This is a genomic window from Marinobacter sp. CH_CUG1437-1, assembly GCF_037029655.1.
GTDB classification, from domain to species: domain Bacteria; phylum Pseudomonadota; class Gammaproteobacteria; order Pseudomonadales; family Oleiphilaceae; genus Marinobacter; species Marinobacter salsuginis.
In genome coordinates this window covers 1-57671 of sequence record NZ_JAYMEW010000008.1, presented here as the reverse complement: position 1 = coordinate 57671, position 57671 = coordinate 1, and the positions used below count along the sequence as shown (strand labels likewise).

Annotated in this window: 48 protein-coding genes, 1 tRNA gene and 1 pseudogene (1 of these 50 running past the window's edge); 20 read left to right on the top strand and 30 right to left on the bottom strand. The window is 57.8% G+C overall.

The genetic code is table 11. The features are described from left to right. Nucleotides 1-267: the 5' end (the start) of a TRAP transporter substrate-binding protein DctP gene (gene dctP / locus WA411_RS17285; RefSeq protein ID WP_209400938.1), read on the bottom strand. Its footprint begins 783 nt before the window's first position; the window shows 267 of its 1050 coding nt (coding positions 1-267); its start codon is at nt 265-267; its stop codon lies off the left edge, out of view. 343 nt (nt 268-610) lie between these two features. On the opposite strand from dctP, the gene WA411_RS17280 reads away from it, so the two are divergent. The 6 genes from WA411_RS17280 (at nt 611) to astE (ending at nt 5840) form a co-directional block, all read left to right on the top strand. Then, nucleotides 611-1369, top strand: coding sequence for an FCD domain-containing protein (locus tag WA411_RS17280; RefSeq protein ID WP_069181877.1), 759 nt, complete (start codon nt 611-613; stop codon nt 1367-1369). A gap of 155 nt (nt 1370-1524) precedes the next feature. Then, the gene (locus WA411_RS17275; RefSeq protein WP_064230039.1) at nt 1525-2295 is read left to right on the top strand and encodes an ABC transporter ATP-binding protein; all 771 of its coding nucleotides are present in this window, start codon (nt 1525-1527) and stop codon (nt 2293-2295) included. 100 nt (nt 2296-2395) lie between these two features. Continuing rightward, nucleotides 2396-3148, top strand: coding sequence for a transporter substrate-binding domain-containing protein (locus WA411_RS17270; protein WP_069181878.1), 753 nt, complete (start codon nt 2396-2398; stop codon nt 3146-3148). A 51-nt stretch (nt 3149-3199) separates the two neighbouring features. Further along, nucleotides 3200-3904, top strand: coding sequence for an ABC transporter permease (locus WA411_RS17265; RefSeq protein ID WP_291908349.1), 705 nt, complete (start codon nt 3200-3202; stop codon nt 3902-3904). Nucleotides 3905-3907: 3 nt separating this feature from the next. Then, the gene (locus tag WA411_RS17260) at nt 3908-4630 is read left to right on the top strand and encodes an ABC transporter permease (protein WP_069181880.1); all 723 of its coding nucleotides are present in this window, start codon (nt 3908-3910) and stop codon (nt 4628-4630) included. A 157-nt stretch (nt 4631-4787) separates the two neighbouring features. Next, complete coding sequence (astE, locus tag WA411_RS17255; protein WP_291908346.1) at nt 4788-5840, top strand: succinylglutamate desuccinylase; 1053 nt, start codon at nt 4788-4790, stop codon at nt 5838-5840. Here astE and WA411_RS17250 read toward each other — a convergent pair. Together WA411_RS17250 and WA411_RS17245 are read right to left on the bottom strand one after the other, a co-directional pair. Continuing rightward, on the bottom strand, nt 5806-8832 hold the full coding sequence (locus WA411_RS17250) for an efflux RND transporter permease subunit (protein ID WP_291908344.1): 3027 nt from the start codon (nt 8830-8832) through the stop codon (nt 5806-5808). The two genes, astE and WA411_RS17250, sit on opposite strands and share 35 nt — an antisense overlap. After that, nucleotides 8832-9911, bottom strand: a complete 1080-nt coding sequence (locus WA411_RS17245; protein WP_069181883.1) for an efflux RND transporter periplasmic adaptor subunit — start codon at nt 9909-9911, stop codon at nt 8832-8834. The genes WA411_RS17250 and WA411_RS17245 overlap by 1 nt, the downstream gene beginning before the upstream one ends. 166 nt (nt 9912-10077) lie before the next feature. On the opposite strand from WA411_RS17245, the gene WA411_RS17240 reads away from it, so the two are divergent. Then, nucleotides 10078-10713, top strand: coding sequence for a TetR/AcrR family transcriptional regulator (locus WA411_RS17240; protein ID WP_291908342.1), 636 nt, complete (start codon nt 10078-10080; stop codon nt 10711-10713). A 21-nt stretch (nt 10714-10734) separates the two neighbouring features. Here the strand turns inward: WA411_RS17240 and astB are convergent, their stop codons facing one another. The 6 genes from astB to WA411_RS17210 all read right to left on the bottom strand — a co-directional run bounded on the left by astB (nt 10735) and on the right by WA411_RS17210 (nt 18509). Further along, nucleotides 10735-12075 carry an N-succinylarginine dihydrolase gene (astB, locus tag WA411_RS17235; RefSeq protein ID WP_291908340.1) on the bottom strand — a complete coding sequence of 447 codons (1341 nt, stop codon included), beginning with the start codon at nt 12073-12075 and terminating at the stop codon, nt 10735-10737. Nucleotides 12076-12089: 14 nt separating this feature from the next. After that, nucleotides 12090-13565, bottom strand: a complete 1476-nt coding sequence (gene astD / locus WA411_RS17230; RefSeq protein WP_291908339.1) for a succinylglutamate-semialdehyde dehydrogenase — start codon at nt 13563-13565, stop codon at nt 12090-12092. Then, nucleotides 13553-14653, bottom strand: a complete 1101-nt coding sequence (gene astA, locus WA411_RS17225; protein WP_291908337.1) for an arginine N-succinyltransferase — start codon at nt 14651-14653, stop codon at nt 13553-13555. The genes astD and astA overlap by 13 nt, the downstream gene beginning before the upstream one ends. Before the next feature lie 52 nt (nt 14654-14705). Beyond that, nucleotides 14706-15725: an arginine N-succinyltransferase gene (locus WA411_RS17220; RefSeq protein ID WP_291908335.1), complete on the bottom strand. Its 1020-nt coding sequence runs from the start codon at nt 15723-15725 to the stop codon at nt 14706-14708. A gap of 9 nt (nt 15726-15734) precedes the next feature. Continuing rightward, on the bottom strand, nt 15735-16949 hold the full coding sequence (locus WA411_RS17215) for an aspartate aminotransferase family protein (protein ID WP_008169240.1): 1215 nt from the start codon (nt 16947-16949) through the stop codon (nt 15735-15737). A 99-nt stretch (nt 16950-17048) separates the two neighbouring features. After that, nucleotides 17049-18509, bottom strand: coding sequence for an exonuclease domain-containing protein (locus WA411_RS17210; RefSeq protein WP_291908332.1), 1461 nt, complete (start codon nt 18507-18509; stop codon nt 17049-17051). Nucleotides 18510-18671: 162 nt separating this feature from the next. Here WA411_RS17210 and WA411_RS17205 point away from each other — a divergent pair, with 162 nt between their 5' ends. Next, a complete protein-coding gene (locus WA411_RS17205; RefSeq protein WP_209400116.1) occupies nt 18672-19808 on the top strand; it encodes a DcaP family trimeric outer membrane transporter in 1137 nt (378 codons plus the stop codon). A 428-nt stretch (nt 19809-20236) separates the two neighbouring features. Here WA411_RS17205 and aceF read toward each other — a convergent pair whose 3' ends face one another. Beyond that, complete coding sequence (gene aceF, locus WA411_RS17200) at nt 20237-21898, bottom strand: dihydrolipoyllysine-residue acetyltransferase (protein ID WP_291908329.1); 1662 nt, start codon at nt 21896-21898, stop codon at nt 20237-20239. Between the two features lie 10 nt (nt 21899-21908). Beyond that, nucleotides 21909-24572 carry a pyruvate dehydrogenase (acetyl-transferring), homodimeric type gene (aceE, locus tag WA411_RS17195; RefSeq protein ID WP_291908327.1) on the bottom strand — a complete coding sequence of 888 codons (2664 nt, stop codon included), beginning with the start codon at nt 24570-24572 and terminating at the stop codon, nt 21909-21911. Nucleotides 24573-25239: 667 nt separating this feature from the next. Between aceE and WA411_RS17190 the strand changes: the two genes are divergently transcribed. Further along, nucleotides 25240-26604, top strand: a complete 1365-nt coding sequence (locus tag WA411_RS17190) for a KamA family radical SAM protein (RefSeq protein WP_008169234.1) — start codon at nt 25240-25242, stop codon at nt 26602-26604. A 48-nt stretch (nt 26605-26652) separates the two neighbouring features. Here WA411_RS17190 and WA411_RS17185 read toward each other — a convergent pair whose 3' ends face one another. The 3 genes from WA411_RS17185 to trxA all read right to left on the bottom strand — a co-directional run bounded on the left by WA411_RS17185 (nt 26653) and on the right by trxA (nt 28211). Further along, nucleotides 26653-26886 (bottom strand): hypothetical protein, encoded by a 234-nt coding sequence (locus WA411_RS17185; protein ID WP_291908324.1) that lies wholly within the window; start codon nt 26884-26886, stop codon nt 26653-26655. 63 nt (nt 26887-26949) lie between these two features. Further along, a complete protein-coding gene (locus tag WA411_RS17180; protein WP_222465370.1) occupies nt 26950-27276 on the bottom strand; it encodes a hypothetical protein in 327 nt (108 codons plus the stop codon). Between the two features lie 71 nt (nt 27277-27347). After that, nucleotides 27348-28211, bottom strand: a complete 864-nt coding sequence (gene trxA / locus WA411_RS17175) for a thioredoxin (RefSeq protein ID WP_291908322.1) — start codon at nt 28209-28211, stop codon at nt 27348-27350. A 207-nt stretch (nt 28212-28418) separates the two neighbouring features. Here trxA and lon point away from each other — a divergent pair, with 207 nt between their 5' ends. Beyond that, the gene (gene lon / locus WA411_RS17170; RefSeq protein ID WP_291908320.1) at nt 28419-30869 is read left to right on the top strand and encodes an endopeptidase La; all 2451 of its coding nucleotides are present in this window, start codon (nt 28419-28421) and stop codon (nt 30867-30869) included. Between the two features lie 28 nt (nt 30870-30897). Here the strand turns inward: lon and WA411_RS17165 are convergent, their stop codons facing one another. Then, complete coding sequence (locus WA411_RS17165) at nt 30898-31392, bottom strand: MarR family winged helix-turn-helix transcriptional regulator (protein WP_069181897.1); 495 nt, start codon at nt 31390-31392, stop codon at nt 30898-30900. A 165-nt stretch (nt 31393-31557) separates the two neighbouring features. Between WA411_RS17165 and WA411_RS17160 the strand changes: the two genes are divergently transcribed. The 9 genes from WA411_RS17160 to WA411_RS17120 all read left to right on the top strand — a co-directional run bounded on the left by WA411_RS17160 (nt 31558) and on the right by WA411_RS17120 (nt 41065). Next, nucleotides 31558-32466: a tetratricopeptide repeat protein gene (locus WA411_RS17160; RefSeq protein WP_136631386.1), complete on the top strand. Its 909-nt coding sequence runs from the start codon at nt 31558-31560 to the stop codon at nt 32464-32466. Nucleotides 32467-32618: 152 nt separating this feature from the next. Continuing rightward, nucleotides 32619-33731 (top strand): branched-chain amino acid ABC transporter substrate-binding protein, encoded by a 1113-nt coding sequence (locus WA411_RS17155; RefSeq protein ID WP_064230016.1) that lies wholly within the window; start codon nt 32619-32621, stop codon nt 33729-33731. A gap of 161 nt (nt 33732-33892) precedes the next feature. Further along, a complete protein-coding gene (livH, locus tag WA411_RS17150) occupies nt 33893-34816 on the top strand; it encodes a high-affinity branched-chain amino acid ABC transporter permease LivH (protein WP_069181899.1) in 924 nt (307 codons plus the stop codon). After that, nucleotides 34816-36087 carry a high-affinity branched-chain amino acid ABC transporter permease LivM gene (locus tag WA411_RS17145; protein WP_209400106.1) on the top strand — a complete coding sequence of 424 codons (1272 nt, stop codon included), beginning with the start codon at nt 34816-34818 and terminating at the stop codon, nt 36085-36087. The genes livH and WA411_RS17145 overlap by 1 nt, the downstream gene beginning before the upstream one ends. Before the next feature lie 6 nt (nt 36088-36093). Beyond that, the gene (gene livG, locus WA411_RS17140; RefSeq protein WP_069181901.1) at nt 36094-36849 is read left to right on the top strand and encodes a high-affinity branched-chain amino acid ABC transporter ATP-binding protein LivG; all 756 of its coding nucleotides are present in this window, start codon (nt 36094-36096) and stop codon (nt 36847-36849) included. Between the two features lie 9 nt (nt 36850-36858). Then, nucleotides 36859-37560: an ABC transporter ATP-binding protein gene (locus WA411_RS17135; protein ID WP_136631388.1), complete on the top strand. Its 702-nt coding sequence runs from the start codon at nt 36859-36861 to the stop codon at nt 37558-37560. Nucleotides 37561-37798: 238 nt separating this feature from the next. Next, complete coding sequence (locus WA411_RS17130; RefSeq protein WP_069181903.1) at nt 37799-38263, top strand: DUF3015 domain-containing protein; 465 nt, start codon at nt 37799-37801, stop codon at nt 38261-38263. Between the two features lie 88 nt (nt 38264-38351). After that, nucleotides 38352-40217, top strand: a complete 1866-nt coding sequence (locus WA411_RS17125) for an Lnb N-terminal periplasmic domain-containing protein (RefSeq protein WP_291908311.1) — start codon at nt 38352-38354, stop codon at nt 40215-40217. Continuing rightward, nucleotides 40187-41065 (top strand): alpha/beta hydrolase, encoded by an 879-nt coding sequence (locus tag WA411_RS17120; RefSeq protein WP_291908309.1) that lies wholly within the window; start codon nt 40187-40189, stop codon nt 41063-41065. The genes WA411_RS17125 and WA411_RS17120 overlap by 31 nt, the downstream gene beginning before the upstream one ends. 192 nt (nt 41066-41257) lie before the next feature. Here the strand turns inward: WA411_RS17120 and pnp are convergent, their stop codons facing one another. The 13 genes from pnp to ftsH all read right to left on the bottom strand — a co-directional run bounded on the left by pnp (nt 41258) and on the right by ftsH (nt 55907). Then, on the bottom strand, nt 41258-43372 hold the full coding sequence (gene pnp / locus WA411_RS17115; protein WP_418766815.1) for a polyribonucleotide nucleotidyltransferase: 2115 nt from the start codon (nt 43370-43372) through the stop codon (nt 41258-41260). Nucleotides 43373-43730: 358 nt separating this feature from the next. Next, nucleotides 43731-44000, bottom strand: a complete 270-nt coding sequence (rpsO, locus tag WA411_RS17110) for a 30S ribosomal protein S15 (RefSeq protein ID WP_008171539.1) — start codon at nt 43998-44000, stop codon at nt 43731-43733. A gap of 78 nt (nt 44001-44078) precedes the next feature. Beyond that, complete coding sequence (truB, locus tag WA411_RS17105; RefSeq protein ID WP_209400100.1) at nt 44079-45020, bottom strand: tRNA pseudouridine(55) synthase TruB; 942 nt, start codon at nt 45018-45020, stop codon at nt 44079-44081. After that, entirely contained in the window at nt 45017-45442 is a 426-nt protein-coding gene (gene rbfA / locus WA411_RS17100) for a 30S ribosome-binding factor RbfA (RefSeq protein WP_069181908.1), read from the bottom strand. The genes truB and rbfA overlap by 4 nt, the downstream gene beginning before the upstream one ends. 25 nt (nt 45443-45467) lie before the next feature. Beyond that, the gene (gene infB, locus WA411_RS17095) at nt 45468-48017 is read right to left on the bottom strand and encodes a translation initiation factor IF-2 (RefSeq protein ID WP_291908303.1); all 2550 of its coding nucleotides are present in this window, start codon (nt 48015-48017) and stop codon (nt 45468-45470) included. An 18-nt stretch (nt 48018-48035) separates the two neighbouring features. After that, nucleotides 48036-49529 (bottom strand): transcription termination factor NusA, encoded by a 1494-nt coding sequence (gene nusA / locus WA411_RS17090; RefSeq protein ID WP_069181910.1) that lies wholly within the window; start codon nt 49527-49529, stop codon nt 48036-48038. A 55-nt stretch (nt 49530-49584) separates the two neighbouring features. After that, nucleotides 49585-50046: a ribosome maturation factor RimP gene (rimP, locus tag WA411_RS17085; RefSeq protein WP_064230003.1), complete on the bottom strand. Its 462-nt coding sequence runs from the start codon at nt 50044-50046 to the stop codon at nt 49585-49587. 320 nt (nt 50047-50366) lie between these two features. Beyond that, a tRNA-Leu gene (locus WA411_RS17080) sits at nt 50367-50451 on the bottom strand. Between the two features lie 7 nt (nt 50452-50458). Continuing rightward, nucleotides 50459-50839, bottom strand: coding sequence for a preprotein translocase subunit SecG (gene secG, locus WA411_RS17075; RefSeq protein WP_008171532.1), 381 nt, complete (start codon nt 50837-50839; stop codon nt 50459-50461). 24 nt (nt 50840-50863) lie between these two features. After that, nucleotides 50864-51622: a triose-phosphate isomerase gene (gene tpiA, locus WA411_RS17070; RefSeq protein ID WP_291908297.1), complete on the bottom strand. Its 759-nt coding sequence runs from the start codon at nt 51620-51622 to the stop codon at nt 50864-50866. Between the two features lie 75 nt (nt 51623-51697). Then, nucleotides 51698-53041 carry a phosphoglucosamine mutase gene (gene glmM / locus WA411_RS17065; RefSeq protein WP_291908295.1) on the bottom strand — a complete coding sequence of 448 codons (1344 nt, stop codon included), beginning with the start codon at nt 53039-53041 and terminating at the stop codon, nt 51698-51700. Further along, nucleotides 53041-53871: a dihydropteroate synthase gene (folP, locus tag WA411_RS17060; RefSeq protein ID WP_209400091.1), complete on the bottom strand. Its 831-nt coding sequence runs from the start codon at nt 53869-53871 to the stop codon at nt 53041-53043. The genes glmM and folP overlap by 1 nt, the downstream gene beginning before the upstream one ends. Before the next feature lie 92 nt (nt 53872-53963). Further along, on the bottom strand, nt 53964-55907 hold the full coding sequence (ftsH, locus tag WA411_RS17055) for an ATP-dependent zinc metalloprotease FtsH (RefSeq protein WP_194839041.1): 1944 nt from the start codon (nt 55905-55907) through the stop codon (nt 53964-53966). Between the two features lie 389 nt (nt 55908-56296). On the opposite strand from ftsH, the gene yhbY reads away from it, so the two are divergent. Further along, nucleotides 56297-56608, top strand: a complete 312-nt coding sequence (yhbY, locus tag WA411_RS17050) for a ribosome assembly RNA-binding protein YhbY (RefSeq protein WP_069181917.1) — start codon at nt 56297-56299, stop codon at nt 56606-56608. 77 nt (nt 56609-56685) lie between these two features. On the opposite strand, the gene greA is transcribed toward yhbY, so the two are convergent. Both greA and carB read right to left on the bottom strand, forming a co-directional pair. Then, the gene (gene greA / locus WA411_RS17045) at nt 56686-57165 is read right to left on the bottom strand and encodes a transcription elongation factor GreA (RefSeq protein ID WP_082905172.1); all 480 of its coding nucleotides are present in this window, start codon (nt 57163-57165) and stop codon (nt 56686-56688) included. A gap of 4 nt (nt 57166-57169) precedes the next feature. Continuing rightward, nucleotides 57170-57671, bottom strand: a pseudogene (gene carB / locus WA411_RS17040) (carbamoyl-phosphate synthase large subunit); the annotation flags it as partial.

The following is a 57671-nucleotide window of genomic DNA, read 5'->3' as shown; positions in this document are numbered from 1 at the left end:
CCAGTACAACGTGAACGGGTTCATGCCCTGAAGAACACCGTTACGCACGGCGTCAAAGAGTGCGTTGTTGTCGGCGGCGACAGCCTTGGCCGGGAAGCACTGGAACTTCAGCTCTCCGCCAGACTTGGCTTCGATACTCTTACACCATTCCTCGAACAGCGTGTACCCCACGGTACCTGCGTCCCAGGTTGACTGGATTTTCCAGGTGGTTGCAGCCTGAGCCTGGCCTGCGCCCATCAGCATTGCGCCCGCCAAAGCAGCGCCCATGGCGGCGGTTTTGAGGAAACTTCTGCGAGGTGGGGTCTCGCCGGTGTCACATTTGGTTCGGATGTTATTCTTCGAATTCATCGAAACGTCTCCGTTGGCTTTGTTGTTATCAACGTTGAAGCAACGCCGGCTCGAGCCGACATTAGAAGAATATTCGTAGGCAATCCGTGTTTAGTCCAGTTCGGGCAGCACTGGTCTGACCAGTTTTTGAGGCATTAAAAATGGACGAAATACGCTGAATCAGCCATATTTAACGGGCTCGGACGCATAGTAGTCAGTAAAGGAAAAATGATTAATCAGAAGCAATCACTGGTCAGACCAGAGAGCGCGCACAGGCACTCACATGGCAATCTCCCAGGAAATCTCATACCGGCTTGAGCGCCTCATACTCGATGGTGGGCTGGCTCCCGAGCAGAAGATACCGTCCGAACGACAATTGGCAACGCGTCTGGGTGTGTCCCGCGCGGTCATTCGGGAGGCCTTGCACGAGCTTCAGGGTCGCGGTGTGATCGAAACCCGCCACGGCAAGGGCTCGTTTGTTGCGAGCATGGTTCCCGGAGCAGACGAGCTGGGGGAACAAAGCCCGCTGATGCATCTTTTCGAGGGGCACCCTCGAACACTGTTCGATCTCCTGGAAGTACGGGAGCAGTTGGAAGGTCAGGCCGCTTACCTCGCCGCACAACGGGCGACCCGGCTTGATCGCCATCGCATCACCAAGGCCTTCCGCGCCCTGGAAGACACAGACCCCCTCAGCAATGCCCGGCTCGACCACGGGTTTCACCTGGCGATTGTTGAGGCCTCCCACAATCCGGTTCTGGTGCATGTACTCAATAGCCTGAAAAACATGATGTTGTTGACCGTCCAGGCCTCGGTTGCCAACCTGAATCCAAGAGAAGAAATGCGCAAGAAAATCGTCCGCCAGCACCGGCAGCTCTATGAAGCCGTCATTGCCGGAAAGGCTGCCAATGCACAGAAGGTGGCAATGGCTCATGTACGCTTTGTCAGCGAGGCAATGAGAGACATGGAGAAGGATGGCGGCACCCTCATCCGGCTGCCAGTCAACCAGGAAGCGGCTAATGAATATTCCCGGGCCGGCACCTGAGCATGGCAAAAAGCTTGCATTGAACAATCATTCGACCACAATGTCATGCAGCCAACGGCGGTGAATTTCGGTAAAACGCTCTTATTAAGGGATTGATTTCCGGATCCACAGTCCGTAAAACATGCGCCTTTGAATTACAGCCCCAGGAGTCACCCATGGCGGACCAAGCGCCTTTGATCTGCAGGGACATTCACAAAACCTTTGACCAGCTTGAAGTGCTCAAAGGTATTTCACTGGAGACCCGCAAAGGCGATGTGGTTTCCCTGATCGGCAGCTCCGGCTCCGGCAAGAGTACCTTCCTGCGTTGCATCAACCTGCTGGAAACACCCACCTCCGGCGACATTATCGTGCACGGCGACCCAATAAGGTTCACAACCAACCGTAAGGGCGAACGTATCCCGGCGGATAACAAACAGGTTGAACTGATCCGTGCCAAGCTCTCCATGGTGTTTCAGAGCTTCAATCTCTGGTCCCACATGACCGTGCTGGAGAACATTATTGAAGCGCCGATTCACGTGCTCAAGGTTCCCAAGAAAGAAGCCATCGAGCGCGCCGAAGCCTACCTGAACAAGGTGGGTATCTACGAACGCAAGGACTACTACCCGGCCCAGATGTCCGGTGGTCAGCAGCAACGCGCAGCCATTGCCCGCGCCCTGGCCATGGAACCGGAAGTCATGCTGTTTGACGAACCCACCTCGGCTCTGGACCCGGAGCTGGTCGGTGAGGTACTGAAGGTTATGCAAAGCCTGGCCGAGGAAGGCCGAACCATGATCGTGGTCACCCACGAGATGGCATTCGCAAGGGATGTGTCGAGTCAGGTCCTGTTTTTGCATCAGGGCGTGATCGAGGAACAGGGTACCCCCGAGAAAGTGTTTGATCACCCGGATTCGGAACGCATGAAACAGTTCCTGACTCCCAACTTCTGACACTCGGTGCTATCTTGAACCGGTGAAGAAATAAAATGTTGGAACCAAAAACTTCCATCAAAAATAAAGCCCAAAAGGCAAACCACTGGAGAAGTGACACATGAAGAAAATGATTTTTGCAGCAAGCTGCGCCCTCGCCCTGATTGCTGGTAGCGCACAAGCCCAGGAGCGGGATCTCCGCATCGCATTCGACGTGCCCTACGCACCGTTTGAATACAAAGATGAGAACGGAAACCTGACCGGCTTTGAAGTAGAGCTGGCTGAAGCCATGTGCGAGGAAATGAATGCCAACTGCGAATTCGTAATTCAGGCGTGGGACGGAATGATTCCGGGCCTGCTGGCACGTAAATTCGATCTGATCATGTCTTCCATGTCCATTACGCCGGAGCGCGCAGAGCGGGTTCTGTTCTCCGAGCCGTACTACAACACCCCGGGCGGCTGGTTCGGACCTGAGAGCTTCAACACTGACGTCACTGACATGAGCGCGATGGAAGGCAAGACCGTTGGTGTTCAGCGTGGCACCACCATGGACACCTACGTCACAGAAAACATGGGCGGCGTTGTTACCATCAAACGCTACACCACGGCTGATGACATGGTTCTGGACCTGGAAGGTCAGCGTCTGGATGTCGTGTTCGTAGACTACCCGGTGGGTGAAGAAACTGTGCTCTCCAAAGACGGCTTCAAGGAAGTCGGTGAGCCGGTCAAGCTGGGTCAAGGCGTGGGTGTTGCCATGCGCCAGCGCGACACCGATCTTGCAGACGAAGTAAACGCTGCCCTTCGCACCCTGAAGGAAGATGGCACCTACGACACCATCATGCAGAAGTACTTCGCTTACGACATCAAGATGTAAATCTGCCGAGGGGTGGCCCATCAGGGCCGCCCCTGCTTACCGGACACTCCCATGCTCGATCTGAAAGGCTATGGCCCGGCCCTGTTGGAAGGGGCAGTAGTCACCATTGAACTGGCCTTCCTGTCTCTTGCTCTCTCGGTTGCCCTGGGACTCATTGGCGCGTCTGCCAAATTGTCGAAAAGCCGGGTAGCCAAAGGTATCGCAACCACCTATACCACCCTGATTCGTGGCGTGCCAGACCTTGTGATGATGCTGCTGTTCTATTATGGCGGCCAGGTTGCAGTGAATATGCTCTCGGATTACCTCTGGGCAGCTTACGAAATCGACTTTTTCTTTCAGTTCGACCCGTTCATCTCCGGCGTTGTAACGATCGGGCTGATCTTTGGCGCCTACATGACCGAAACCTTCCGGGGTGCCTTCCTGGCGGTTGAAAAGGGCCAGATTGAAGCGGCACGGGCCTACGGCTTTACCCGGCTTCATACCTTTCGCAGAATCATGCTGCCGCAAATGCTGCGCCATGCCCTGCCCGGCCTGGGTAACAACTGGCAGGTTCTGCTGAAGACGACCGCCCTGGTTTCAATTATCGGACTCACTGATATGGTTCGTGTGGCCGAGGAAGCTGCCAAGGCGGAGCGCATGCCGTTCCACTTCTTTATTCCAGTAGCGGCAGTGTATCTGGCCCTGACGGCGGGATCAGAATTGTTCATCAAGTGGCTCGACAAGCGGGCCAATGTCGGCGTGGTTCAGGGGAGTTAACAGATGCCTGACTTCATTGCCGAGTGGCTGAACCAGAACGAAATCTTTACCGCCATGACCCTGATGGAGTACTGGGATGGCATGGTCACGACCGTGCATCTGGTGTTCCTGTCCCTGGTCATCGGTTTGTTGGTGGCGGTTCCGCTGGCCATCCTGAGGACGGTTCGCAATCCGTTCGTGTCCGGTCCGGTCTGGCTTTACACCTATCTGTTCCGTGGTACGCCCCTGCTGATTCAGCTTTACATCATCTATTACGGCATTGCGCAGATTCCCGGCATCCAGGAGACCTTCTGGTGGGAGATTTTCCGGGAGCCGTTCTACCCGGCCCTTCTGGCGTTCACGCTGAACACGGCGGCTTATACCACGGAGATTATCCGGGGCGCGATTGTGTCTACGCCCAATGGCGAGATTGAAGCGGCCAAGGCCTATGGCATGAACTGGTTTATGCGGATGCGGCGGATTGTGTTGCCCAGTGCGGCGCGGCGAGCGGTGCAGGCCTATTCCAACGAGGTGATCTTTATGCTGCATGCCAGTGCAATTGCCAGTGTGGTGACCATCGTGGATCTGACCGGGGCAGCGCGGAACATTTACTCGCGGTTCTATGCGCCGTTTGATGCGTTTATCTTTGTCGCGCTTTGCTATATGGCGCTGACTTTTATCCTGGTGTTCGCTTTCCGCAAACTCGAAAATCACCTGCTGAAGCATCAGCGGCCGGTTAGTGGCTGAGGCCCTGGCTTCCAGTTTGGTGCCGGGCGGTTGGCGGGTGTCTTCCCGGGAGACGCTACGAGCACATCCATGTGCGCTTGACTGAGGCCATCCATGGCCTCAGACACTCCCGGGAAAACACCCGCCAACCGCCCTCAGACTTTTCCGTGGAGTCCCCATGACCGCTTGCTCGGATCTATTTGGCAATTCCCCTGATTGGCTCTCTCATACCCTGGAAAATGCCAACGCTGACCTCCCTGAGTTGAAAACCCTCCTCTCCGATGGCACCCGGATCAGCCGCAAGGCTGTTGGTGTGCTGGACATTGTCCCGCCAGCGAACCGCAGCAATCCGAATGCCGAAGCCATCATTGTTTCAGCGGGTGTTCATGGCAACGAAACGGCGCCGATTGAGGTTCTGAACGGGCTGGTTTCGGAGCTGATCGAGGGCGAGTGGGAGCTTGCCTGTCCGGTATTGCTGATTCTCGGGAATCCGCCGGCAATGGTGGCCGGGAAGCGATTTATGGAGGTGAACCTGAACCGGCTGTTCGATGGCGCTCATGGGCGAAGCGAGTATCAGGGGCTGGCCGAGGCTGCGCGGGCGCAGGAGCTTGAGGAGGCCTGCCGGCAGTTTGCTATGGCGAATCCGCAGGCGCTTTATCACTACGATCTGCACACGGCCATTCGGCCTTCGCACTGTGAGCGGTTTGCGCTGTATCCGTTTGTTGAGGGGCGGACGGTTCCGTCAGCGCAGTGCGATTTTCTGCTGGAGGCGGAGGTGGAGACGCTGTTGCTGCAGCATAAGGCGGGCACTACGTTTTCGTCGTTTTCGTCGTCGCTGCTGAAAGCCGAGAGTTTTACCGTGGAGCTGGGTAAGGTGCGGCCGTTCGGGCAGAATGATCTGGGTCGTTTCTCCGGCATACGGGATGCATTGCGGCGGCGATTCCAGGGGCAACCCTCACCTGCCCCACAGCCACCCTTTGATCACCTGACGGTGTTCGAGGTGGTTCATGAGATTCTGAATACCGGCAAGAACTTCCGGTTCCATATTCCGGACGATGTGGCCAACTTTACCGAGTACCAGCCTGGCACGGTTATCTGGGAGGATGATGAGACCAGCTATCGGGTTGGGCACGCGCCAGAGGCTATTATTTTCCCCAACCCGGATGTTCCTGTGGGACACCGGGTGGGGTTGATGGTCAGGCCGGGGCGTTTTCAGGTTCCGGCACGCTGACCTTGATCAGTTGGGTGCAGACTGCAGGGATGACCAGCAGTGTAAGCACCGTTGAGGCCAGCAGGCCGGAGATGATGGCCCAGGCCATGGGTGGCCAGAGCGTGGAGCTTGAGAACGCCAAAGGCAGCAGGCCGGCCACGGTGGTTGCGGTGGTCAGCAGGATTGGTCGGGTACGCTGCTCTACGGCGTTACGCATCGCATCGCGGATGTCTCTTCCTTTCTCCAGTTCCCGATCCATCACGTCCAACAGAACGATAGCGTTGTTCACCACGATCCCCACCAGGGCGATCACGCCCAGCAGAGACTGGAAACCGAAGGGTGAGCCGGACAGCACCAATCCGGGGAAAATACCAACGGTAGCCAACGGCACCGTCAGAAGGATAATGCCGACCCGGCGGAAGGAGTTGAACTGCAGCAGCAGGAAAAACAGCAGCAGCAACATGCCAATAGGGGCTGCGGTGAGCAGAGCTGTGTTGGCTTCACCGGAGCCTTCGGCATCGCCGCCCATGGCCATGCGGGTGCCGGGCGGTAACGGGTTTTTCTCAAGGCCTGCGTAGAGGCCTTCCAGGGCCTGGCTGAAGCTGTAGCCGGTTTCCAGGTTCGCGGTGACGGTGTTCATCCGCACGCCATCCCGCAGGTATCGGGCCGCCGGTTCCCAGGTGGTGTCCACGGTGGCCACGGCTGACAGGGGTACGGCGTCGCCGCGGTCGTTGTAGATATTCACAGACAGCAATCGCGATAGTGACAGGGCCGTGCCCTCGCGGGAACGCAGCACCAGGGGAATGGGGTCATCTTCCTGGCGATAGCGCTCAGCAACCACACCAAAGCTCTGGCCGTACAGGCTCTGGGCCACATCCGCTCGGGTAAGGCCATATCGGGCCGCGGTGGCGTCGTCCACGTTGATGGCAATGCTGGGTACGCCGATGTCCAGGTCGTGGCGGACGTCAACCGTACCCTCAACACCTCGCAGGATGCTGAAAATCTGTTCCACCGCTTCTATTCGCGAGCCGTCGTCAGCGTGGTAGACGCGGATTTCCACCGGGGCAGCTCTGGGGGGCCCCTGCCCGAGGATACCCACGGTGACATCCAGCTCCGGCATCTCGGCTTTCACGTGGGCGCGGATCCAGCGAATCATGCCGGTGGTGTCTTCCAGCGTCGGCGTGGTGACGACCAACCGGGCCCGGTTCGGTGCCTGGGGCGCGCGCTGCAGGTTGTAATAAAAAGAAGGTCCGGTGAAGCCCACGAACCGGTGAATCTCAAGCGCATCCGGCTGTGAGCGGATCATTCGCTCCAGACCTTCGGTTGCCTCTGCCGTGCGAGCCTGGTCGGTGCCCTCGGGCATATAGACTTCAACAATCACCCGGGGGCGATCGGCATTCGGGAAGAACTGCTGGGCCATAAAGGGGGTCATCGCAACACTGATAGCCACCAGGATGGCACCGGCAGCAATCAGTCGCCCGGGATAACGGGAAACCAGACTCCCCAGGAAGCGGGCAACGCCAATCAATCGGTCCTGGCCGGCCTTGCCCCGGGGTTTCAGGAATCGGGCCGCCAGCAGCGGAACGGCAGAGATAGCGAGCAGATAGCTGACGGACAGTGTCAGCATGATCATCACCGGCACCCCACGGGTAAAGTCAGCGGCACCGCCTTTGGCCAGGAGCAGGGGCGCAAAGGCGGCCAGTGTGGTGCCCGTCGAGGCTCCCAGCGGGCCAGCCAGTTCACTGACGGCTTTGCGCAGGGCATCCAGCCGGCGCATACCCTCATCCAGATGCCCCTGGATGTTTTCCACAATCACGATGGCGTTGTCGATGAGGATGCCCAGGGAGATTACCATGCCGATCACAGCTATCTGGTGCAGCACGCCGCCGCCAAGATCATAGAGCCCGACACTGATCAGGGCCACCATGGGCAGAATCGATGCCACCAGCAGCCCCATCCGGATGCCCATGCCGGTGAAGACCACCGCCACGATAATCAGCACCGAGAGCACCAGGCTCCAGGCCAGGTTGTCGAGTCGTTCCTGTACTTTGTCTGGCTGGAAGAACATCTCGCGGATCTCGTAGGGTTCGAAATCTCCGCGAATCTGCTCCATGCGTTCACGCACCCGCTCACCGAAACGGATCGCATCGGTGGTGCCCTCTTCCATAATGATGGAGACCAGAACAACCCGCTCGCCGTCATACCAGGTTTCCGGCTGTCTCGGTTCCACGGGCCCGCGCCAGACATCCGCCGCCGCAGCCAACGGTACCTGGGAGCCATCCGGAAGTTCGATGGGTGTTGCCCGGATGGCATCGATATCGGCAAACTCGCTGTTGGGAAGCACCGACAGGCGGCGGCCGTTCACCACGACGAAGCCACCGGGAATGGTCTGGTTGCGCCGCGCCAGCGTGTCCAGCACCCGCGCCGGGGATATGCCAAGGCGGTAGAGCGCGGCATCGTCCAGGGCCAGGGTAATCTGTTCGTCGGCATCGCCTTCCAGCTCAATCCGCGACACACCGGGTAGATCCGAGAGATTCTGCTTCAGCCGTTCGGCAACATCGGACAATTCGGTGACCGAGGGTGAACCACCCACGGCCATGACAATGGCGGGAATGTCGATCAGGCGATCGTCGAGCACCATCCGCCCCACGTCATCCGGAAAGTCCTGCTTTGCACGCTCCATAGCCTGGCGAACCCGGTCCCACGCGGGGTCGGTGTCGTAGATATCGTCATTGAGGCGCAGACGAACGATGGCTACGCCGGTACGGGCCGTGGATTGCGTATAATCCACCTCCTCCACCTGACGCAGCTCATCCACCAGGGGCCGGAGTACCAGACGTTCGACAGCCTCGGCACTGGCACCCGGATAATTAATGCTGATCAGGCCGGCCCGGTACGGAAAAGACGGATCCTCCTGTCGCGGCATGGTGCTGTAAGCAGCTATACCGAGCAGGCAGAGCATGGTCACAACCATGCCCAGCAGGCGCTGGCAGTTCAGAAGCCGACGGGTCATCAGCGCACCTCCACGGCATCACCGTCCGCCAGCCGTGTCATTCCGGCATAAACCACCTGATCACCGGGAGACAGATCACCGGAGGTAACCACCACTCGTTCCCCGACAACCCGGTCGACTTCTACCGAAACCCGGTTGGCCACACTATCCCGAACCCGAAACACGCTGACGCCCTCGGCGTTGCGAATCACCGAAAGCAGCGGAACCGTGAGAGCGGATTCCCGCACCGGGGTAATCCCCACCTCTACGGGCGCTCCAGGCTCAAGCGTGTCAATCGGAAGGCTCACCAGAACCGGATGCAACTCACCGCGAATGGCGCTTGCCTGGGCAATTTCAACCACCGAACCGGTTTGCGGCGGCTGACTGCGATCCTGCACCGACCAGACGGGCAACGTCTGCTCCAGCTCCACGTGATCCAGCAGGTACGCGGGTACCCGCACTTCCACTTCGCGCCCTTCTGGAGAGGACAGCCGCATCACCGGCTGACCGGCGGCAACAAATTCATCCTGTTCAACCAGCAGCGCTTCCACCCGCCCGGAAAAAGGCGCCCGGAGTGTACTCTCTTCCAATAGCTGGGTTGCTTCAGCCAGGGACGCCCGCGCCGTCGCCACGCTGGCTTCCAGGGAGTCCCGCCGCGCTGCAAGCTGCTCGAGTGTCTGTTCGGATACAACGCCACGCTCATGCAACCGTCTGGAGCGCTCCCACTCCCGCTGGGCCTGCTGATACTGCGTCCGCAATTCTTCCAGCCGGGCCCGGGCAGAATCCCGGGCCGGCTCCAGGCCGGGGTTGTAGACCCGGGCGAGAAGATCACCGGCCTGCACTTTCTGGCCCAGCTCCACCACCCGCTCCCTGAGGGTGCCACTGACCTGGAATGTCAGCGTCGCGCGCTGGGTGGCGCGAACAATACCTGAAAACCGCAGAGGCATATCCTGGCGTTCACCGCCGGTAACCTCTGACACACGCACTGAAACCTTCTGCTCCCCGGATTCCGGGGTTACGTCACTGGCTTTGCAGCCCGACAGAAACAGTGAAAAAACCGCAAGCGAAACGATGGCGACGGGGATTCGAAGTGGTGTCATGACTCTTCCTTTCATCCATGCTCGTGTAGTTGGCGGGGTCCAGTCCCTGGAGAAACCCGATGGTTGATTTAGACATCATGTCATTCTTTGACATTTTGTCAATAATCGGGTTTGATTCGTTTTCAGGTATCCTATGCCTGCTGTTGCCAACCAACCGGATGATTGAATGAGCGAACCGCTGAAAACCCGCCGTGAGCGAGAGAAACAGGCCCGTTACGACACCATTCTGGATGCTGCCGAACTGGTGTTCTCCGAGAAGGGCTACGAGCGCACGTCCATGGACGACATCGCCCGAACCGCCAGTCTCAGCCGGGCCTTGCTGTACGTGTACTTCAAGGACAAGGCAGCGATACAGCGGGGCATCATGCTCAGGGCGGGACACAGCCTGTTCCGGCGGTTCGAAGAGGCAAGACAGACCGCCGACAATGGTCTGGCCCAGATACGGGCAATGGGGGAATCCTATTATCGCTTCTATCTGGAGGAACCGGATTACTTCTCGGCGCTGACCAAGGCATCCACAGCCATGGCCGAGGCCGATGAAAGCCAGGCTGAGGAAATGCTGTGCTCGAAATCAGACCTGATGGAGCTGATGGTGGGGGCAATAGAGCTGGGACTTGAGGACGGCACCATGAACCGGGACCGGATTACCGACCCCGTTCAAACCGCTTTGTATCTGCGCGGGGCCCTGCACGGGGTGATATTGCTCTGCCAGTCGGAAATGGGCGAGGGCAACCCGGAATTTGCGGCCGAGCAGTTGATCCGACACACCATGGATATGCTGACGTCGTCGATCTCAGCGTGACGGGCCCCGGCTCAACAACTTCTAGAGCTGGAAATCATAAATGGAACCGAGGCCCATAATCCCGGTTAACTCGTCCAGGGCTTTGCGGACCTCTTCCAGCAACATCGGATCGCCAAGCTCATCCTGGCTGAGCTCATCCCGATAGTGGGCTTCAACCCAGGTGATCAGACGCTCGTAAAGTTCGTCAGTGAGCAGCACGCCCCGGTTGATAGCCCTGAGCTCCTCGTCATTCAATACCACTCGCAAACGCAGACAGGCAGGCCCACCGCCATTGCGCATGGACTGTTTAACGTCAAAAACTTCGACCGAGGTAATCGGCCCACCGGACTTCACCAGGTTATCCAGATAACGGCTGACAGAAGCCACTTCCCGACACTCGCCGGGCACCGCCAGCAGCATGCCATCCGGCGTGTTCAGTAACTGGCTGTTGAAGAGGTAGGACGCCACCGCATCGTCCAGTGGCACATCGGCACTGCTGACCCGCACCGCTTCCAGCTCGGCGCCAGTCAGGCGCTCACGGATATCCGCCAGCACCTGTTCTTCGTCGAGGAACGCCATGTCATGGTAGAAAAGGGTATTGCCGTTACCGACGGCAATCACATCGTTATGAAAAACACCGCCATCAATGGCCTCCGGGTTCTGCTGGGCAAAGACCACATTACGATCCTTGAGCCCATGCAGTCGCGCCACCGCCTGGGAGGCTTCCAGCGTCTGCCGCGCCGGGTATTTCTTCGGTGCCGGCGCCTGTTCGTTGAATCCAATCTGGCCGTACACGAAGAGTTCCACACCGGGTTCGCCGTAACCGGCGCACAAGCGGGTGTGGTTGGCGGCGCCCTCATCCCCAAAGTGGCTCACGGATGGCAGTGCCGGATGGTGGGCAAAGTAGCTTTCGTCAGCAAAGATGGCCTTCAGGGAACGCCCAGTCACGGTATGTTCGATAGACCGGTGAAACTTGGCGCTCAGGTTGGCCGGGGTGAAATGCACGCGGTGATCTGACGTGTCAGCACTCGGCGACACGGTGGCCGCATTGGCCGTCCACATCGGTGACGCCGACGAGACCGCCGCCAGTATCGATGGACTGGATTTGGCCGCCTGTTCCAGCACTTGGGCATCCGTCCCTTCAAACCCCAGGGCACGAAGGGTGGGAATGTGCGGGCGTTCATGGGGCGGCAAAATCCCCTGCACATAGCCCCGGTCCGCCAGGCGCTTCATCTTGGCCAGGCCCTGCAATGCCGCTTCCCTGGGATTGGAGACGGAACTGACATTGGACTTGGAGGCCACATTTCCCCAGGACAGCCCTGCGTAGTTGTGAGTCGGGCCAACCAGGCCATCGAAGTTTGCTTCAACCGCGTGTTTCACCATGGCACTGGGTCCCGTTAATCGAAATTGAGGCCGGGTGCCAGAGACTCTGGCAACTCACTCTTGCCGGCCTCCAGAGACGCCATCGGCCAGGCGCAGTAGTCGGCGGCATAGTAGGCGCTCGGGCGATGGTTACCGCTGGCACCAACACCACCGAAGGGTGCGGCACTGCTGGCGCCGGTCAGTGGCCGGTTCCAGTTCACAATGCCGGCACGCACTTCCTCCACCAACCGTTCATAGAGTTTCCGGTCATCTGTCAGGATACCCGCGGAGAGCCCGTAGCTCGTATCATTGGCCAGCTCCAGGGCGTCGTCAAAGCTTTTGTAGCGATACACCATCAGCAACGGCCCGAAGAATTCCTCATCAGTGACGTCGAGCCCGGTGGCATCAATGATACCCGGGGACAACAGGCCGGTTCCCGATTTCAGGGATTTCATTTCCAGCAGGGATTTGCCCCCCTTTTCAAGCAGGCTGGCCTGGGCCGCCAGGAGTTTGTCAGCGGCTTCCGCGGAAATGACCGATCCCATGAACGGCTGCGGATCTGCATCGAATTCACCCACCTTGATGCGTGCGGAGACTTCCACCAGCCGCTCGAGGAACGCGTCGCCCTTCTTGCCCTTGGGCACCAGCAGTCGACGGGCGCAGGTGCAGCGCTGGCCGGCGGACAGGAATGCCGACTGTAGGGCGTGATGCACGGCGCCATCCACATCGGCCACGTCCTGCACGATCAGCGGGTTGTTGCCGCCCATCTCCAGGGCCAGGATCTTCTCCGGCTGACCGCCAAACTGCTTGTGAAGCAGGTGTCCAACGGTTGAACTGCCGGTAAAAAACAGGCCATCGATTCCGGGATGATTGGCCAGGGACTTGCCAGTCGCCGAGTCACCCTGCACGAGGTTGACCACTCCATCCGGAATGCCAGCCTTCTCCCAGAGTTTCACCGTTAGTTCGGCGACACCGGGGGTTAGCTCGCTCGGCTTGAACACCACTGTGTTACCGGCCAGCAGAGCGGGCACGATGTGGCCGTTCGGCAGGTGCCCCGGAAAGTTATAGGGGCCAAATACCGCAACAACGCCATGGGGCCGGTGCCTGAGCACCGCGTGCCCACCGGCGACATCGGATTCGGATGTACCAGTGCGGTCATTGTAGGCTTTCACCGAAATGCCGATCTTGCCGATCATTGCCGCCACTTCGGTGCGGGATTCCCACAGGGGTTTGCCAGTTTCCAAACCGATCTGATGGGCCAGCTCTTCCTTGTGAGCTTCCAGCACCTCACCAAAGGCTTCGACTACGGCCTGACGTTCGGCAAAGCTTTTGCGCTGCCACTTTACAAAGGCATTGCGGGCCTCGCGAACGGCCGCATCCACATCTTCAAGGTTGGCGCTTTCACCATCCCAGATTGTCTCACCGGTGACCGGCTGGACAGATTCGAATATCGGCCCATGGCCCTGCAGCCAGAGCCCGTCGATAAACAGTTCACCTGTCAGCTTTGCCATTTTGATGCACCTCCCGGTACTGAACTTCTATAAGTATTTTTGGTCAGCATCCCCGAGTCTTTCAAGGGGGCCAGACGAACCGGATCACCCGATTCAATCTGCAACGCCTCGGCCACTTCCGGCGGAAGGCTGACGGTATCCGGTCCTATGCAATCTATCGGCAGGGTGGTCACCCGGAAGTCCCGGAATGAGCGGTTCGACACCATCACCCGCTCGTCGGCAGGCACGTTAAGGTTCACTGGCTTTCGAGTAACCATTGCGTGCCGGTTCATGCCTTCCCTCACCGTGCGGATGTTGTGCACGAAGGCTTCGACCACGGGGCCACCATCGAAAATGTCCACCAGCCCGTTAAAGTTGAACCCCTCTGATTGAAGCATGCGAAGCGCTGGCGCGGTGTTGTCATGAACCCGGCCAATGACCGCCCGGGCCGAATCCGGCAGCATGGGCAGGTAGATCGGGTACTTGGGCATCAGCTCGGCAATAAAGGATTTGTTGCCCAGGCCAGACAGCATGTCCGCCTCGCTGAATTCCATGTCAAAGAACTTGGTCCCCAGCGCGTCCCACAACGGGCTTCGACCCTGGGCATCGGACACGCCGCGCATTTCCGCGAACACTTTTTCCGAAAAATGCTTGCGAAACTCATCCAGATACATGAACCGGCACCGGGAGAGCAGCAGCCCGCTGCCCCCGCCTTTGTATTCATCCGACAGCAGCAGCGAGCAGATTTCGCTGGTGTCGGTCATGTCGTTGGACAGGTGCAACGTGGGTGTCCGTACATGCACACCCAGCTCTTTAGAGGCATTCACCGTAACGCTCAGGCGGTAATTGTAGAACACCTCGTCCAGACCAACCCGGGCTTGAATACCACTGATCCCAACGGTTTTTTTGCGCTCGATATCCTCAAGAGCAAACAGATACAAACCTGCTTCCGGCGCAATGCGCTGATTGAACGTCTCACGGGCGTGATTGATTTTTTTCTGGAGGAGCTCTCGGTCCGCCGGCAAGGTGGTCAGCCCTTTACCGGCACCCTGGGCCATGGCGTACAGGTCATCCAGATCGTTTTCCTGTAACGGGCGAATTACCAGCATAAGGTCGCCTCCCCGAGATCGACAGCTACAAACTTTGTCATTCCCAAGCTCGTCATAGCGGCGCAATCCTTACCCGGTCGCCCGCGGTACTGTTCAACGCCTTCCAGGTCGAAACCGGAACCTTGAGTTTGTCGTCCAGAGTTTCAGCGACCGGTGTGAGGGTGCAGCGAAACTGCTCCCGCTCGCCAGCAGCGATCAGACAGGTTTCACCCACATCCTCATTACTGCCATGAAGCTCCTTGGGGCGGCTGGTCACCAGGGTTTTCAGGCTGTCGGTGCGCCCCTCCAGAACCGGGCCGGCATCAAAAATGTCCAGAAAACTGCCCGGTTGGAATCCCTCCCGCTGAAGTAGCTCAAAATTGGGCACGGTTATCTGATGCGGCTGCCCCATCGCCTTCTGGGCAGCCTCACTCAGCAGCGTGACATAAATGGGATTCGGGGGCATGAGCTCGGCGATGAAGGTCTTGCTCAGCTGACCGGAGTACTGGTCTGCCGTCTCGAAATCCATATCAAAGAAATGCCGGCCAAGACTGTCCCAGAAGGGCACGCTGCCATCCTCCAACTGCACTCCCTGGATTTCCACCGCCATCCGCGGGGTAAACCATTCCCGATGATCGGCAATAAACAGAATCCGGGCACGGGATAGTAATTCGAACGCGTCGGTATTCTGGAGTTCGGGCCGTATGGAGAACGAACACAATAGCGAGACATCGGTAAGCGAATGAGAGGGGTAGAGCACCTCCACCCGGCGCGACACCCCCAACTCATGAGAGGCATGGATCAGGGCATCCCGACGGTAACTGTAGAAGGGCTGGCCATTGCCGGCGAGGGCATCAATGCCGGCGGTGCCAGCAATGTCTCCGGTCTCGGTGTTTTCCAGCACGAACAGAAACCTGGGCGGGTCGTCTTCGGCGCTGATCCTGCCGGAAAAAGACGCCAGGGATTGCTCGATCTTGTAGGCCAGGGCATCGCCCTGCTTGGGCAGAGTGGAAGAAAGACGGGCACACTGGGTGCCCGCCATGGCCAGAATCTGGTCCAGATCATCCGGCCGAGCCGGACGTACCAGCCACATAAAATCTCCTTAGGCCGCCAGTTTTTTCACCGCCGCTTCGAAACGTTCGAGGGCTTCGTCAATGTCTGATTCGGGGATAATCAGGGACGGCGCCAGACGGATCACATTCGCGCCGGCCACAAGTACCATCACGCCCTCTTCCAGGCCGGCATTCAGAAAATCCTTGGCCTTGCCCTGCCATTTTTCGGTCAGCACACAACCGAGCAGCAGACCGGCGCCACGAACCTCACTGAACACACCGTAGCGCTCACCAATATTCATCATACCCTTGCGGAGTTTGTCGGAACGGGCTTTCACGCCCTTGAGAATCTCCGGCTGGCTGACGGTGTCCACCACCCTCTGAGCCACGGCGCAGGCCAGTGCGTTACCACCGTAAGTGCTGCCATGGGTACCCACACCCAGACTGGCGGCAACCTTGGCCGTCGTCAGCATGGCCGCTACCGGGAAGCCACCGCCAAGCCCCTTGGCACTGGAGAGAATGTCCGGCACCACGTCGTACATCTGATAAGCGTAGAAGTGGCCACTTCTGCCCACACCAGACTGCACCTCATCAAACACCAGCAACGCGTCATTTTCATCACAAAGCTCGCGCAGCCCCTGGAGGAACGCCTGGTCGCCGGGCATGACGCCACCCTCACCCTGAATCGGCTCCACCACCACGGCGCAGGTTTTGTCCTTGGAGATGAGCTTCTTCACCGATTCCAGATCGTTGAACTCGGCGTGATGAATACCGCCAGGCGCGGGCTCGAAGCCTTCCAGGTATTTCGGCTGGCCACCCACGCTCACGGTGAACAGGGTTCGCCCGTGGAAGGAATTCTTGAACGAAATGATCTCGTTCTTGTCTTTGCCAAAGTGCTCCCAGGCGTAGCGCCGGGCCAGTTTGAAGGCTGCTTCGTTGGCCTCGGCACCGGAATTGGCGAAAAACACGCGCTCGGCGAAGGTGAGGTCACACAAAGTCTTTGCCAGGCGCAGGGCCGGCTCGTTGGTCATCACGTTGGACAGGTGCCAGATTTTCTCGGCCTGATCGTGCAACGCACCCACCAGTCCCGGATGGGAATGGCCCAGGCAGGTCACTGCAATGCCGCCCTGGAGATCAATGAACTCGCGGCCTTCCTGATCCCAGATCCGGGAGCCCTCTCCTCGCACCGGAATAATGGAACCGGGAGCGTAGTTGGGCACCATGACTTCATCGAACAGTTCGCGGCTGACGGGGTCTTTATTCATAAATCTCTCTCGGGAAAGCGGCTAAGCACATAAAAATAGTTGAGTGACCACACCAGACAAGTAAGTAGGTGTGCGGACTCTTGCACCATAATACGCCACTCAAGGCATAAGAACATCCGGTTCCCCGATGGCCGGCAATTCAATCACCCTGTGCGGCATGCTCCCAGCCTTGGTCCTGTCCAACAGCGTGCCGATCAAAAGCTTGTAGGAGTCCAGATCAAAGGTGACCGCCTGGCCGCGGAGAGAAAGATCCTGCAGCTCGTTTTCGTCATGCAGGGTAGCCACGTGCATCCAGTTATAAACCACCAGGATATCCGTGCGGCCGGTTCGGGCATTGCGCTCGACAATCCCAACCGGGCCTTTCCAGGGCCAGGTTTTCAGCCGCAGGCTGTGAAAAGCAATCTGTACCCTGAGATTGTAGCGCTCGACATTCTCGAGCTCTTCGCAGGCGCCCTTGCAGCGCCCCAGCGAACGCTGAAAACAAGGCCCTTCGTTTTCGGGCTCCAGCCCGAGCAGTCGATTGCACAGCTCGTTCGTGGCCGCGATGCCGCTCAAGGCACGCTCGGCATCCCGTTTGCTGCGGAACAAACCGAAATAATCCCCCAACCGGTGCGGCTCGATCTCACGAACCAGCCGAGCCTGCAGATACCCTGCCTCGTTTTTCGAAAGCTCGATGCTCACCAGATTCTTGGCGGCCCGGGACCGACGATTGAACAGGGGCTTCAGCGTCTTGATCTGTTTGAGTTCGAGAAGAAGCGCTCCAAGCTCCCCGGCCGTTTCTGTGCACTCGACGCGACGGAGGCTCTCGGACATCCGCACACCCCGGGACGAGTTATGATCGCCGGAAAAGTGCGACGCCACCCGCTGGGCAATGTTCGTGCTCTTGCCCACATATAAAAGCACATCGTTCTCACCGTAAAAGCGATACACCCCCGGTCCCCGAGGAAGATCCTGAAGGATATCCGTTGGTAGATGGGAGGGAATACTCGGCCGTTGCAGCAAATCCCTCAGCGCACTTTCGAATCTCTCATTCCCCTTCTCTGCACGGGCATGCTCGAAAAACGACAGCATGGCCGAGACATCCCCCATGGCTCGATGCCGCTGAACCTGGGCAAGACCATGACGGGCTATCAGAGCATCCATGTTGTGACGCCGGAATTCCGGGTAGAGCCTTCGGGAAAGCTTCACCGTACAGAGCACCTTCGCCGAGAAAAGACGCTCCAATCTGCGAAACTCGGATTTTATAAAACCGTAATCAAAGCGGGCATTGTGAGCGACAAACACCTTGTCCTTAAGCTGTTCCTCCAGCTCGTCCGCTACATCCGCAAACAGCGGCGCATCCGCCACCATGTCATTGGAGATGCCGGTAAAGTTCTCGATAAACGGGGAAATCCGCGTCTCCGGATTCAGCAGCGTCTGCCACTCGCCCACTACCTCACCGGCCCTCCAGAACCGGATACCAATCTCGGTAATCCGGTCCCGGGCTGAATTGCCGCCGGTGGTTTCAATATCAAGAAACGCGAACGTGGCTGACTCAAGAACTGTACTTTCGGATGCCATAGAACAACTTTACGCCTCGCTGGCAACTGCAGATGTCTGTATATGAACGAAAAGCAGTTATAGACATTCGTCTAATTTCTGCATGAATTTATTTGAATTGTCACGAATTCGTAACTACCTTGTTTTTGGGTCCAACAACAAAAATGTGTGGAGACAACAACGATGCAAAGCAACAAACTGAGATTGGCAATTCGTGCGACGGCAGCAACAGTAGTAATGGGGGTTGCCTCTCAAGCGAGCGCACTTACGCTGAACGTAGGTGACGACACCGAAGCGAGCCTGTACGGCTACGCTCGTCTGAACATGAGCTACGATCTGGACGGCAACCGCGCTGTTTCTACCCGCGCCGGTACTTTCGCTTCCTCCGCTAACGAAGACGTTGAAGGTCACTTCGGCGCCGACGTTCAGCAGAGCCGTCTGGGCGTCAAAGTCAAGCACGCTTCTGGCGTAGCGATTACCGTGGAAGGTGACTTCCGTGGTTCAGGCAACGGCGCAGGCAGTCTGCGTATGCGTCACGCCTACGGCGAATACAACGGATTCATGGCCGGTCGTAACTGGTCCAACTACACCAGCTTCGTAGGTAACACCCCGACTCTGGACTTTGACAGCCTGGCTGGTACAGCCGGCAGCCAGGATCGTACCGAGCAGGTTCGTTACACCACTGGCGCTCTGTCTTTCTCACTCGAAGACCCGAGCTCACAGGGTGTTTTGGGCGCAGGCGGCAACACCCGCACTTCCGCACCAGCCCTGACCGCTCGCATTCAGGATTCTGCCGATTCACTGTCCTACGCTGCTGCAGCGCTGGTTAGCCAAGTCACTGCTGACGATGGCACCAATGATGACAGCGCGATGGGCTTCGCAGTATTTGGCGCGGCCAAGTTCGCCCTGAGCGACATGATCTCGATCCAAGGCGCTGCAAACTACACTGACGGTGCCAACGGTTATCTGTGGCGCTCTGGCAGCAACTATTTCGGCCCAAGCGCCTATGTCGACGGCAACAGCGTTGAGACCATTGAGGGCTACGGCTTCTCAATCGGTACAAGTGTAGCTCTCGGCGGTGGTCGCAGCATCAACCTGGGCTACGGCACTACTATGCTGGACCTGGACGACGCGATTGCTGCAGGTGCAACCACCAATGCTGACGCCGAATCCAACCAGAACGCGTTCCTGAACTACATGTGGTCTCCGGTATCCAACGTCATGTTCGGCGTTGAGTACGGCTACTTCGATCAGGAAACTGTTGCCGGTGATTCTACCGACGCAAACCGTGTTCTGTTCGCAGCGCAGTACAGCTTCTAATCCTTCCGTTAGAAGTTAGTTAACTCAGCAGAAACCCCGGCTCCGGCCGGGGTTTTTGTTTGGGCGGAATTAAGAGCAGAACGCTACACATATTGCTGGCCGCCAGAACCAGCAAAGAGGAATGTCCGGAAAATAACTTGTTACCTTGCGTCGAGATAGGCGTGGGTGGAAAAGCGATCAGGAAGGAGCCAGAACGACAAAGGCCGGAACGGCTTTTCAGAACTGTAGAGGGCCAGGGATGGCCCGAAACAAGCACACAGGGGTTCAGCCGAGCGTTTATGAAGCGAAGCTTCATGCGAAAGCTGAACGACTGCAATCTGAGACTGCAGGCTGGACCCGCTTGCGGGTGCTTGTAGCGTGTTCTGAAAAGCCGTTCCGGCCTTTGTCCCGCCGCCCAACCTTCAGGCTGGGCGGCAGCGAGCTTCACATCACAACAGAAGGGTGCGAATGTCCCCAAGAAGCTGACTGAGCACCGTCGTAAACCGGGCCGCATCAGCCCCATTCACCGCACGGTGATCGTAAGACAGCGACAGCGGTAGCATCAGGCGGGGCTGGAACTCCTTGCCGTCCCAAACCGGCTTCATCGCCGCTTTGGACACCCCAAGGATCGCCACCTCCGGCGTATTCACGATCGGCGTAAATGCCGTGCCGCCAATACCACCGAGACTCGTGATGGTAAAACAGGCACCCTGCATTTCTGCCGGCTTCAGCTGCTTGTCCCGGGCCTTCTGGGCAAGCTCGGCGCTTTCCGCCGCCAGCTCCCACAAGCCCTTCTTGTCCACATCCCTGATCACCGGCACCATCAGCCCATGGGGCGTATCCACCGCAATCCCGATGTGAATGTACTTCTTGCGAACCACCTCCTTGCGCTCCATGTCCAGAGACACATTGAACTGGGGCAGTTCCGCCAGCGCCGTGGCACAGGCCTTCAGCAGGAACGGCAGCGGCGTCATCTTCACGCCCTTCTTCTCGCCGGCCGCTTTCTGGGCCTTGCGGAAATCCTCCATATCGGTGATATCCGCATCCTCGAACTGGGTTACGTGAGGCACGTTCAGCCAGCTGCGCTGCATGTTATTGGCCGTGGCGAACATCATCCGCGACATGGCCTCACGCTTCACTTCACCAAACTGACTGAAGTCCGGCAGCTTGACACCCGGAATACCAGAACCGGTAGCAACGCCAGTACCCTGCTGAGCCTGCTTGAGCTGGCTCTTCACGTAGGCATGGACATCGTCCTTGATAATCCGGCTCTTGGGGCCAGAGCCCTTGATGCGGGCCAGATCGGCACCCAGTTCCCGGGCCAGCTTGCGCACGGCCGGGCCAGCGTGGACCTTGGCGCCTGGCGTGGGAGGCTCATAGGTTGCACCCTGGGGCTCGGGCGCTGACTCTGCCTCCTGTTTCGGCTTCTCTTCGGACCTGGGCTCAGGCTTCTCTTCCTTCGCCGGTTCCTCAGACGCGGGCGCCGAGGCTTCTTCCTCTTCGCCACCACCTTCCTGAACCGTCATCTCCAGCAGTTCATCGCCCTCGGAGAGCTTGTCGCCCTCGGATACCAGGATCTTGCCCACCTTGCCCGCATAGGGCGAAGGAATCTCCATGGTGGCCTTGTCCGATTCCACTGTTACCAGGGGATCGTCGGCCTCAATGGTATCGCCTTCAGCGACGTTGATTTCTATCACCGGGACATTGTCGAAACCATCCAGCGCAGGAACCTTGACGGTCTCCTTGCGGGAGCCGCCAGAAGCCTTCTTCGGAGCTGGCTTGCTCTCTTCGGACTTCTCTTCCTGCTTTGCTTCTTCCTTTTCCTCGGCCTTTTCCTCGGGCTCGTCGCTGCCGGCGTCGTCAGAGCCACCGGCGCTGGCTTCCATCATGCCAACAACATCACCTTCTTTTACCTTGTCACCCACCTTTACGGTGATCTTGGTGATCTTGCCGGCACCGGGAGACGGCAGTTCCACCGAGGCTTTGTCTGACTCAACCGTCAGAATCGGATCTTCTTCCTCAACCGAATCCCCTGCGCTGACAATGATTTCGATAACCTCGACCTCATCCGCACCGCCGAGATCCGGAACCTTGATTTCCTGTTCACTCATGGCGGACTCCTTAGCTCAGCACCGGGTTCGTTTTGTTGCGATCGATTCCGTACTTGCGCATGGCTTCGAGAACCACATCGTTCTTCACCTCGCCATCCTGAGCCAGGGCTGACAGCGCGGTGACAGTTACGTAGTAACGGTCCACTTCGAAGAAGCTGCGCAGCTTCTCCCGAGTGTCGCTGCGGCCGAAGCCGTCGGTACCCAGGGTCAGATAGGTTTTCGGGATGAACGCCCGGAGCTGCTCGGAGTGCAGCTTGATGTAATCAGTGGAAGACACCACCGGCCCGCTCTGCTTTTCCAGACACTGGGTAACGTAGGCCTTCTTGGGCTTGTCATCCGGGTGCAGGCGATTCCAGCGATCAATGTGCTGGCCTTCACGGGCAAGCTCGTTGAAGCTGGTAACACTCCACACATCGGAGGCAACACCCCAGTCATCCTTCAGCATCTGGGCCGCCGCTCGAACCTCGTTAAGGATCGCACCAGCGCCAAGCAGCTGAACCCGCGGGGTTTTCTTGCGTCCCTTGGTTTCCACCGACTCGAACAGATACATGCCCTTGATGATGCCGTCTTCGCAATCCTTGGGCATGGCAGGCTGTTCGTAGTTTTCGTTTTCGATGGTCAGGTAGTAGAAGACGTTCTGGTTGTCCTCGAACATCTCTTTCATGCCCTTGCGCAGCACCACGGCCATTTCGTATCCGTAAGCCGGGTCGTAGGCCTTACAGTTGGGAATGGTGTTGGCCAGCACATGGCTGTGACCATCCTGGTGCTGCAGGCCTTCGCCGTTCAGAGTGGTTCGACCGGCGGTACCGCCGATCAGGAAGCCTCGGGCCTGGATGTCACCGGAGGCCCACGCCAGGTCGCCAACCCGCTGGAAGCCGAACATCGAGTAGAAGATGTAGAACGGAATCAGCGGGAAGTTGTTGGTGCTGTATGACGTGGCCGCTGCCATCCAGGCGGCCATTGAGCCATCCTCGTTGATACCTTCTTCAAGGATCTGGCCTTTCTTGTCTTCCCGGTAGTACATGATCTGGTCACGGTCTTCAGGAACGTACTTCTGCCCTTCGGCCGTGTAGATACCGAGCTGCCGGAACATGCCTTCCATCCCGAAGGTACGGGCTTCGTCGGGCACGATCGGCACCACGCGCTTACCAATACGCTTGTCCTTGGTCAGTGCCGTCAGGATACGAACGAAGGCCATGGTGGTAGAAATCTTCCGGTCGCCGGAACCGTCCAGGACCGCCTTGAAGATGTCCAGATCGGGAATCTGAAGTGGCTGGCAATCCTTCCGACGCTTGGGATAGAAACCACCCAGCTCCTGCCGGCGCTTCTTCATGTAGACGATTTCCGGACTATCCGGCGCTGGCCGGTAGTAGGGCACATCCTTGAGCTCTTCGTCTTTCAACGGCACCGCAAAACGGTCGCGGAACGATTTCAGCTGCTCGATATCGAGCTTTTTCAGGGAGTGAGCTGTGTTCTGCGCTTCACCGGCCTCACCAAAGCCGTAGCCCTTGATGGTGTGGGCGAGGATAACCGTCGGCCGGCCGCCATTCTTGTGAATGGCATGGTGGAAGGCCGCGTAGATCTTGTACGGATCGTGACCGCCCCGGTTGAGCTTGTTGATCTCCTCGTCGGAAAGCCCCTCGACCAGCTTGGCCGTTTCCGGGTACTTGCCGAAGAAGTGCTTCCGGGTATAAGCCGGGCCGTTGCTCTTGAAGTTCTGAAGGTCGCCATCACAGACCTCGTCCATGACCCGCTGCATCTTGCCGTCCTTGTCCTGCTCGAACAGGGGATCCCAGTGGCGACCCCAGACAACTTTCAGGACATTCCAGCCAGCGCCCCGGAAGACACCTTCAAGCTCCTGAATGATCTTGCCGTTGCCACGTACCGGCCCATCCAGACGCTGGAGGTTGCAGTTAACAACGAAAATCAGGTTGCTGAGGTTTTCCCGGCCGGCCATGGAGATGGAACCCAGGGTTTCCGGCTCGTCGCACTCGCCGTCACCAACAAAGCACCAGACCTTGCGATCGCCCATCTCGATGAGTTCACGGCTGTCCAGGTACTTCATTACGTGGGCCTGGTAAATCGCCTGAATCGGACCAAGGCCCATGGAAACTGTTGGGAACTGCCAGTAATCCGGCATCAGCCAGGGGTGCGGATAGGAAGAGAGGCCCGTGCCGTCTACTTCCTCGCGGTATTTGTCGAGATCTTTCTCGTCGAAACGGCCCTCAAGGAAGGAGCGCGCATAAATGCCCGGGGAAGAGTGGCCCTGGAAGTACACAAGGTCGGACTCGCGCTTTTCGTCGCCGCCGTGGAAGAAATAGTTGAAGCCAACATCGTAGAGGGTGGCTGCCGAAGAAAACGAGGAAACATGCCCGCCGAGATCACCGGGACGCTGGTTGGCACGCATAACCATGGCCATGGCATTCCAGCGGATCAGGGAGCGGATTCTGCGCTCCATAAAAAGATCGCCAGGCATCGGCGCCTGCTGGGAAACCGGAATACTGTTCCGGAACGGCGTGGTTATGGAATATGGCAGTTCGGTTCCATCGCGGCTCGCCCGCTCGGAAAGCCTCTCAAGAATATACTTGGCCCGGTCTACGCCTTCGTTCTCGATCAGAGATTCCAGCGCATCCAGCCATTCACTGGTTTCAATGGGATCATCGTCCTGGTACATCAAACCCTCCCCTTGGCATCAAAAAGTGCAGCGCCGCCACGATCAGCAGCCGGGCGCGTTGCGGTGTCGATAAGCTGCGATGGAATGCAGTGTTTTGTTATGGGTATTTTCAGCCTGACAGGTGTACCGGCTACCAGTACACAGAACCTGTACAAAGCATAGAACAGCTTTCACACTTTTCCTGCCTGATCACCTCGGTTTCACGGGCTTTTGGCCCCGGGGATGACCGGCATGCCGGCAAAGTGCGTGGATTAGAACACCCGGTTTAGTAGTATTTTTACTACATTTCGACCATCTAATTCAATCAAAGCCCCTCAAACATCCTTTTGGAGCGGGCTTCTTTCGGTTACTTACGGAAGAATGACCGTTTTTGGACCAACAGACAACCAGATTGCGACCAATGTCGTAGCATTCGTATCAACCCGAAAATTGATTACCACGCTAAACGATCTTCTCGCCGCTATTCGCCGATCATTCAGAACATTTAGCGCTTTTTATTGAATTTTCGACTCTTCGCTCCCGGGCACCTCTTCGATTTATCGCGGCTTTTTAATTAGACCTGAAAATATTTCCGGATTTATGTATACTCGCCTGCCTGATTTTTAACCACCGAAGAAAAAGTGGTCGGACCACTTTTTTTGTCATTGGCATCAATAGAGGGCGATCTATGAACTCCATCGTCACCTTTCCGAACCGGATTCCCACTACGGAGTTCGAGGAACGGCGTTTCAAGGTCTACACGGACCGCCAGCTCGACAAGATCGAAGTCATTCAGAATCTCCCTGAGGAGACCCTGTTTGAAATGAAAGTGGTAGCCAGCGTGCTGCCGTTCCGGGTCAACGAGTATGTGATCAATGAACTGATCAACTGGGACAAGGTACCCAATGACCCGATCTATCAGCTTGTTTTTCCGCAGAAAGGGATGTTGAAGGACGAGCATTACGAGCGCATGGCGAAACTGCACCGGGAAGGTGCCGATAAGAAAGAGATCCAGGCCGTCGCCAAGGAAATCCGGGACGAACTCAACCCGCACCCGGCCGGCCAGATGGAAATGAACATGCCGGAGCTCGACGGTGAAGTTCTGGACGGCGTTCAGCACAAGTATCGCGAGACAGTGCTATTCTTCCCGGCCCAGGGCCAGACCTGCCATTCCTACTGCACCTTCTGTTTTCGCTGGGCGCAGTTCGTGGGTGACAAAGACCTGAAAATGGCCAGTACCGAAGCGGAAAAGCTTCATGGCTACCTGCAGGAGCACACCGAGGTCACCGACCTGCTGGTCACCGGTGGCGACCCCATGGTGATGAAAACCAAGAACCTGGTGCAGTATCTGGAACCGCTGCTACAGCCGGAGTTCGATCATATCCAGACCATTCGCATCGGCACCAAGGCCCTCACTTTCTGGCCCTACCGCTTCGTGACCGACAAGGATGCCGATGAGCTGATCGACCTTTTTGCGAAACTGGTCGACGCCGGCAAGCACGTCGCCATCATGGCCCACTACAACCACTGGCAGGAAATCACCACCGAGATTGCCGAAGAGGCCATCCGCCGTATTCGCGCCACCGGTGCCGAGATCCGTGCCCAGGGCCCGCTGATCAAGCACGTCAACGACGATGCCGACGCCTGGGCAAAGCTGTGGAAGAAAGAAGTGCAGCTGGGCATCATCCCCTACTACATGTTTGTAGAGCGGGACACCGGCGCGAAGAACTACTTTGAAGTGCCTCTGGTCGAAGCTTTCCACATCTACAGGGAAGCCATGAAGAAAGTCAGTGGCCTGGCCCGAACCGCCCGCGGCCCCTCCATGAGCGCCGGCCCCGGCAAGGTGGAGATCCAGGGGATTACCGAAATCAACGGCGAGAAGGTGTTTGTACTGCGCTTCCTGCAGGGCCGCAACCCGGACTGGGTTCAGCGCCCATTCTTCGCCAAGTACAGCGAGACGGCCACCTGGTTGCATGAGCTGGAACCGGCCTTTGGAGAAGAGAAATTCTTCTTTGAAGATGAGTATGAAGAAATGAAGAAAGGGAACGGTTAATCGCCAGCCTCTCTGAAGCGGCCCCGTGGAATGGGGCCGCTTGCCTGTTCAGCGATTTGATCGACGCGCCTTCCAGCTGGGGATGACCCGGAACACCAGCGCGCCAAACACCGCTCCGATGATTACGATCAACGCGACCTGAAGGCTTCCATTGTCCATCGCACCCTCATTCAGGGTTTCTGCCGTTACCAGACCTCCGATCAGGAGCCATGGCGTCAGAAGAATCAGCGCGCTCAATGACAGGAAACGTTTGATTCGATGATTGTCTTTTTGCTTAGGCATAGGACCCTCTCCAAAAGAATGAGCTCATAATTACCAACGGAGACGGCCATTGGATCAGGTGCGTTATTTCTGCCGGACAAACTTGGGCACGAACCCCTCCGGCTTGTCGCTCAACCACTCAACAAACGTCCGCAATTCTTCCAGCTCCAGCAGCTTTTCCCGGGTATTGAAGTACAGTCCCAGCTCGTATTCCGAGCGAGCCTTATGAATGGCGTTGTGGCAGGGGCGGCACACCCACAGCGTGCGGGTGATCAAATCTTCCTTGGTGAACAGTTTCTGGAACCGCTTTTTTCGGTGCAGGTGCTTGGGTATCAGGTGGTGTCGGGTGAGTTTGGCAACCGGGCGTTCGCAGAGTTCGCAGTTGTCGGGTTGGGGAGGTAGTTTGAGCATTGCGGAAATACCAGTCGGGTTTCGCCCATGGCTCCACCCGACCTATGTTGTATTTGGCCAGCGCCAAACAATCAGTGCATCAGGGTATAGAGCTTCCGGCGATAGGTCCTTACGTCCGGGTTGTTGTTACCCAGCTTGTCGAACAGTTCGATCAGCGTTGTCTTGGCCACTTCGTCTTTGTACTTGCTGTCCACCTGCATCAGGCGAATCAGCAGGTCCATGGCCTCGGCGTTGTTTTCCTGTAGTACGTGATGAAGTGCCAACTGGTGCAGTGCGTTCGGATCCTTCGGGTCTTGCTCCAGTGCCATTTCCAGATCCTTGATCGGTGGCAGCTCGGCCGACTGTTTGAGAAACTTCACCCGGGCAGCCAGCTGTTTGGCCTGGTGCTGCATTTTCTCTTCCGGCGGCAGGCTTTCCAGCACCTGCTCAGCGGTCTCGATATCACCCATTTCCGCCTTCAACTGGGCCAGGTCGATCAGGACTTTGAGATTTTCCGGGTCCTCCTGGTTCATCTGGGACAGGATAGCCAATGCTCCCTCCACATCGCCTTCTTCCCAGATCCGATGCGCCTTTTCATAGGGATCTTCCTTGGGGGCTTCCACGTGTTTGTCCAGAACCTTGCGGATTTCGCTTTCCGGCAGGGCACCGTTGAAGCCATCCACGGCCTGGCCATTCTTGACCAGGATTACGGTCGGTAGGCTACGCACACCAAGGCTGGAGGTGAGCTGTTCCTGCTCGTCGGCGTTCACCTTGGCCAGCATGAACGCACCCTGGTAGTCCTCCGCCAGTTTTTCCAGCAGGGGCATCAACTGTTTACAGGGGGCACACCACTCGGCCCACACATCCACCAGGATGGGCGTGCTTGCAGAGGCTTCCATCACCTTCTGCTGAAAGTTTTCCATGGTGGCGTCAAAGATGTAGGGAGAGTTGCTCATGCAAGGCACCTGAAAAGTCGAATGATTCGTTCGGAGTTGCCAGAAACATGGGGCCAACTCCCCGAAATTCAAGCGCCAAACGGGCTAACCCAAGTCCTTGAAATCACCGTATCTGCCGTTACATAGCTAGTAAGCAACACGCCGGGACAATCACTCCGCAGCCTGTCCCGGGCCGATTCACAACCTTTCCGGATGGACACTCGCGGCATGAATGACGAGACGCAAAACGATTCTTTTGAGGAATTCGAAGAGGACGTGACCGAGTACATTGGCAAGGACGAGCATAGCAAAAGCCTTGCCCTGCCCCAGCAGATGATGCCCCGGCGCATGTACGTGCTGCCGGTTTCGAATCGGCCTTTCTTTCCGGCCCAGGTACAGCCGATAGTGGTAAACCAGAACCCGTGGCAGGAAACCCTGAAAAGGGTCGGTGAGACTGACCACAAGGTCATGGGCATCTGCTTCGTGGAAGAACCGGACGCTGAAGAAGGCGTCCCGGCCAGTGAGCAGCTGGAGACCATTGGCTGCGCCGTGCGTGTGCATCATGCCCAGAATGACAGTGGCAAGGTCCAGTTTATTGCCCAGGGGCTTCAACGTTTCCGGATTGTCCAGTGGCTGCGTCGTAAGCCACCGTATCTGGTGGAAGTTGAGTACCCGGCAGAACCGGAAGAAGACGCCGACGAACTCAAAGCCTACACGCTGGCCATTATCAGCGCCATCAAGGAGTTGCTACGTACCAACCCACTCTATGGCGAGGAGGTAAAACAATACCTGTCCCGATTCGGGCCGGACGACAGTTCACCTCTTGCCGATTTTGGCGCCTCAATGACCAGCGCTCCAGGCAAAGAGTTGCAGGATGTGCTCGACACCGTCCCCCTGCTCCGCCGCATGGAGAAGGTTCTTCTGCTGATGCGCAAAGAGCAGGAAGTTGCCCGGCTGCAGTCGGAAATCAGCGAAGAGGTGAACGCGAAAGTCCAGAAGCACCAACGCGAATTCTTCCTGAAGGAACAACTCAAGGTGATCCAGCGCGAGCTGGGCATGGCCAAGGACGACAAGACCGCCGATGTCGAGCGCTTCCAACAGCGGATGGCGGAACTCAACCCGCCCGAGGCCGTGCAAGAGCGCTTCAACGATGAAGTCGAAAAATTGCAGGTGCTGGAGCAGGGCTCGCCGGAATACGGTGTCACCCGTAATTATCTGGACTGGCTGACGCAGGTGCCCTGGGGCATCCATTCCGAGGACCACTTCGACCTGGCGAAAGCCCGGCAGATTCTCGACCGGGACCACGACGGCCTGGACGATGTCAAAGACCGCATCATCGAGTTTCTGGCTGAAGGGACCTTCAAGGGCGAGGTGAGCGGTTCCATTCTGCTTTTGGTGGGCCCGCCAGGTGTTGGCAAGACCTCCATCGGTCATTCCGTGGCAGACGCACTGGGGCGGAAATTCTACCGTTTCAGTGTGGGCGGCATGCGCGATGAAGCTGAAATCAAAGGCCACCGCCGCACCTACATCGGCGCCATGCCGGGCAAGTTTGTCCAGGCGCTCAAGGATTCCAAGGTGGCCAATCCGGTGATCATGCTGGATGAAATCGACAAGATCGGTGCATCCTTCCAGGGCGACCCCGCGTCAGCCCTGTTGGAGACACTGGATCCGGAACAGAACCGCGACTTCCTGGACCACTACCTGGATGTCCGCATGGACCTGTCCAAGGTTCTGTTCATCTGCACCGCCAACCAGCTCGACACGATTCCACGACCACTGCTTGACCGGATGGACGTGATTCGGCTGTCCGGATACATCGCGGAAGAAAAGCTGGCCATCGCCAAGCACTTCCTGCTGCCGAGGCTGCTTAAACGGGCCGGGCTGCTGAAGAAACAGCTCAACATTACCGACGCCGCTATCAAGCAGATTATTGAGGGCTATGCCCGCGAAGCCGGTGTGCGAAGCCTGGAGAAGCTGCTGCACAAGGTGATTCGCAAGGGCATCGTGAAGCTGCTGGAGAGCCCGGACCAACCTGTGAAGGTGGGTGTATCGGATCTGCAGAGCTACCTGGGACAGCCATCGTTCAAGAAGGAGAAGTCTCTCAAAGGCATCGGCGTTGTCACCGGACTGGCCTGGACCGCCATGGGCGGGGCCACACTGAGCATCGAAGCATCCAGAATCCACAGCTCTCAGCGCGGCTTCAAACTGACCGGTCAGCTGGGGGATGTGATGAAGGAGTCCGCCGAGATCGCCTACAGTTATGTGTCATCCAACCTCAGACGCTTCAAGGGCGACCCGACTTTCTTCGACAAATCCTTCGTGCACCTGCACGTACCCGAGGGTGCCACGCCCAAGGACGGCCCCAGCGCCGGCGTCACCATGGCCACCGCACTGCTGTCCATTGCTCGCAAGGAAGCGCCGCAGCAGAACATCGCGATGACCGGCGAGCTAACCCTGACCGGACAGGTACTGCCAGTGGGCGGTATTCGCGAGAAGGTTATTGCGGCGCGTCGGCAGAAAATCAGTAACCTGATCCTGCCGGAAGCGAACCGGGGCGACTACGAGGAACTGCCGGAGTATCTCAAGGAAGGGCTGTCGGTAAACTTTGCCAAACACTACAACGATGTGTTTCAGGTGTGTTTTGGCAATAAGCCCAAGAGCGGGTCTTCGGTGCATTAATATCAGGAGAAAGCCTGGCTCATTGGAGTCAGGCTTTTTCTTTCCAACCGTCGTCCTTCAATACCGACCCCACGGTCAACACCGGTGATGCATCAATATCGTCGGCATCCATCATGTTGGCCACACGCTGGAGCGACGCCAGAATCATGGTCTGCTCCCACTCGGCCAGACTCTGGAATTTCTGGATGAAATCCTCCTGGAGCGGATTCGGAGCCCGGGCCAGCAAATCCGCCCCCTCATCGGTCAGGTGGGCATGCACTTTTCGCTTGTCTTGGGTGCTGCGCACGCGATAAACCAGATTCCGGTGCTCCAGACGATCCAGAATCGTCGTTACCGTTGCCTGGCTGAGACTGACCTTTTCTGCAATGGTGCCGATGGTCACCTCGCCCAGATCCCGAATCGTTCTCATGATGAGCAGTTGGGGCCCTGTAAGCCCGGCATGCTTGCTGAGGCGCTTCGAATGAAGGTCCGTCGCCCGGATAACGCGCCTGAGAGCTACCAGCACATCTTCATAACTGTTCACAACAATACTCCGATTCGGTCACGGGAATTTCTTTATACCCCTAACTATTAGAGGTCTTTGCACCCGGGATTGCAAGTCAGGGAGTTTCCCGGCATTTTTTCGGCCAGCCACTATGCTAAGGTTTCCCACTTGTTTCACTTACGACAAACGGACGGAATACGCCCGATGATCAAGTTTTTCCTGCCTTTTCTTTTCATGATGACATTCGCCGGCACCCTCTACGGTCAGGATGAGCTGGGCCCCGAGAAAGAGCTCACTGCAGAAGACCTGGAAGAGAGCATCAAGACGCTGGAAGAGCCCATGTACACGCCCTTCGTGGAACTTTATCTGCTGGAAGAGAGCAAGGCGCTTCGCAAGGAGATGCAGAACACCCGCGCAGAACTCATTGAAAAGGTGGTCGACAAGGAACTGTCCGTTGCCGACAAAACCATGTCCTACGCGACCGATACGGTTACCTACTTCTTTTACTTGATCGCGGGCGCCACATCCATTCTCGTGGTTATCGGCTGGAACTCCATCCGGGATATGCGCAACCAGCTCACCAGTCTGGCGGAAAAACGGGTCAACGAGCTGGTGGTTGAATACGAGAAGCGCCTCGAATCCATCGAAGAACAGCTGAAGCAGAAATCAGACATCATCCACCAGAACCAGGCGGAGATCGAGCGCACCAACGAAGTGCACTCGCTGTGGCTCAAAGCCAGCCAGGAAACCTCCCAGCAGAACAAGATTGCCGCCTACGATCAGATTCTGGACCTTCGCCCCGACGATGTGGAAGCGCTGAGTTACAAGGCAGACGCTGTTCTGGAAATGCAGGAACCGCTCTGGGCCATCAGTCTTTGCCAACGGGCACTGAAGCTTGCACCGGATAATGGCCACGCGCACTATCAGTTAGCATGCGCCTATGCAGAGATCGGCCGTTGGGAAGACGCCGTCAGCACTTTGAAGAAAGCTATTGAAATTTCGGAGGCATACCGCGACGATGCATCCGTAGACGTCAGTTTTGACCAGCTCCGCGAACACGAGAGCTTCCGCGCGCTGGTTTCCCAGGATGAAGAAGACGGCACGGATGCGTGACACCGCTCAGAGCGGCACGGGATTTGCCTTTGCAGACAGGCCCGTGTTCCGGAGCAAGCGCCACCCGTCGGCTTGACAAGCAGCGAGGTGTGGTGTTTGTTTAACTCTCTGAGAACACAAGAATAACCCTGAAATAAAACAGGACAGACTCAATGAGAACTTCAGTAAAAAAACTCGTAACCGCTGTTAGCACTTCCGTTGCCCTGATGGGCGCTGGCCACGCCGCTGCAGAAATCCAGATCGGTATTGCCGGCCCCATGACTGGCCCCGTTGCCCAGTACGGTGACATGCAATTCTCCGGCGCCCGCATGGCGATTGAGCAAATCAACGCCAATGGCGGCGTGATGGGTGAAGAGCTGGTTGCCGTGGAATACGACGACGTGTGTGACCCGAAGCAGGCCGTGACCGTTGCCAACAGCCTGGTCAACGACGGCGTGCGCTTCGTGATCGGCCACCTGTGCTCCAGCTCCACCCAGCCCGCCTCTGACATCTACGAGGATGAAGGCATCCTGATGGTAACCCCGGCTTCCACCAGCCCGGAGATCACCGAGCGTGGCTATGAGCTGGTATTCCGTACCATCGGTCTGGACAGCATGCAGGGACCAGTTGCGGCCCGCTACATCGCATCTCAGAGCCCTGAGCGCGTTGCTATCGTTCACGACAAGCAGCAGTACGGTGAAGGTATTGCCACCGCCGTTCGTGACACCCTGAAGGACGCTGGCGTTGAAATCGCCATGTTTGAAGGCATCACCGCCGGCGACAAGGACTTCTCCTCGCTGGTAACCAAGCTCAAGCAGGCCGACGTGGATTACGTCTACTACGGCGGTTACCACCCGGAGCTGGGTCTGATTCTGCGCCAGGCTGACTCCGCTGGCCTGGATGCCCGCTTCATGGGCCCCGAGGGCGTGGGTAACAAGGACATCAACACCATCGCCGGCGAAGCCGCCGAAGGCCTGCTGGTAACCCTGCCACCTGCATTCGACCAGAAAGCTGAAAACCAGGCGCTGGTGAAGGCATTTGAAGACAAGGGCGAGGATCCTTCCGGTCCGTTCGTTCTGACCTCCTACACCGCGGTTCAGCTTGTTGCCGAAGGCATTGAAGCCGCTGGCTCCACCGATCCGTTCGATGTTGCCGCTGCTCTTCGCGAGGGCACCTTCCAGACTCCGATCGGCACCGTTGAATACGACAAGGCCGGCGACATGAAGTCATTCGAGTTTGTTGTGTACGAATGGCATTCAGATGGAAGCAAAACTCCGGTAAACTAAGCCAAATCGTTAACAAACGGTAATCATGAGAGCACCTTCTCACCGCGATCCGGGAGAAGGTGTTTTTCTAGGCTCCTGTTGATCCTCCCCCACTTCCTGCACGGTTATCCCGGGCATGGGGTGTGGTAGCGGAGGGAGCAGGCTTTCGGAGTCCCATAACAATGCAAGACCTCCTGTATTTCTTTCAACAGCTCATCAACGGGCTGACGATCGGGAGCACCTATGCCCTGATCGCCATCGGCTACACGATGGTTTACGGCATCATTGGCATGATCAACTTTGCCCATGGTGAAATCTATATGATCGGTGCCTACACGGCGCTAATTGCCATTACCGGTCTGGCTGCCCTGGGCATTGCCTGGCTACCACTGATTCTGATTGTTGCGCTGATTTGCGCCATGATCGTCTCCAGCTCCATGGGCTGGGCCGTGGAACGGGTGGCCTACCGGCCTGTGCGGGGGCGCCATCGCCTGATCCCGCTGATCTCCGCCATCGGCATGTCCATCTTTCTCCAGAACTACGTCCACCTGGCACAGGGTTCGCGGAACGTCGGTTTCCCGGCTCTGATCGACGGCGGTTTCAACTTCGGTTCCGGTGACGGCTTCCAGATGTCTCTGTCCTACATGCAGATCACGATTTTCATCACCACGCTGATCTGTATGACCGCCCTGTCTCTGTTCATATCCCGCTCACGGACGGGCCGAGCCTGCCGTGCGGTATCACAGGACCTGGGTATGGCCAACCTGCTTGGCATCGACACCAACCGGATCATTTCCGCAACCTTTGTAATTGGTGCGGCTCTGGCAGCGGTTGCGGGCCTGCTCCTGGGCATGTACTACGGTTCGGTTGACCCTCTGTTCGGCTTCATTGCCGGCTTGAAGGCCTTTACCGCGGCGGTACTTGGCGGCATTGGCAGCATTCCCGGCGCGATGCTGGGCGGATTGATACTGGGCGTGGCAGAGAGTATGACTTCCGGCTACCTCAGCGGTGAATACAAGGACGTTATCTCGTTCAGCCTGCTGATCCTGATTCTGCTGTTCAAACCCACCGGCCTGCTCGGCAAACCGGAGGTTGAGAAGATCTGATGGCTGCTAATAACTTCAGACACGCGCTGTTTTGCGCGATCATTACACTGATCATTTCCTACCCGATCATCGGCTTTAACCTTGAGGCCCAGGGCATCAACGTAACCCTGACCGGAGCCGATGCCAGCACCGTTGTCATGGTGTTGCTCGCTGCCGTGATCGTATTCCTGTTCCAGCTGTTCCGGGAACAGATCATGGGTGGCCTGAAAAGCCTCCCGCATCCCCTTCCCCAGGCCAGCAAGGAGCCCATGGCAGAGAACCGCCGGGCCAAAATTGAATCCTGGGTGCTGACAGGCATCGTGGTTCTTGCCCTGTTCTGGCCGTTCTTCGTATCACGGGGTGCGGTGGATCTGGCCACGCTCGTGCTGATCTACATCATGCTGGCCCTTGGCCTGAACGTGGTGGTTGGCCTGGCCGGGCTGTTGGATCTGGGCTATGTGGCGTTCTATGCCGTGGGCGCGTATACCTTTGCGCTGCTTTCACAGTACGTCGGAATTTCCTTCTGGCTGGCGCTGCCCATCGGTGCCCTGCTTGCCGCCCTGTTCGGTCTTGTGCTTGGTTTCCCGGTGCTGCGGCTACGGGGCGACTATCTGGCGATCGTGACTCTAGGGTTCGGTGAGATCATCAGGATCCTGCTGAATAACTGGACAACGCTTACCGGTGGCCCCAACGGCATTGGCGGCATTCCCGATCCGACCCTGTTCGGCATGGAGTTTGGTCGCCGGGTGAAGGAGGAAGGCAATACCTCGTTCCACGAAACCTTTGGCATCGCCTACAGCGGTGAGCACAAGGTGATCTTCCTGTACCTGATCGCCCTGGTACTGGCAGTGTTCACAGCTCTGGTCATCCGTCGCTTCATGCGCATGCCCGTTGGTCGTGCCTGGGAGGCACTGCGGGAAGATGAAATCGCTGCCCGCTCCCTGGGCCTCAGCCGCACCGCGGTCAAACTGTCGGCCTTTACCATAGGCGCCTTCTTCGCCGGTTTCGCCGGTACCGTGTTTGCCTCCAAGCAGGGCTTTATCAGCCCCGAATCGTTTGTCTTCCTGGAATCGGCCATCATCCTTGCCATCGTTGTACTCGGCGGCATGGGCTCCCAGATTGGTGTGGTGCTGGCGGCAATCGCTGTCACCATCCTGCCGGAACTGGCCCGTGAGTTCTCCGAGTACCGGATGCTGATCTTCGGTGCCGCCATGGTGCTGATGATGGTCTGGCGTCCACAGGGCCTGATGCCCATGCGCCGCATTCACATTGAACTGAAAAAGCAGGAGTGACAGACGATGCTTGAAGTACAGAATCTGTCCATGCGCTTCGGCGGCCTGCTGGCGGTAGACGAAGTGTCTCTGGACGTCCAGGAACACGAGATTGTGTCCATCATCGGCCCCAACGGGGCCGGAAAAACCACCGTTTTCAACTGCATGAGCGGCTTTTACAAGCCGACTGGCGGCAAGATCCTGTTCGAGGGGAAGGAGGTACAGGGCAAGCCTGACTACAAGATCTCCCGACTTGGGATGGTGCGCACCTTCCAGCATGTTCGGCTGTTTAGCCAGATGACGGTGGTGGAAAACCTGCTGGTGGCGCAACACCGCCACCTCAACACCAACCTGATTTCCGGTTTGATCAAAACCCCCAGTTATCGGGCAAAAGAGCAGAAATCCCTGGATCGGGCCGCCTACTGGCTGGATCGGGTAGGCCTGCTGGACCTGGCCAACCGGGAAGCCGGCAACCTGGCCTATGGCCAGCAACGGCGCCTGGAGATTGCCCGCTGCATGGTAACCGAGCCCAAGCTGTTGATGCTCGACGAGCCGGCAGCCGGTCTCAACCCGGCGGAAACCAAGGAACTCAATCAGTTGATCGTCAGCCTGAAAGAGGACTACAACGTTTCCGTGGTGCTGATTGAGCACGACATGAGCCTGGTAATGGATATTTCCGATCGCATCAACGTCATCAACCAGGGGCGCCCCCTGGCCAGTGGCACTCCGGAAGAAATCCGCCAGAACGACGACGTGATCAAAGCCTATCTGGGCGAGGCCTGAGGTAAACACATGCTAGTACTAGAAGATGTCCATACCCATTACGGCAAGATCGAGGCCTTGCACGGCGTGTCTGTCGAGGTCAAAAAGGGTGAGATCGTCTCGCTGATCGGCGCCAACGGCGCGGGCAAGACTACCCTGCTGATGACCGTTTGCGGGAACCCCCAGGCCAGCTCCGGTCGCATTTTCCTGGAGGGCCGTGAGATCACCCGCGAACCCACCGCCCAGATCATGCGCTCCGGCATTGCCATCGTTCCCGAAGGACGGCGGATATTCTCAGGCCTCACCGTTGAGGAAAACCTCCATATGGGCGGTTTTTTCAACACCAAGGCGGAAATCCGCAAGAGTATCGATCACGTCTATGAGCTCTTTCCGCGTCTTCAGGAGCGGGAACATCAGCGTGCCGGCACCATGTCCGGCGGTGAGCAGCAAATGCTCGCCATCGGGCGGGCCCTGATGAGCAAGCCGCGCATGATCATCCTGGACGAGCCCTCCCTGGGCCTGGCACCGCTGGTGATCAAGCAGATTTTCGAGATCATCGGCCAGCTTCGCGAGGAAGGCATCACCGTCTTCCTGGTCGAGCAGAATGCCCACCAGGCGCTGAACCTGGCTGACCGGGGCTACGTGTTGGAAACCGGTAAGATTCGCCTGCACGACACAGGCAAGAATCTGCTGGAAAACCCGGATGTCCAGAACGCCTATCTGGGCGGTTGATTCAAACTGTCCAAAAGCTGCCTGGAACCGGTGCGTGGCGACATGCACCGGTTTTTTTGGGCCAAATCAAATACTCACCAATCTTTAAACTTGCGTTGGCTGGATATCAACTATACTCAGACCAACGGTCAACCTGTCTCCACAAGACCAGTCAGGGCCGTTTTCGCAATGCTGCTCCACGCTTGGGGCAGCATTGTGTATTGCGACGACAGCTTTAAACCACAGAAAGGAGTGGATAATGAAAAAACTGATCGCAGGTGCAATTCTTCTTGGTGCTTCCTCCATGGCCTTTGCTCAACCGGGTTGTGGTGTAGGCGCCATGATCTGGAAAGGACAGTCCGGTATTGCCCCCCACGTACTGGCTGCAACCACCAACGGAACCTTTGGTAACCAGACCTTCGGTATGACCACAGGCACCCTTGGCTGCCAGACCAACCAGTCTGTTCAATCCATGGCCATGTACATGGACAGCAACATCGACAAGGTTGCCCGTGACATGTCCCGCGGTTCCGGTGAAAACCTCGATACCCTTGCGGTATTGCTGGGCGTGGACGAAGCTGACCGTGACACCTTCCGCAAGGTGCTGCAGGACAACTTTGCCACCATCTTCCCGAGCTCTGACACCACCTCCGGCGAAGCGGTCGATGCCATCGTCGCGCTGCTGGAGAAAAACGAGTCACTCAGTAAATACGTAGCAGCCTGATCCAGGCTCGCTGAAGGGACGCGCTCTTGCGCCAGGGACGGCGCATCGCTCCACTCTCTACCGTTCAACCCCGGATGCAGCACATTCCATGGGCAACATGCTTCGCATTGGGCCAGTCCTGATCTGGCTCGCAGTCAGCCTGCCAACCCAGGCCGATACTCCTGCAGATACATCCGAGCTCCATCTTGACCCTGCCTGGCTCACACTGATCCATTACCAGCCCGACACCTTCGGCGATGGCTACACCAGCCAGGCAGACGACCCGGCCTTTTTTCTCAGCGAAGACGGCAAGCACTCGCCAAAGTCAGAGCTGCAGGCCACTCTGGAGGCAATACAGAAACCCGGCGAGGGTGATGACCACGCACGCTGCCAGTTTCCGGCAAGAACCACCTGGCTGCAGCAAGAGCTGAATCTGGCGCTGCCCGAAATCAGCTGCCCCGGATATCAGGAATGGTCGGAGACACTCAACACTGAAACAGTGACCCTGGTGTTCGCCGCCTCCTACCTGAACAGTCCGTCTTCCATGTTCGGTCACACATTCCTGCGCCTGGACCCGCCCCAGGACGACGAGGAAACCAATCTGCTGCTGGCCAACACGATTTCCTACGCGGCGGATGCTGCCGCTCACGACAGTGAACTGCTGTTTGCCTACAAGGGTATTTTTGGCGGCTATCCCGGAATAACCACCGTCCAGCCCTACTACGAAAAAATAAGGCTGTACTCGGACATCGAGCATCGGGACCTGTGGGAGTACAAACTGAACCTCACACAGGAAGAAGTGAACCTGATGATCGCCCACGCCTGGGAAATCCGGGATCGTAACTTTGACTACTATTTCTTCGACGAGAACTGTGCCTACCGCCTGCTCGCACTGATAGACATCGCGCGCCCCGGCACAGACCTTCTGGGCGAAGTAAGCACTCACGCCATTCCCTCGGACACCGTCCGCTGGGTAGTGGATAAGGACCTGGTCAGCGATGTGTATTACCGGCCGTCAGCCGCCACCTCCGTGGCATACAGCCTCTCCACCCTGCCCGACGACCACCAAACCCTCGCGGCGGCCGTTGCCAACGGCTATGTAGACGCCGATGCCAACGAGGTGAGCTCGCTGCCAGCCGAACAGCGAGCCCATGTACTGGATGCCACCTACGATTATGTTCGCTATAAAAGCGAGGCCGACGGCTGGCCCCGGGAAATCGCGGCGCCTCTCTCCCATGACCTCTTGAGAGAACGCAGCCAAATCAATGACGTTGCCCCACCAGAGGAACCGCCCGAGCCGGTTGTGAGGGACGATCAGGGCCACGACACCTTCCGCATGAGCCTCGGGGCAGGCCAACTGGCACACAGGGAGTTCACTCAACTGACCCTGCGTCCGGCATACCACGACGTTCTCGATCCTCCAGCCGGCTATCGCACCGGCGCCCAGCTCCAGTTCCTGCGGCTCGACGCACGCCTGTATACCGACAACAACGAGCTGCAACTGGAACAGCTCACCGGCGTGGAAATCCGCTCGTTGAGCCCGCGGAACGCGTTTTTCTCGCCACTGTCATGGCAGGTCGGGTTTGGTGGCCGCCGCACTGACACTGGCAACGACCGGGTTCTTACCCCCTATCTCGAAGGCGGCGCAGGGGGCAGCTGGAGCCTTGGGCATCAGACCCAGGCGTTTGCCATCGCTACCGCCGACCTGGAAATCGACGACGACCTGCGCCGCGGCTACGATGCTGCCCCGGGCGCTGACATCGGCCTGCTCCATCAGAACAACCAGTTCAGCCTGCTAGCCGGTGCCAAAACCAAGGCCTGGATCGTCAGCAGCCAGCACCGCCAGGACCAGCTCTACGCCAAAGCCAACTGGCACATCGGCCGCGAGTTCAGTCTGTTTGCCGAGTTCACCCGGGAAGACCACTACGACAGGTATCAAAGCCTATGGCAAGCCGGAATCCACGCGTATTTCTGAACGCCACCACGGTCCGGTTTAGCGGGCTTTTGGTAACCCTGATGCTGCTATCCGGTTGCAGCAGTGTCTTTTTCTACCCGGACCGGGTGACTTACATCACCCCGGACCGACTGAACCTTGAGTACGAAGACGTCTACCTCGACACCGCCGACGGCGAAACCCTCCACGGTTGGTGGCTGCCCGCAGAAGCCCCTGAGAACAACGCCAGGGGCACGGTCTACTTCCTCCACGGCAATGCCCAGAATATCAGCAGCCACATCCTGAACGTGGCCTGGCTGCCCGAGAGAGGCTACAACGTCTTCACCATCGACTACCGGGGCTACGGCCAATCCACCGGTGACCCGGACATCGAAGGTGCCTTGCATGATGTGGAAACCGGCCTGCGCTGGCTGGCCGAAAAGCCAGACGTGACCGACCGCCCCCTATACATCCTCGGCCAAAGCCTTGGCGGTGGTCTCGGAATCGCCCTGGCCAGTGAATGGACCCAGAGGGACGAACAGCCAAGACTGGAAGGCGTCATTCTGGACGGTACATTTTCAGGGTTCCGAAAAATCGCCCGGGAAAAACTCGGCGAATTCTGGCTCACCTGGCCATTGCAGATACCGCTAAGCTGGACGATTCCTGATAATTACGAGGGCGTGGACCATATTCCCAGAATCAGCCCAGTGCCGGTCATGGTAATCCACAGCGTTCGGGACGGAATTATTCCGTTCCATCATGGCGAAGCACTGTATGAAGCTGCGGAGCAGCCCAAGGAGTTTTTGCAGACGGATACGCCTCACGGGGCGACGTTTGTTATTCCCGGGTACCGGAGAGACGTACTTCGCTTCATGAATTCTGGGCGATAGAGTATGGGCGGCTGTTGGGTTTCCCTTTTCAAAAGTGTTGAGGGCCAGGGACGGCCCGAAACAAGCGCACATGGATGTGCTCGTAGCGTCTTTTGAAAAGGGAAACCCAACAGCCGCTTGCAACCAAGCCAAGCACAATAAAAAACCCGCCAATCCAGAGGAAAGGCGGGTTTTTATTAAGCCCGAAAACGATCAGGCAGAGAAATCGGTCGGCTGATCGCCTTCCTTGATTTCCTTCATGGACAGCTTAACGCGACCACGGTTGTCCACATCCAGGACCTTCACCAGAACTTCCTGACCTTCGCTCAGCTCGTCAGTCACGTTCTCGATGCGGCGATCAGAGATCTGGGAGATGTGCACCAGACCATCCTTGCCAGGCAGGATGTTAACAAAGGCACCGAAGTCCACAATGCGCTCAACGCGGCCCTTATAGATAGCACCCACTTCGATCTCCGCCGTGATTTCCTTGACCCGGTTCACCGCCGCCTGGGCAGCTTCCTGGTTGTCGGCGTAGATCTTCACGTTGCCGTCATCATCCAGATCGATGGAAGCGCCGGTCTCGTCACAGATCGCACGGATAGTAGAGCCACCCTTACCGATAACGTCGCGGATCTTCTCCGGGTTGATCTTGATGGTGGTGATGCTCGGAGCGCGGGCAGACAGCTCGGCACGCGGGGTAGCGATAACCTTGTTCATCTCGCCAAGGATGTGCAGACGCGCAGCGTGAGCCTGCTCAAGCGCGATTTCCATGATCTCGTCGGTGATGCCGTTGATCTTGATATCCATCTGCAGGGCAGTGACGCCCTCCTGGGTACCGGCAACCTTGAAGTCCATGTCACCCAGGTGATCCTCGTCACCCAGGATGTCGGTCAGAACCGCAAACTTGTCGCCTTCCTTGACCAGACCCATGGCGATACCGGCAACCGGTGCCTTGATAGGTACGCCCGCATCCATCAGCGCCAGGCTGGAACCACAGACCGAGGCCATGGAGCTGGAACCGTTGGACTCGGTGATCTCGGAAACCGCACGGATGGCGTACGGGAATTCTTCCAGAGTCGGCATGACCGCCAGAACACCACGCTTGGCCAGACGACCGTGACCCACTTCGCGACGGCCCGGCGAACCGACACGTCCAGCCTCACCTACGGAATAAGGAGGGAAGTTGTAGTGGAACAGGAACGGATCCTTGCGCTCACCTTCCAGGGCATCGATGATTTGCACATCGCGGGAAGTACCCAGCGTGGTGGTCACGATGGCCTGGGTCTCGCCACGTGTAAACAGGGCAGAACCGTGAACGCTGGGCAGAACGCCCACTTCGATTTCGATCGGACGCACGGTCTTGTTGTCACGACCGTCGATCCGGGGCTTGCCATCGATAACCTGCTGGCGAACCACGCTCTTCTCGATCTTTCCGAAGTACTTTTTGACTTCGTCTTCGGAAGGCTGGCCTTCCTCTTCGCCGGCCAGTTTTTCAACGGCAGCGGCTTTCACCTCGCCAAGACGCTCGTAGCGGGCCATCTTGTCACGGATACCGTAGGCTTCCTCAATGGCACCGGCGAACTCGGCCTTGATGGTATTCAGCAGTTCGGTGTTTTCCGGCTCCGGCTGCCAGTCCCAACGGGGCTTGCCAATCTCGGCGGCGAATTCCTTGATAGCAGCAACGGCTGTCTGCATTTCCTGGTGGCCGTAGAGCACACCGCCCAGCATCTGGTCTTCGGTCAGGCCCTTGGCTTCGGACTCAACCATCAGCACCGCGTCTTCCGTACCGGCTACGACCATGTCCAGCAGGGAGGTTTCCAGCTCTTCAAAGGTCGGGTTCAGGAAGTAACCGCGCTCGTTGGTGTAACCCACGCGGGATGCGCCGATGGGACCATCGAACGGAATACCTGAAATGGCCAGGGCCGCAGACGCAGCCAGCATCGCGGCAATATCCGGATCCTGGTTCTTGCTGGAGGACATGACCGTGGTGATGACCTGGACTTCGTTCATGAAGCCGTTCGGGAACAGCGGACGAATCGGACGGTCGATCAGGCGGGAAGTCAGGGTTTCCTTCTCGGAAGGACGACCTTCGCGCTTGAAGAAACCACCCGGGATTTTGCCCACGGCGTAGGTCTTCTCGAAGTAGTTTACGGTCAGCGGGAAGAACGGCTGGCCTGGCTTGGCTTCTTTCGCGCCGACAACGGTACCGAGCACGGAAATGTCATCCACGGTTACCAATACAGAACCGGTTGCCTGACGAGCAATACGGCCGGTTTCCAGAGTGACGGTCTTGCCGCCCAGCTCAAATGATTTCTTGAAAGGTTTCAGATCCACAAAAAACTCCTGGTCTATCTGGTCCAGATTGATTCGTTCCGGGCGCCCCTGCGCTCGAAACCATAGTCCTGCAGATGATGTGCTGTGGTCTGAAGAGCAACCCGTCTGAAAGCTAACAGGCTGTTGCAAAACCCCGGTCTGGGAGGCGGCAGTTCCAGAGGCCGCCGGGCCCGGGCTTTTCAACAACCTGCTATCAATTTCGGCTTTCCATTACGACAGGGAATCCTTCGAACACACAGACAATCCAACTGCAGCGGGAGAAAAACACAACCAGCAGACCCCACAAAGGGCCTGCTGGTCGACGGCTGCCACCGAACAAGTCGGCGCAGCCCTCAGGTCGTAGAGACCCGGATTAGCGACGCAGACCCAGACGCTGGATGAGCTCCAGGTAACGGTCGGCGTTCTTGCGCTTGAGATAGTCCAGCAGCTTACGACGCTGGTTAACCATCCGGATCAGGCCACGGCGGGAATGGTGATCCTGCTTGTTGGCCTTGAAGTGATCCTGCAGCTTGTTGATGTTGGCGCTCAGCAGAGCTACCTGAACCTCAGGGGAACCGGTATCGCCATCACCTTGCTGAAAATCCTTAACGATCTGTGCTTTCTCGTTGGCAGAAAGTGCCATAACTCACCTCATTGTTTGCGATGCTTTCGAATACGGCCGAACCGCGCATCTCTACAGCCCGGCTAAACAGCGATGCGCCTAACGCTTCCCGCTGTTCTTCACCAGTCGGCGCGGGACCAGATTGGTCTGCTCGCCTTCCGGGAATGCTTCTGCCAGCCCCACAAAGCTTTCGTTTGCGCTCTCGTTTGCATAGAGACGCACGAAGCCTTCGTAAGCCTGACCCGGTATTCTAACCGGTTGTCCGTTCAAGATCGATACCAGCGCCTGCCCCGCCAGACGGTGCTCGGGGAACATCGACAGAGCGGCATCCGGTGCCACCAGGAGACCATCGAGGCTCTCACCCCGTTCGCGCATCGCCTCGAGATCACTGACGGCATGGGCATTGGCCAGGGTAAACCCTGACGCCATGGTGCGGCGCAATGCAGTCACATGGGCACCGCAACCGAGAGCTTCACCGATATCCTCAACCAGTGAGCGAATGTACGTACCCTTGGTGCAGCTGACCGCGATATCCAGTTCGTTCTCACGAATGTCCAGCAGCGTCAGTTCGTAGATGGTCACCGGCCTTGCCGGACGCTCAACCTCAATACCCTCGCGGGCATATTCGTAGAGTGGACGCCCCTTGTGCTTGAGCGCCGAATACATGGAGGGAACTTGCTGGATATCACCCCGGAAGCCATCCAGTACCGGCTCCAGCAAGTCAGCGGTCAGACCGTCTGGCACAGGCTTTTCAGCAACGACCGCGCCCTCGCTGTCACCGGTTTCGGTTCGGATTCCGAGCCGGGCGGTAGCAATGTAGGCCTTGTCGCTGTCGAGCATCATCTGGGAGAACTTGGTGGCCTCACCGAAGCATAGCGGCAGAACGCCGGTCGCCAGGGGGTCAAGTGCGCCGGTATGGCCGGCCTTGGCCGCCCCGAACAGACGCTTGACCTGCTGCAGAATGCCGTTGGAGGTCACACCCTGCGGCTTGTCGATAACCAGAATACCGTTGACGTCACGGCCTTTGCGTCTGCGGCTCAAGCGTTACGCTCCGGATCATCCTGGTCGTCCTCTTCATTCCGTTGCACGGCCGGCTTGTCGCCGACGGCTTCGCGAATGAGGCTGTCCATCTTGCGGCTGTAACCCTGCAGCGTGTCGAAGTGGAACCGCAGCTGGGGTACAACCCTCAGCTTCATTGCGCGGCCTACCTGGCCCCGCAAAAAGCCCGAGGCCTTGTTCAGCACCGCAATCGATTCCTTGACCTCCGGCGACTCCTCCGTCAGTTCCTCGGTGGAAAGCAGGGACACATATATATCAGCGTAGCCAAGGTCACGACTGACCTTGACCGCGTTTACCGTGACCATGCCCACCCGCGGGTCTTTGACCTCCCGCTGGATGAGCTGGGCCAGTTCCCGTTGCATCTGATCGCCGATGCGATCAATACGACTGAACTCTCTTGGCATCAGGTTTCCTTCAAAATCGGGCGCATCAGGCGCCGGTGGACTCAAGCTTGCGCTCGACCCGGACGCGATCGAAGACCTCGATCTGGTCGCCGACTTTCACGTCGTAACCCTTAACGCCAATACCGCATTCCATGCCGTTACGGACTTCAGGCACGTCGTCCTTGAAGCGGCGCAGGGATTCCAGCTCGCCTTCAAAGATAACCACGTTGTCCCGAAGAACCCGGATCGGCTTGTTACGGTAAACGGTACCTTCAGTAACCATACAACCGGCCACCTGACCGAACTTCGGCGAACGGAACACGTCACGGACATCGGCAATACCAACGATGTCTTCGCGGAACTCCGGAGCCAGCATACCGGTCAGAGCTGCTTTCACATCATCAATCAGGTTGTAGATGATGCTGTAGTAGCGCAGATCCAGACCTTCCTGCTCAACCAGGCGCTTGGAAGCACTGTCGGCACGCACGTTGAAGCCGAAGATAACCGCGTTGGTTGCCATGGCCAGGCTGACGTCGGTCTCGGCAATGCCACCCACACCGGACGATACGATCTTCACCTGGACCTCGTCGTTACCGAGATCCTGCAGGGCCTTGGTGATGGCTTCCAGAGAACCACGAACGTCGGTCTTGAGCACCACATTGAGGGTTTTGACCTCGTCTTTGCCCATGTTCTCGAACAGGTTCTCGAGTTTGGCCGCCTGCTGACGCTGCAGACGCTGCTCCCGCTCGCGGCTCTGGCGGAATTCAGCCAGCTCTTTGGCCTTCTTCTCGTCGGCAACGGCGAAGAACTCGTCACCGGCATCCGGTGTACCGTTCAAACCAAGGATCTCGACCGGAATCGACGGGCCTGCTTCCTTGACCTGCTTGCCAGCTTCATCGGTCATCGCCCGGACCTTACCGAAGTAGGAGCCGGCCACCACCATGTCGCCCTGACGCAGGGTACCGTTCTGAACCAGTACGGTTGCCACGGAACCACGTCCACGCTCGAGACTGGATTCAACAACCACACCCTTGGCAGGCGCATCAGTAGCTGCCTCAAGTTCCAGTACTTCCGCCTGGAGCAACAGTGCTTCAAGCAGGTCTTCGATACCCTCACCGGTGTGCGCGGAAACTGGCACGAACTGGACATCACCGCCCCAGTCTTCCGGAATCACTTCCATACCGGCCAGTTCGGTCTTGACGCGATCGGGATCGGCTTCTTCCTTGTCCATCTTGTTGATGGCGACGACGATCGGAACGCCGGCAGAGCGCGCGTGATCAACCGCTTCCTTGGTCTGGGGCATGACACCATCATCGGCAGCAACCACCAGAACCACGATGTCAGTACACTGCGCACCGCGGGCACGCATGGCAGTAAAGGCCGCGTGGCCCGGGGTATCCAGGAAGGACACCATGCCGTGATCGGTTTCCACGTGATAGGCACCGATGTGCTGGGTAATGCCACCAGACTCCCCGGAGGCCACCTTGGTACGGCGGATGTAGTCCAGCAGGGAGGTCTTACCGTGGTCAACGTGACCCATTACGCTCACAACCGGAGCGCGCTTGGTTTTTTCGCCACCTTCGAAGGAGAACTCGCTCAGAACCTCTTCCTCGAACGCGTCTTCACTGACGGTCTTGGCTTTATGGCCCAGCTCCTCGGTCACCAGAACCGCAGTTTCCTGGTCCAATGCCTGGTTGATGGTAGCCATGACGCCCATGCCCATCAGGGTCTTGATGACATCCGCCGACTTGACCGCCATACGCTGGGCAAGGTCACCGACAGAAATCGTTTCTGGAATCTCTACTTCTCTGACCATTGGTTTGGTCGGCCTCTCGAAGCCATGACGCTTCTCTTTGGGTTTCTTTTTCGCACGCAGCGGCTTACGCAGCGTGGTCTCTTCCTCGTCCTCGGAGATAACCAGCGGCTCTTCCACCGGGCGGCTGCGAGGACCACGATGGCCAGCCTGTTTCTTCTTAGGCTTGCCCTCTTCAATCTCGTCGCCGCGCTCGCGAACTTTCTCTTTCTTTTTCTTCGGCTTGCGATCCTTGCCTTCGCCCTCGGGCGGCGGCATCGGCATGTCTTCCGGAGCGGGAACCGGCTCGGGCTCAGGCTCGGGCTCTTTCTTCGGCTCTGGTTTTTCTGCCTGTTCCGGCTGCTCGGATGTTGCTGCCTCGGCCGGCTTCTCTACCTCAGCCTGCGGCGCCTGCTCAGCTGCTACCTTTGGCGCCTCTTCAACCGGTGGTTGCTCCGGCTGCTGCTCTGCTACCGGCTCTTCCGGTTTCGGTGCTTCAGCCTCAGGCTGCAATTCAGCCCGTTTGATGTAGGTACGGCGCTTGCGAACCTCAACATTGACGGTCTTTGCCTTGCCGGCCTTGAGCGTGGTGGTGGTCTTACGCTTCAGGGTAATCTTGCGCGGTTCGGCGTCTGCCTCACCGTGAGTTTTTCTCAAATAGGCCAGCAACTGCTGCTTCTCATCGCTGGAGACAGAATCATTCTCGGAGCGGGCTTTCAGGCCAGCCTCCACAATCTGCTTCAGCAAACGATCCACGGGAGCGCCTACATCTTCGGCCAGTTGTTTTACCGTTACTTCAGCCATACTGGTCCTCCTCCCGAATTAGGCCTGGTCTTCAAACCAGGGGGCACGTGCAGTCATGATAAGCTGACCAGCACGCTCTTCATCCATACCTTCAATCTCGAGCAAGTCGTCTACCGACTGCTCTGCCAGATCTTCCATGGTGCGCACACCCATACCGGCCAGTTTAAAGGCCAGGCTACGGTCCATGCCGTCCATTCCAAGAAGATCTTCGGCCGGCTCGGCACCCTCGAGCGCTTCCTCGCTTGCCAGGGCCTGGTTAAGCAGGACGTCCTTGGCACGACGGCGCAGCTCGGTGACGGTCTCTTCGTCAAAGCCTTCGATCGCCAGCATCTCTTCCATTGGCACATAGGCCACCTCTTCAATGGAGGTAAACCCTTCCTCGATCAGCACACCGGCAAATTCTTCATCAACGTCCAGATTGCCAGTGAAATGCTCGACAAGCCGGCTGTATTCCTGCTCCTGACGCTCACCGGCTTCTTCCTCGGTCATCACGTTCAGGGTCCAGCCTGTCAGGTCCGTGGCCAGGCGAACGTTCTGTCCGTTCCGGCCGATTGCCTGTGCCAGGTTGTCCTCCGCCACAGCCACTTCCATGGTGTGCCGGTCTTCATCCATAACGATGGACGCAACTTCTGCCGGCGCCATGGCATTGATTACCAGTTGGGCCGGGTTGTCGTCCCACAGCACGATATCAACACGCTCACCGCCCAGCTCATTGGACACTGCCTGAACCCGGGAGCCTCGCATACCAACGCAGGCACCAACGGGATCGATACGCCGATCGTTGGTCTTCACCGCAATTTTGGCCCGGGAACCGGGGTCACGGGCAGCACCACGGATCTCGATCAGCTCTTCAGCAATCTCCGGCACTTCGATGCGGAACAGCTCGATCAGCATCTGCGGAGAGGTGCGGCTCAGAATCAACTGGGGGCCGCGATGATCGGTGCGAATTTCCAGCAGCAGGGAGCGCACACGGTCGCCCATGCGGAACGTCTCGCGCGGGATCAGGTATTCACGGGGCAACAGCGCCTCTGCGTTGGCACCCAGATCAACAATGACATTGTCCCGGGTCACCTTCTTTACAGTACCCGAGACCAGCTCACCAACGCGGTCGCGGTAGCTGTCCACGATCTTGGTGCGCTCTGCCTCACGAACCTTCTGGAAGATAATCTGCTTGGCGGCCTGGGCTCCGATGCGGCCAAAGGCTTCAGACTCGATCTTCTCCTCGTGGATATCACCAGGCTTCAGGGCCGGGTCGATCTCTTCGGCTTCCTGCAGGGTAAGCTCAGTGCCAAGCGCAGGAACGGCATCGTTATCGACCACGAGCCAACGGCGGAAGGTCTCGTATTCGCCGGTTTTCCGGTCGATTGATACGCGAATATCCGCCTCTTCGTCTTCAAAGCGCTTTTTGGCAGCGGTGGCCAGTGCCAGCTCGATCGCCTCAAAAATTACATCCTTCTCGACACCTTTCTCGTTCGAGACGGATTCAACCACCAGCAAGATCTCTTTACTCATTGGATTGCCCTGCCCTTAAAATCAACTGTGCGTCCACGGACTTCATTCAGATCGTTCATTCAAATACCGGCACGATGTGGGCTTTTTCAATGCTGTCGAATGGCAGCAGATACTCGTGATCATCAACGACCACAACCACATCATCACCTTCCACGCCTTTGATCAGCCCCTGAAACTTCCGGCGACCTTCAAATGCCATCCGGAGACGAATCTGAACCTGGTGACCAACAAAGGCCTCGTATTGCTCTAGACGAAACAGCGGGCGATCCATCCCCGGGGATGAGACCTCCAGTGTGTATTCGGTCTGGATGGGATCTTCCACATCCATCACACCGCTGATCTGACGACTGACTTTTTCGCAGTCGTCGATGCCGATGCCGTTCTCGGCATCGTCAATAAACACCCGTAACAGGGAATGATGGCCCTGCGAGCGGAATTCAATGCCCCAGAACTCATACCCCAGACCTTCCACGACGGGCTGAAGAATGTCTTCCAGTTGCTTAAGCTTGGCTGACAAGTTGTGCCTTCTCCGTTATCAATTTACCGGCCCCAAAAACAAAAAAAGGGCTGTTTTATCAGCCCTTTTTATGCACCAGGGCCCGTTGCGCCAGGCCCCTTAATCAAAAAGCCCCGAACAATGGGGCCTTTTGTTGCAAGAACTCGCAGGAAACAAACCGGTGTACCGTTTCCTGCTGACAGACACCTGGCCTGCCAGAAACCCGCCAGCACCACGCGGCAGGTCCCAATATCCGCCGGAGTATAGAGACGCCGGACAGACTGGTCAAGGACTGACCAAAAAAAACGGCCTGGAAACTCCAAGCCGTTTTTCTTCTAATATGGTGCCCGGGGCCGGACTCGAACCGGCACGGCTTTCGCCACTACCCCCTCAAGATAGCGTGTCTACCAGTTTCACCACCCGGGCAACATTCTTACTCGAGCTCAGGGAGATCAGACTCCCCACCCTCGGCTTCGCTGGCTGCGGCTTCGCCGTTATCGGCAGCGGTGTCAGCCGGGGCGGCACTGCTGGATTCCTGAACAACAGGAATACCCGCTTCCCCTGCCACTTCGGCACGCTGCTTGGCAAAAATCGCCAGCGAGAAACTTGTTACAAAAAATACCACTGCGAGCAGGGTCGTAAAGCGGGTCAGAAAGCTGCCGCTGCCCTGGCTACCAAAAACCGTCTGGGAAGCACCACCACCAAAGGCAGCACCAGCGTCGGCGCCCTTGCCCTGCTGGATCAGCACCAGACCCACCAGCGCCACCGCGATAACCACGTGCACAACGACTACCAGTGTTTCTACCCAATCCATAACGACTCTCGCGAACCTTTAAATTCAGGTACCCGCCGGAACACTCCGGCAAATACTCACAAAATCTTCTGCTACAAGCGACGCTCCACCGATTAAACCGCCGTCAATATCCGGCTCGGCAAAAAGAGCGGCTGCATTATCCGCTTTTACGCTGCCCCCGTAAAGCAGGGATATCTCATTCGCCGGCGCGCCCATCTCTGAAAGCACCTGCCGGAGCGACGCATGCATTGCCTGGGCATCTTGCGCCGTCGCGGTTTTGCCTGTGCCAATTGCCCAGACCGGCTCGTAAGCAACAATCACGCGTTGCCACTGATCCTTTGCAACGCCTACCAGCCCGGCCTTCACCTGGGAAGCGACCACAGACTCCGCTTTTCCCGCCTCGCGCTCTTCCAGAGTCTCACCGACACAGAGCACTGCATGAAGCCCCGCGGAGATGACGCGACCAACCTTTTCCGCAACCACATCGTCGGACTCACCAAAGAGCTGACGACGCTCGGAGTGCCCGATCAGGGCATACTGACAACCCTGATCCACCGCCATTTCCGCAGAAATCTCGCCGGTGTAGGCACCGGAACTCCACTGCCCCACGTTCTGAACGCCAACCGACAGGCTACCACCTGCGTTCGCGACTACGTCTCCGACATAAATTGCGGGAGGAATAATAACAACCTCGACGCCATTATCAAGAGAGGCCGTCTGGGATTGCACATCGCTTACCAGCGTCTGCGCCAGGGCTTTCGACCCGTTCATTTTCCAGTTTCCGGCTACGATCTTTCGACGCATAACAGTTCCCGAACGTGAGGGAGGGCGAACTATACAGCACTCCCTCCCGGCAGACAACCGCCTGAAAACACAAAATTAAGCGGTGGATTTCTCCACGACTTTCGCCAGCTCCTCGACCACTCGCACAATTTCGTTGGCATCCTGGCCTTCCGCCATCACCCTGATCAGCGGTTCGGTTCCAGAGGCCCTGAGCAGAATTCGGCCGGAGCCGCCCAACTCTGTTTCGAATTTACGAACCGCAGCTACGATATCGTCACGACTGAACGGATCGAAACGCTGTTCTACCCGGACATTGATCATTGTCTGAGGCAGCTTGCTCATACCCTGGCGCAGCTCGGAAAGCGTTTTCCCGGACTTCCAGACAGAGAGCAGAACCTGCAGCGCCGAAACAATACCGTCGCCGGTGCTGGTGCAGTCGCGGATAACCATGTGGCCAGAGCCCTCGCCACCCAAAACCCAGTTGTTCGCCAGCAGGCGCTCCATCACGTAACGATCGCCAACTTTCGCGCGCTCGAATTCGATTCCGATTTCATTCAGCGCAAGCTCAACGCCCAGGTTGGTCATCAGCGTACCCACGACGCCGCCTTTAAGGCGATCTTCCGCAAACCGCTGGGAGGCAATGACGTAGAGCAGCTCATCGCCGTCCACTTCAGAGCCGTCACGGTCCACCATCAAAACCCGGTCGCCATCACCATCGAACGCAATGCCCAGGTCAGCGCGTTTTTCGACCACTGCGGCCTTGAGTGCGTCCAGATGCGTGGAGCCGACGTTCAGATTGATGTTAAGGCCATCCGGATCAGCGCCAATCACCGACACTTTGGCGCCAAGCTCACGAAACACCTTGGGCGCCACGTGGTAAGTCGCCCCATGGGCACAATCCAGCACGATGTTCATCCCGTCGAGGGTAAATTCGTTGGGCACGGTGCTCTTGCAGAATTCCACATACCGGCCGGGGGCATCGTCCACCCGGGAGGCCTTGCCCAGCTCGGTTGGCCCGCAGACTTCAATGGGCTTATCCAGCCAGCGCTCAATCTCTGCCTCCAGGGCGTCATCAAGCTTGGTACCGGCCGCCGAGAAGAACTTTATACCGTTATCATGATGGGGGTTGTGGGAGGCACTGATCACAATACCCGCCGAGGCACGGAAAGTGCGGGTCAGGTAGGCAATAGCGGGCGTCGGCATCGGGCCGAGAAGCTTTACATCGACGCCTGCAGCCGCAAGGCCGGCTTCCAGGGCGGACTCGAACATGTAACCGGAAAGCCGGGTATCCTTGCCGATCAGCACGCTGTTGCGCTGACCATCCCGCTTGAAGGCCTGGCCGGCGGCCCAACCCAGTTTGAGCATGAATTCCGGCGTTATCGGAAACTCACCCACGCGTCCGCGAATACCGTCCGTACCAAAGTACTTTCTCTCGGACATCAACCTGCCTCCTTCACTGCCGCCACCACACGGACGGCGTCTACTGTTTCCCTTACATCGTGCACGCGAATAATGCTCGCACCCTTCATGGCCGCTATTGTCGCGGCCGCAACGCTTGCAGGCAACCTTTCATTCACGTCCCGGCCGGTGATATGCCCCAGCATGGACTTCCTGGAAACGCCAACCAGTAACGGATGCCCAAGGATATGCATCTGCTCAAGACAGGCCAGCAGCTGCAGATTGTGCTCAAGGCTCTTTCCGAAACCGAAGCCGGGATCGAGAAGGATATTTTCGGGGCGAATACCGGCAAGCTCTGCAACACGCATACGCTCCGTGAGAAAGGCACTCACCTCGCGCCGCACGTTACGGTATTCCGGGCGATCCTGCATGGTATCCGGCTCTCCCTGGATATGCATGATGCAAACAGGGATACCCGCCTGCGCTGCAACTTCCGGAGCACCGTCACGCTGAAGGGCGCGAACATCATTAATAAGCCCGGCGCCGAGCTTTGCCGTCTCGGCCATGACTTCCGGTGCACTGGTGTCTACCGAAATCACTGCATCCAGCTCCCGGGCAGCGGCTTCCACCACCGGGCATACCCGATCCAGCTCCTCCTGGACGGAGACCGGCGTCGCTCCCGGCCTCGTGGATTCGCCGCCGATATCGATGAAAGTGGCGCCATCGGCAACCATCTGCCTTGCTCTGGCGAGGGCCGCATCAGGCCGGTTGAATTGCCCGCCATCGGAAAACGAATCCGGTGTTACATTCAAGATGCCCATCACATGGCAGCGGGACATATCCAGTTCCCGGCCGGCAAAATTCATTTTCATGGCAAACCTTTTTTCAATGACAAAAACAAACGCCGCCCGGAATCCGGGCGGCGCAGGGAATTACACTATTTCTAACCGGAAGCCACTGACTGTCAGTGCTCTCCAGCCGGTCGACCAACACCGGGATGACGGCCGTCATCCGAGGACTTCGGCTCCGGCGCCGCTTCAGGCTCATCGGCCTTCACGCCTCCAGTGGGGCCACTACCATCCCAACCTTTGGGCGGACGCGGTTCGCGACCTTCCATGATGTCGTCGATCTGGTAACGGTCGATAGTCTCGTATTTCATCAAGGCTTCGGCCATCAGATCGAGCTTTTCCCGGTTGTCGATCAGGATCTGCTTGGCTTTCTCGTAGCAGCTGTCGATGATATTCCGGACTTCCTCATCAATGCGCTGGGCCGTCTCCGGCGAATACACCGTCTGGGACTGGCCCGCAGAGCGGCCGAGGAAAGGCTCTTCACTGTCGGTGTCGTACTGCAAAGGCCCAAGCTTTTCGGACAGACCCCAGCGAGTCACCATGTTCCGCGCCAGGCTGGTCGCCCGCTCAATGTCGTTGGACGCGCCGGTGGTAACGCCGTCAAAGCCGAGTGTCAGCTCTTCCGCGATACGACCACCGAACAAGCTGCAGATGGAGCTGATCAGGAAGCGCTTGCTGTGGCTGTACTTGTCCTCTTCGGGGAGGAACATGGTGACACCCAGAGCACGACCGCGAGGGATAATACTCACCTTATAGACCGGATCGTGTTCCGGCATCAACCGGCCGACAATCGCGTGCCCGGACTCGTGATACGCCGTGTTGCGCTTTTCCTTCTCGCTCATCACCATGGACTTGCGCTCGGCGCCCATCATGATTTTGTCTTTGGCGAGTTCGAATTCTTCCATGGACACCAGACGCTGGTTGCGACGGGCCGCAAACAGAGCTGCCTCGTTCACCAGGTTGGCGAGATCCGCACCGGAAAATCCTGGCGTGCCACGAGCAATCAGAACCGGCTCCACGCCATCCGCCAGGGGCACCTTCTTCATGTGCACCTTCAGAATCTGCTCACGGCCAATAATATCCGGCAAACCGACCACCACCTGGCGGTCAAAACGACCCGGACGCAACAGCGCAGGGTCAAGAACATCCGGACGGTTGGTTGCAGCAATGACGATAACGCCTTCGTTACCCTCAAAACCGTCCATCTCAACCAGCAACTGGTTCAGGGTCTGCTCACGCTCGTCGTGACCACCGCCCATGCCGGCACCACGATGGCGGCCGACAGCGTCGATCTCGTCAATAAAGATAATGCAGGGGCTCTGCTTCTTGGCCTGCTCGAACATGTCGCGAACCCGGGACGCACCCACACCCACGAACATCTCGACAAAGTCAGAACCCGAGATAGAGAAGAACGGCACCTTGGCCTCGCCGGCAATGGCCTTGGCAAGCAGGGTCTTACCTGTACCAGGCTGACCGACCATCAGAACGCCCTTCGGAATACTGCCACCGAGCCGCTGGAACTTGCTCGGATCCCGCAGGAAATCCACCAGCTCTTTCACGTCTTCCTTGGCCTCATCAACACCGGCCACGTCCGCGAAGGTGGTCTTGATCTGGTCTTCGCTCATCAGGCGCGCCTTGCTCTTGCCGAACGACATGGGGCCTTTGCCGCCACCGCCGCCCTGCATCTGGCGCATGAAGAACACAAACAGTGCGATGATGATCAGTATCGGGAACGCCGCCACCAGCAGCTGAGTCCACAGGCTCTGGCGCTCAGGCTCCTTACCAATGACCTCGACGTTGTTTGCGAGCAGATCGTCCATCAGCTTGTTGTCAGACACCTGAGGACGGATTGTCTGGAACTGGGAGCCGTCACCACGGGTACCCTGAACCTGCAACCCATCGATTGTGACCTGACGGACCTGGCCTTGCTGGACCATCTCCACAAACTGGGAATAGTTGACTTGTTGGCCGGTGGTGGTGGGAGAGAAATTCTGAAACACCATCAGCAGCACGGCGGCTATGATTAGCCAGAGAACCAGATTTTTTGCCATATCGTTCAAGGATCATCACCTGTGAATTGAAGGGAACGCCTTTCGCAAAGCACCCTTTTCCGACACCTTACACCAATTGTACGCCCGTCCACCAGAAACGGCCCATCCGTATCGGCCACAAACCACGCACAACTCTCTTCGATGAAAAGTACCCTTTAACCCTCATATTGGGTGCCATATCTGAAATTACAACAGTAACCCCGGATATGGCTCAGTTCGTTCGAGCATTTTGACCCGTCGCCCCCGGGTTGGTTCCTTCAGCCTGCAGCAACCACGTTGGTACGTGTTAACGGCCATTTTTACAGCGAGGCGATCTGGTACAATTCGCCAATTATACGTTTGAGTCAGCACTTTCGCCGCTGACCTTTTGTTAATTGCACCGATAAAGAGATTACATCATGAGTCTTTCACCGGAACAGCGCCGGGAATACCGGGCCATTGCCCACAACCTCAAGCCCGTCATCATCGTAGGCGACAAAGGCCTGTCCGAAGGACTCCAGGAAGAACTGGAGCGCGCACTGAACGATCACGAGCTGATCAAGATCAAGGTGGCCAGCCAGGACCGTGAAGCGAGGCAGGAAGCGATTACGGCCCTGTGCGAGTCCTCCGGAGCCGAGTTGGTCCAGACCATCGGAAAGATCGCCGTCATTTTGCGTCGGGCCAAGCAGCCCAACCCCAAGCTTTCCAACCTGTTGCGCCACAAGCACTGACCTGACGCCAGGGGAAGCAGGAACAAAAAAGCCGGCTGGGGAAACCCGAGCCGGCTTTTTGTTACCTGCAGATCGGATCAGACGTATTCGACCTGCTCGATCTCGTATTCCACGGTACCGGAAGGCACGCGAATGGCAACCACATCGCCTTCGCTCTTGCCCACCAGCGCCCGGGCAATGGGAGAAGAGATCGACAGCTTACCCGCCTTGATATCCGCCTCATCCTCACCAACGATCTTGTAGGTTACCTGCTCGTCGGTGTCCATGTTCAGCAGATGCACCGTGGTACCGAAGATCACCTTGCCGGTGTTCTCCATGGTGGTCACGTCGATAACCTGAGCAGCTGAGAGCTTGCCTTCGATTTCCTGAATCCGGCCTTCAATAAAGCTCTGTTGCTCTCGGGCAGCGTGGTATTCGGCGTTCTCTTTCAGGTCGCCGTGTTCACGGGCATCGGCAATCGCCGCAATAACCCGCGGACGGTCCTCGGACTTCAGCTTCTGAAGCTCCTCGCGGAGGCGGGTTTCGCCCGCCTTTGTCATCGGTACTCTGTCAGCCATAGTCTCACTTTCCTGCGTGAAGATCCTGGAGGCGGCGTACAGTGCGCTCCGGGCCAAACTTGATGGCCCGGCAGAAGGCTTCGCCGCCCGCCAGTGTTGTTGTGTAGGTCACCTTGGTCTGCAAGGCCGACTGGCGGATCTGCGCTGAGTCGGAAATAGCCTTACGACCTTCAGTGGTATTGATGATCAGCTGAACCTGACCGTTCTTGATGGCATCCACAATATGCGGACGCCCCTCACGGACCTTGTTCACCCGATCCACCTCGATTCCGGCCTCTTTCAGGGCCTTGGCGGTGCCGGTGGTGGCAATCAGCTTGAATCCGGCTTCCACCAGGTCCCGCGCCACCTTGGCGGCGCCCGGCTTGTCCACATCCCGTACGGACATGAAGGCGGTGCCTTTGGCAGGCAGACGCTCGCCCACCGCCAGGGCAGCCTTGGCAAAGGCCTCATCAAAGCTGTCACCCAGGCCCATGACCTCACCGGTCGACTTCATTTCCGGCCCCAGG

What these genes read in the sequence shown, in the direction of transcription:
- WA411_RS17280 (WP_069181877.1), top strand. Translation starts at nt 611, where the DNA reads ATGGCAATCTCCCAGGAAATCTCATACCGGCTTGAGCGCCTCATACTC.
- WA411_RS17275 (WP_064230039.1), top strand. Translation starts at nt 1,525, where the DNA reads ATGGCGGACCAAGCGCCTTTGATCTGCAGGGACATTCACAAAACCTTT.
- WA411_RS17270 (WP_069181878.1), top strand. Translation starts at nt 2,396, where the DNA reads ATGAAGAAAATGATTTTTGCAGCAAGCTGCGCCCTCGCCCTGATTGCT.
- WA411_RS17265 (WP_291908349.1), top strand. Translation starts at nt 3,200, where the DNA reads ATGCTCGATCTGAAAGGCTATGGCCCGGCCCTGTTGGAAGGGGCAGTA.
- WA411_RS17260 (WP_069181880.1), top strand. Translation starts at nt 3,908, where the DNA reads ATGCCTGACTTCATTGCCGAGTGGCTGAACCAGAACGAAATCTTTACC.
- astE (WP_291908346.1), top strand. Translation starts at nt 4,788, where the DNA reads ATGACCGCTTGCTCGGATCTATTTGGCAATTCCCCTGATTGGCTCTCT.
- WA411_RS17250 (WP_291908344.1), bottom strand. Translation starts at nt 8,832, where the DNA reads ATGACCCGTCGGCTTCTGAACTGCCAGCGCCTGCTGGGCATGGTTGTG.
- WA411_RS17245 (WP_069181883.1), bottom strand. Translation starts at nt 9,911, where the DNA reads ATGACACCACTTCGAATCCCCGTCGCCATCGTTTCGCTTGCGGTTTTT.
- WA411_RS17240 (WP_291908342.1), top strand. Translation starts at nt 10,078, where the DNA reads ATGAGCGAACCGCTGAAAACCCGCCGTGAGCGAGAGAAACAGGCCCGT.
- astB (WP_291908340.1), bottom strand. Translation starts at nt 12,075, where the DNA reads ATGGTGAAACACGCGGTTGAAGCAAACTTCGATGGCCTGGTTGGCCCG.
- astD (WP_291908339.1), bottom strand. Translation starts at nt 13,565, where the DNA reads ATGGCAAAGCTGACAGGTGAACTGTTTATCGACGGGCTCTGGCTGCAG.
- astA (WP_291908337.1), bottom strand. Translation starts at nt 14,653, where the DNA reads ATGCTGGTAATTCGCCCGTTACAGGAAAACGATCTGGATGACCTGTAC.
- WA411_RS17220 (WP_291908335.1), bottom strand. Translation starts at nt 15,725, where the DNA reads ATGTGGCTGGTACGTCCGGCTCGGCCGGATGATCTGGACCAGATTCTG.
- WA411_RS17215 (WP_008169240.1), bottom strand. Translation starts at nt 16,949, where the DNA reads ATGAATAAAGACCCCGTCAGCCGCGAACTGTTCGATGAAGTCATGGTG.
- WA411_RS17210 (WP_291908332.1), bottom strand. Translation starts at nt 18,509, where the DNA reads ATGGCATCCGAAAGTACAGTTCTTGAGTCAGCCACGTTCGCGTTTCTT.
- WA411_RS17205 (WP_209400116.1), top strand. Translation starts at nt 18,672, where the DNA reads ATGCAAAGCAACAAACTGAGATTGGCAATTCGTGCGACGGCAGCAACA.
- aceF (WP_291908329.1), bottom strand. Translation starts at nt 21,898, where the DNA reads ATGAGTGAACAGGAAATCAAGGTTCCGGATCTCGGCGGTGCGGATGAG.
- aceE (WP_291908327.1), bottom strand. Translation starts at nt 24,572, where the DNA reads ATGTACCAGGACGATGATCCCATTGAAACCAGTGAATGGCTGGATGCG.
- WA411_RS17190 (WP_008169234.1), top strand. Translation starts at nt 25,240, where the DNA reads ATGAACTCCATCGTCACCTTTCCGAACCGGATTCCCACTACGGAGTTC.
- WA411_RS17185 (WP_291908324.1), bottom strand. Translation starts at nt 26,886, where the DNA reads ATGCCTAAGCAAAAAGACAATCATCGAATCAAACGTTTCCTGTCATTG.
- WA411_RS17180 (WP_222465370.1), bottom strand. Translation starts at nt 27,276, where the DNA reads ATGCTCAAACTACCTCCCCAACCCGACAACTGCGAACTCTGCGAACGC.
- trxA (WP_291908322.1), bottom strand. Translation starts at nt 28,211, where the DNA reads ATGAGCAACTCTCCCTACATCTTTGACGCCACCATGGAAAACTTTCAG.
- lon (WP_291908320.1), top strand. Translation starts at nt 28,419, where the DNA reads ATGAATGACGAGACGCAAAACGATTCTTTTGAGGAATTCGAAGAGGAC.
- WA411_RS17160 (WP_136631386.1), top strand. Translation starts at nt 31,558, where the DNA reads ATGATCAAGTTTTTCCTGCCTTTTCTTTTCATGATGACATTCGCCGGC.
- WA411_RS17155 (WP_064230016.1), top strand. Translation starts at nt 32,619, where the DNA reads ATGAGAACTTCAGTAAAAAAACTCGTAACCGCTGTTAGCACTTCCGTT.
- livH (WP_069181899.1), top strand. Translation starts at nt 33,893, where the DNA reads ATGCAAGACCTCCTGTATTTCTTTCAACAGCTCATCAACGGGCTGACG.
- WA411_RS17145 (WP_209400106.1), top strand. Translation starts at nt 34,816, where the DNA reads ATGGCTGCTAATAACTTCAGACACGCGCTGTTTTGCGCGATCATTACA.
- livG (WP_069181901.1), top strand. Translation starts at nt 36,094, where the DNA reads ATGCTTGAAGTACAGAATCTGTCCATGCGCTTCGGCGGCCTGCTGGCG.
- WA411_RS17135 (WP_136631388.1), top strand. Translation starts at nt 36,859, where the DNA reads ATGCTAGTACTAGAAGATGTCCATACCCATTACGGCAAGATCGAGGCC.
- WA411_RS17130 (WP_069181903.1), top strand. Translation starts at nt 37,799, where the DNA reads ATGAAAAAACTGATCGCAGGTGCAATTCTTCTTGGTGCTTCCTCCATG.
- WA411_RS17125 (WP_291908311.1), top strand. Translation starts at nt 38,352, where the DNA reads ATGGGCAACATGCTTCGCATTGGGCCAGTCCTGATCTGGCTCGCAGTC.
- WA411_RS17120 (WP_291908309.1), top strand. Translation starts at nt 40,187, where the DNA reads ATGGCAAGCCGGAATCCACGCGTATTTCTGAACGCCACCACGGTCCGG.
- rpsO (WP_008171539.1), bottom strand. Translation starts at nt 44,000, where the DNA reads ATGGCACTTTCTGCCAACGAGAAAGCACAGATCGTTAAGGATTTTCAG.
- rbfA (WP_069181908.1), bottom strand. Translation starts at nt 45,442, where the DNA reads ATGCCAAGAGAGTTCAGTCGTATTGATCGCATCGGCGATCAGATGCAA.
- infB (WP_291908303.1), bottom strand. Translation starts at nt 48,017, where the DNA reads ATGGCTGAAGTAACGGTAAAACAACTGGCCGAAGATGTAGGCGCTCCC.
- nusA (WP_069181910.1), bottom strand. Translation starts at nt 49,529, where the DNA reads ATGAGTAAAGAGATCTTGCTGGTGGTTGAATCCGTCTCGAACGAGAAA.
- secG (WP_008171532.1), bottom strand. Translation starts at nt 50,839, where the DNA reads ATGGATTGGGTAGAAACACTGGTAGTCGTTGTGCACGTGGTTATCGCG.
- tpiA (WP_291908297.1), bottom strand. Translation starts at nt 51,622, where the DNA reads ATGCGTCGAAAGATCGTAGCCGGAAACTGGAAAATGAACGGGTCGAAA.
- glmM (WP_291908295.1), bottom strand. Translation starts at nt 53,041, where the DNA reads ATGTCCGAGAGAAAGTACTTTGGTACGGACGGTATTCGCGGACGCGTG.
- folP (WP_209400091.1), bottom strand. Translation starts at nt 53,871, where the DNA reads ATGAAAATGAATTTTGCCGGCCGGGAACTGGATATGTCCCGCTGCCAT.
- yhbY (WP_069181917.1), top strand. Translation starts at nt 56,297, where the DNA reads ATGAGTCTTTCACCGGAACAGCGCCGGGAATACCGGGCCATTGCCCAC.
- greA (WP_082905172.1), bottom strand. Translation starts at nt 57,165, where the DNA reads ATGGCTGACAGAGTACCGATGACAAAGGCGGGCGAAACCCGCCTCCGC.